The following is a 57,671-nucleotide window of genomic DNA, read 5'->3' on the forward strand; positions in this document are numbered from 1 at the left end:
TGACCGACGGACAGCTCCCGGGCGTCCCCGTCGCCGGCGTTCACTTGGCGCCGAGCACGAAGTCGGTGAGGTCCCGGACGCGGACGAAGTTGCCGACCTCCTCGTCCGGCACCTCGATGTCGAAGTGCATCTCGGCGGCGCCGAGCAGGTCGACCAGCTTGAGCGAGTCGAGGCCGAGGTCCACGAAGGTGTCGTCGGCGGAGATCGGCCGGTCCTGCTCCTCGGTCATCAGCTTGCGGGTCAGCTGCTCGACATCGGCGGCCACCTGGTCAACGGTCATGTCAGTGTCCTTTCGGGAGGGTGTTCAGGGCATCCGGACGATCTGGCCGGCGTAGGCGAGGCCGGCGCCGAAGCCGAGCAGCAGCGCCTTGTCGCCGGGCTTGGTACGGCCGCTCTCGTGCAGCCGGCTCAGCGCGAGCGGCACCGAGGCCGCCGAGGTGTTCCCCGTGTCGATGACGTCCCGGGCGACCTTCTCCTCGGGGATCTCCAGGATCTCGGCGAGCTGCTCGATGATCCGCAGGTTCGCCTGGTGCGGCACGAACCAGTCGATCTCCGACAGGTCGATCCCGGCGCGGGCGCAGGCCTCCCGGGCGACCGGGGGGATGTTCTTGGTGGACCACCGGTAGACCAGCGGCCCGTTCATCGAGGCGTACTCCTTGCCGTCCTTGGCCCACTTCGTGCCGAGGATCGGGGCCCGCCGGCCGTCGCTGCCCCACACCACGGGGCCGATGCCCTCGGTCCCGGAGCGGGAGATCACCGCGGCGCCCGCGCCGTCGCCGAAGATGACGTACGTCGCCGGGTCCTCGGGGTCGATGAACTCGGTGAGGTGCTCGGCGCCGACGACCAGCACGTTGCGCGCCTCGCCGAGCCGGACCGCGTTGGACGCGACCGACACCGAGTAGGCGAAGCCCGCGCAGGCGGCGTTCAGGTCGAACGCGCCGGTGGCGGGGATGCCGATCCGGTGTGCGACCTCCGGCGCGCCGCCCGGGATCCGGTCCCGCTTGGTGGCGGTGGCCAGGATGAGCAGGTCGACCTCGGAGGGGTCGACGTTCGCCATCGCCAGCGCCTTCGCGCCGGCCTCGGCCGACATCACCGGCACGGTCTCCCCGGGACCGGCGGCGTGCCGGGTCTTGATGCCCGTGCGCTCCTCGATCCACTCCGTGGTCACGTCCGTACGCAGTGCGATGTCCGGGTTGGTGACCACGCGGGTGGGCCGATAGGCGCCGAGCCCGGTGATCGCCGAACCGAAGATGCTCGACATCGTTCTCCCTTCGTCAACCCGGCCGGCAGCCGTGTCGAGGACTGCCGGGAGAAAGGCTCGGGCAGCCGCCTCATAGCTTCTCTACATATCGACGCGGCATAGGAATGCCATAGCCGGCGGCGGAAGTCTGCGCCGGGCACGGACCGCCGAGGCCCGAAGGCCGATCGAGAAGGTCCAAAATGAGAGACTTCACTGACAGGGTGGCGGTGGTCACCGGCGCCGGCTCGGGCATCGGCCGCGCGCTCGCCGTCGAGTTGGCCGCCCGGGGCGCCCGGCTCGCCGTCTCCGACGTGGACGGCGAGGGGCTGCGGGAGACCGTACGGCGCTGCGCGGGCCGCGACGGCCAGGTGCGCGGATACCGGCTGGACGTGTCGGACCGGGCCGCGGTGCTGGCGCACGCCGAGCGGGTCGAGGGCGACTTCGGACGCGCCGACCTGGTCGTCAACAACGCCGGGGTGACCCTGCTCGCCTCGGTCTCCGACGGGACCTGGGAAGACCTCGAATGGGTCATGGACGTCGACTTCTGGGGAGTCGTGCACGGCACCCGGGCGTTTCTGCCGCTGCTGACGGCGTCGCGGGGTCACCTGGTCAACGTCTCCAGCGTGCTGGGGCTGGTCGGCGCGCCGATGCAGAGCGGATACAACGCCGCCAAGTTCGCCGTCCGGGGCTTCACGGAGGCGGTGGCGCAGGAACTGCGGGCCGACGGGGTGCCGGTCGGGGTGAGCTGCGTGCATCCCGGCCGGATCAGGACCAACATCATGCGCAACGCCCGCAACGACGGGTTGCGCGACTACCAGGCGGTCCGGGAGCACTTCGAGCGTTCGGTGGAGGTCACGGCGGAACACGCCGCCCGCGTCATCCTGCGCGGGGTGGCCCGCAACCGGGCCCGGATCCTGGTCGGGGCGGACGCCTACCGCACCGAGATCCTGACCCGGCTGCTCGGACCGTGGTACCCGAGGCCGGCCGCCGGTCGTGGCCGGCGGCCGGTCACATCGACAGGCCGCCGTCCACGGTGACCACCTGACCGGTCAGGTACGACGCCCGGGAGGAGAGCAGGAACGCCACCACGTCGGCGATCTCCTCGCTGCGCCCGAGCCGGCCCAGGGCCACCCGGTCCCGGGCGATCGCGCCCAGCTCGTCGGAGAGTGCGGCGATCATGTCCGTGTCGACGTAGCCGGGCGCCACCACGTTCGCCCGGATGTCGTACCGGCCGACCTCCTTGGCCAGCGCCTTCGTGAAGCCGATGATCCCGGCCTTGGAGGCGGAGTAGTTCGTCTGCATCGCGTTGCCGGCCACCCCGGACACCGAGGAGACCGTGACGATCGACCCCCTGCGCCGGCGCATCATCCGGCGGACCACCGCGCGGCAGACGTGGTAGGTGCCGTCGAGGTTCACCTCCATCACGGCACGCCAGTCGGCGTCGGCCATCAGGGCCAGCGGCCGGTCCCGGATGATCCCCGCGACGGTGACCACCGCCTCGGGGTCGCCCAGCTCCCGCTCGGTGGTCGACACGAAGCTCCGCACCGCGGCGGGGTCGGCGACGTCGACCGCCAGCGCCAGCACGCGCCCGCCGTCGCGGGCCGCCTCCGCGACGACCTCGTCGGCGGCGTCCTTGCTGGACTGGTAGCACATGGCCACGTCGTAGCCGTCCCGGACCAGCCGCAGCACCACCGCCCGGCCGATTCCCCGGGAGCCGCCGGTGACCAGGGCGACGGGCCGCCCACCGGCGCTCACCGCGCCGCCCCGGACGCCGCCGGGGCCGGCTCGGCCGGCTGCGCGGGGGCCGCCGCGTGGTGCGCCCGGGTCGCCGCGTCGAGGGACGCGCGCAGGGACTCCACCGACCGCATCGCACCGACCAGGCGGCCCACCCGCAGCACCACGGTGGACCCGACGACGCTCTCACCGGTGACGAAGGCGGTGTCGGCGACCAGCCGGGTCATGGTGACGTGGTGCTCCACCGTCTCCCCCGGCAGCACCGGCCGGCCGAACCGGATGCGCTCGAAGACCCCGGCCACCGGCACGCCGTCGGTCAGCACGTCCGGCATCGGCCGGTCGTGCCGGATGAGCACGAGCGCCGCCTGCCCCCAGGACTCCAGCAGCAGCGACATCGGCAGCGGCCGGTCACCGGTGACGGTCAGCGAGCCCACCAGCCGCCGGCGGGGCACCAGCTCGGTGACCCGGTCGACCAGCAGCATCGGCGGCCGGTGCGGAATGATCCGCCGGATCTCCTCGATCCCCATCATGGTGCGCACTCCTCGCTCGCGTAGCGCAGCAGCACCTCGGCGACCGGCACTGCGGCGGCGGCGACCTCGCCCCGCCACAGGTCGCCGCTGCGGCGGATGGTCACGACGAGTTCGTCGTCGCCCCGGAAGGGCAGCAGGAACCGGCAGCTGACGATCTCGGCCAGCGTCAGCTCGGGGGCCGCGGCGCGGACCGCCCGGTGCACGAACTCGAAGATGTGGACCCCGGGCAGCAACGGAAATCCCGGGTAGTGGCCGGCGAAGACCGGATCGCCGAGGTCGGGGCGGATCCTGGCCACGATCGTGTCGGGTGCGACGTGCTCCACGTCGATGGGAACGGCCGTCGCGCAGTCGGCCGATGTCAGGGCGTTCACCAGGCCACCATGGGCTCGGCGGCTATATCTTCTCTACTGTCCCGGCCGGCCGCGTGCCCGGCGGCGCTGGTCACGGCGGGCAGGGGCGCGCCGGCCGCGCCCGGGTCCCGGGCGCGGCCGAGAGGGTCGGCCCGGCGTCGGGTCAGTTCCCCACCGCGCTCAGCGCCCCGGCGCCCGCCACCAGCACCCGGTCGGCCTGGTCGGCCTTCTCCCGGGCGAAGACGCGCACGAGGTCGTGGAAGCGGAACCGCTGCCGCCGGCCGCCGTCGGACTCGACGATCTCCAGCAGCCGGGCGTCGACCAGGTTCTCCCCCACCTCCTCGCCGGCGTGCCGGGACACGCCCAGCACCTCGGCGGTGCACCAGCTGGGGAAGGCCGGAGTGCGCAGCAGCGCCAGTCGGCGCAGGGCGAGCTGGCCCAGGTCCGCCAGCTGGTGGTAGCTGCTGTCCAGCCGTTCCCGCACGTCCATCGAGCCCAGCCGGAGCTCGTCCAGCCGGTACCGCTCGTCGGCGAGCCGGTCCGCCAAGTACCCGAGCGACCAGTGCGGGCGCGCCAGCAGCCGGGATCCGGCGACCCGGACGCCGAGCGAGAGCCGACCGCACAGCTCGACGATCCGGCCGGCCGCGTCGGCCTCCTCGGCGACCCGCTGCGCCCCGATGATCCGGCCGAGCAGCGCGAGCGCCTGCTGCCGGTCCAGGGTGCCGACCTCGATCGACGTGGCGCCGGCCAGCTCGGGCATGCGGAGCCGGCTGGTGACGATGACCTGACAGCCGGGGTCGCCGGGCAGCAGCGGGCTCACCTGCTCGTAGCCCGCGGTGCCGTCGAGCATGACCAGCAGCCGCCGGCCGGCGAGCTGGCTGCGGTAGAGCCGGACCCGCTCGTCGAGCCCCTTCGGGATCGCCGACTCGGCGTGGCCGAGGCTGCGCAGGAACCAGCCGAGCACGTCGTACGGCTCGACGGCGTTGCCCCGCGCGCGGCCGAGGTCGGCGTAGAGCTGGCCGTCGGGGAAGGCGGCCCGGGTGAGGTGGGCCGCGTGCAGGGCGAGCGTGCTCTTGCCGACGCCGGCCATCCCGGTGACCACGGCGACCGGCGGGCAGGCCCTCGGCTCGGCGGTCAGCACCCGGAGCAGCCCGGTGAGCTCCTCCTCCCGGCCGGCGAAGTCACCGACGCCGGGCGGGAGCATCGCGGGCCGCACGCCGTGCCAGCTCGGCTCCGCGACGACCGCCGGGGCCGGCGGGCCGGCGAGGATCGACCGGTACGCCTCGGTGAGCAGCGGCCCCGGGTCGACGCCCAGTTCGTCGGCGAGCACCCGGCGGCCCTCGTGGTAGGCGGCCAGCGCGTCGGCCTGCCGGTCGCTGTGCAGCAGGGCGGTCATCAGGTGGCCCCGCAGCCCCTCGTGCAGCGGGTGCTCGGCGACGAGCTGGGTGATCTCGGAGACCAGCCGGACGTGGCGTCCCAGCCGCAGGTCGGCCTCGATCCGGCTCTCCAGGACCGCCATCCGCAGCTCCGACATCCGGTGCGACTCGGCCGTCACGAGGTGCTCGGTCACGTTGGACAGCGCGGGGCCGCGCCACAGCGACATGGCGGCGTGCAGCCGCTCGGCGGCCTCGGCGTACCGCCCGTCGCGCAGTGCCTCCCGACCGGCCTCGGCCAGGCGCTCGAACTCGTCGAGGTCGAGCCGGGCGGCGCCGGTCCGGATCTGGTACCCCGACCACTGCCGGACGATGTCCACCTCGGCGCCGAGGTACTTGCGCAGCCGCGAGACGTAGTTGTAGAGCTGGGCGGCGAAGGTGGCCGGCGGGCGCTCCCCCCAGAGCAGCTCGCACAGCCGGGCGTCCGGCACGGTACGCCCCCCGGCGAGCAGCAACGCCGCGAGCACGGTGCGCTGCTTCGCACCGTCCAGTGCCACCTCCGAGTCACCTTTCCAGGCCCCCACCGGCCCGAGTACCCGAAACTCCATCCTGGCTCCGTTCATCGCGCCGCCCCGGGTAGAACAGTCGTCCGAAGACTCATCGGCACCGGCAGCGTCCACATCCGTGGGCGGCACTCAATTTCCCGCCGACGTCACGCTTGCCATTCAGTTGATCACCGATCGTGACTAGGATGGGGCGGGTCGCACGTGGGGCGAGGGGTTGCCGTGGGCCCGGCCGGCCCGGCCGGTCCCGCCGTCCGCGGACCCGGGCGGGTTCGCACGCACCGGCGTGGCCAGCAATGGGGCAGGAATGTGAGTAGTTTCCACTCATGAACTCCGCGCCCCGCTCTGGCACCGTGCAACGGTGACCTCGACTCCCCTGGCCGGAGCCACCGATCACGCCTGCTCCGGCGTACGGCTGGCCCCGCACTGGTGGGCCTCGGGGCTCGCGCTGCACGAACGCGCGCCGGGCACGCCCGGCCGACGCTCCGCCGACGCCCCGCAAGACACGGACAGTGCCGGCCGGCGGCTGGCCCGGTGGCGGGACGGGCACGGGCCGGGCCTCGGGGCGCGACTCGCCGAGGTCGGCCTGGACGAGGCGGGGCTGCGCGACCTGCTGGCCGAGGATCGGGCCGCGCTCGCCGCCAGGACGACCCGCCCGGCGTGGGCGGAGACCGTCGAGGCGGCCCTGGTCGCCGCAGCCGAGCCGCGGCGACCGGCCGAGGAGGCGGACTGGCGGGCCGCCCTCACCGCGCCCCTGCGACCGTTCGTGGAGATCGCCGCCGACCGGTTCCTCGTCGGGGCCCGTCGGATCGCGACGGAGAAGACGGTCGACCTGGCCGCCCTCACCGACCAGTTCGCCGCCGCACTGGGTCGCCGCCTGCTCGCCGTCGCGGCCCGCACGCTGGTCTCGGAGCTGCACCGACGCCGGGCGGCCGGCCGGCTCGCCGGCGCCGACGGCCGGGCCCGCTTCGCCGACTTCGTGGCACAGCTCTGCGACCCCGCCGGGCTGGCCGAGCTGGTCGACCGCTATCCCGTGCTGGCCCGCCTGCTGGCGCAGGCCGGCACGGCGGCCGCCCGGTCCGGGCTCGAACTCCTGACCCGGTTCGTCGCCGACCGCGACGACCTGGTGGGCACCCTGTTCGGCGGCGACGACCCCGGCCCGCTGGTCGCGATCGGCAGCAACCTGGGCGACGCCCACACCGGTGGCCGCACGACCAGCGTGCTGCGCTTCACGGACGGCCGACGCGTCGTCTACAAGCCGCGCGACCTGGCCTCCCAGGTCCGCTTCACCGGGTTCGTCGACTGGCTGGAGCAGCGGGCGCCGGGGCTGGGGCTGCGCGGGACAGCCGCCCTGACCCGACCGGGCTACGGCTGGTCGGAGTACGTCGACGCGACGGCGCTGCGCCACCCGGGGCAGGCGGACGGGTTCTACCGCCGGCAGGGCGCCCTGGTCGCGCTGCTGCACGCCCTGCACGCCACGGACATGCACTACGAGAACCTGATCGCCGCCGGCGACACACCGGTCGTGGTGGACACCGAGACGCTCTTCCACCCCGCGCTGGGCGAGGCGGTGGGCACCGGCGACCCGGCCGCGGACCTGCTGACCGCCTCGGTGCACCGGACCGGCCTGATACCGGTGATCGTCGTGGGTGACCAGGGGGCGATGGACCTGTCCGGCGTCGGCGGCGACCGGGGCGGGACCGCACCCGTCAGCGCGCTCGACTGGGCCGACCCGGGCACCGACCGGATGCGGCTGACCCGGCGGGCCGTCGACTTCGCCGGCGGCCGCAACCGACCCCGCGTCGGCGACGCCCTGGTCGATCCCGGTGCCCACGAGCCGGCGCTGCGGGCGGGTTTCCGGCAGGCGTACGAGACGATCCGGGCGCACCGCCGGGAGTTCACCGAACTCGTCGCGTCGTGCGCCGACGTCCCGGTACGGCTGGTCGCCCGGCCCACCTCGGCGTACCACACCCTGCTCACCGAGACCACCCACCCGGACGTGCTCGGCGACGCGCTGGAGCGGGACCGCGCGTTCGGCGCCCTCTGGTCCAGCGTGGCCGGGCACCCCTTCCTCGCCCAGTTCCCGCGGCACGAGGTCGCCGCGCTGTGGGCGGGCGACGTCCCGCTGTTCGAGGGCACCCCGGGCAGCCGGACCGTCCGGGTCGCCGGGGACGGCGAGCCGCTGCCCGTGCCGCTGGCCCGCTGCGGGCTCGACGCCGCGCTGGGCAAGATCGCCGCGCTGGGCGAGGCCGACCGGCGGCACCAGGAGTGGATCGTCGCGGCGACGCTGGCGACCCGTCGCCCGGTCGACGGCCGGCACGCCGCCGCACCGACGTCCCGGCCGGTCGCGGACGCCGCCGCGTCGCCGGAGCGCCTGCTCGCCACGGCGTGCGCGCTCGCCGACGAGATCCAGACCCGGAGCGTGACCGGCACGGACCGGGTGAACTGGCTCGGCCTGGAGCTGGTCGACGACCGGCAGTGGCTCGTCCTGCCGATGGGGGCCGGGCTGGCGAACGGGCACCTCGGGGTCGCCCTCTTCCTCGGCCAGCTCGCCGCGGTGACCGGCACCGCCCGCTACGCCGAGCTGGCCCGCCGGGCCGTCGCCGGGGTGCCGGCGCTGTTCCAGCTGCTCGACGCGCGCCCGGACCTGGTCGCCGCGATCGGTCCCGGCGGGCTGTACGGCCTCGGCGGCATCGCGTACGGGCTCGCCCGGCTGTCCACCCTGCTCGCCGATCCCGGGCTCGCCGGGCAGGCCCGCGCGGCGGTCGACCTGGCCGCCGCCGCCAGCGCGGGCTCGGCGGCCGTGGCCTGGGCCGACGGCGGCGCGGGCTGTCTCGCCGCCATGGACGCGGTGCACGCCGAGCTGGGCCACGCGCCGGCGGCGTCACTCGCCCGGGGCTGGGCCGACCGGCTCGTGGCCGCGATCGAGCGGGACGAACTGCCGACGGGGGTGGGCTTCGCCGACGGGGTGGCCGGCATCGGCTGGGCGCTGAGCCGCCACGCCCGCACCGGTGGCGCCCGGTACGCGCGGGCGGGCCGGCGCGCGCTGCGACGGGCCGGCACCCCCGGCGGCGACGGGGCGGCGGGGTACGGCTGGTGTCGCGGCGCCGCCGGTCTGACGCTCGCCCACCACGCCCTCGCCCCCGACGAGGCGGTACACCTGCTCACCGACCGTCCGCTGCTCGACGACCTCAGCCTCTGCCACGGCGAGCTGGGCGTCGCCGAGGCGACGGGTGTCCTCGACGGTGGCGCGGCCCGGCGACGTGCCGGCCGGATCCTGGACGCCGTCGACCGGTACGGGGCGTCCTGCGGGACCCCGGGCAACGTGCCCACCCCCGGCCTGCTCACCGGCCTCGCCGGCATCGGGTACGGGCTGCTCCGGCTCTCCGGGGCCGGGCCGGTGCCGTCGGTGCTGCTGCTGGAACCAACCCCTGAACCGCGCACCTCGGGTTGAGGACCGCCGGGCGACCGACGACGATCTCCAGAGGAGCCGCCAGCTCCGGAAACGACCCACGAAGTCACCAACAGGAGGAATGACAGTTGTCCGAGAACCAGCTCCCCCCGTGTCGTGTCGACGAGACCGACTTCGCGGCGCCCGTCGACGACCCGGCCGGGGCGATGTGGCTGCAGCCCGTCGTGACGTTCGGGATCCGCGCTGCCGCCCTCGCCAGCCTGGTCGTGCCCGTGGGCATGGTGATCGGCGGCCTCGTCGGTGACGCCGGCGCGGCGGCGGACGCCGCACCTCTGACGACCTGCTGCCCCGAGACGCCGATGTGACGACGGCGCGGTAGCCGTCCGGGGGACCGGCGTCGACAGCACCGCGTTGGGCGAGGCCTGCCTCCTCGGATAGCGTGCGCAGTGTGTACCGCTCCTCGAAGTTCATCGGCAGGGACGCCGAACTGCGCGCGGTGCTGGACAGCCTCGAATCGGCGCGGGCGGGGCGGGGCGGCGCGGTCTTCGTGGTGGGCGAGAGCGGCGTCGGCAAGTCCCGCCTCGCGTCGAGGGTCGCGGAGCTGGCCACCGCGGCGGGCATGCGGGTGATGCGGGGCCGGGGCAGCACGATCGGCACCGCGGTGCCGCTGCGCCCCCTCACCGAGGCGCTGCTGTCGCTGCTGCGGTCCGGGCCGGTCGACCCCACCGTGCTCGGGCCGTACGGCCCGATCCTCGGCCGGCTCGTCCCCGACTGGGGCCGGCCGCCGGCCGACCAGGAGAACGCGTCCCTGGTGATCCTCGCCGAGGCCGTCCTCCGGCTGACCGGCGTGGCCGGCGCGGGGCGGGGTTGCCTGATGCTGCTGGACGACCTCCAGGACGCCGACACGGAGACGTTGACCGTGCTGGAGTACCTGATCGACAACCTCGCCCTGCAACCGACCCTGCTGCTGGGGGCGATCAGGGCGGAGCCCTGCGCGGCGTCGACGATCGCCCGGTCGGCCGCCCAACGCGGTCAGTGCACCCTCATCGAGCTGGGCCGGCTCGACGACGACGGGCTGCGGCAGATGGTCGGCGCCTGCCTCGACGCCGACCCGGAGCGGGTGCCGGCGGCAGCGCACGCCCTCGTCTCGACGGGCAGTGCCGGCAACCCCTTCCTGATCGAGGAACTCGTCGCCGGCATGGTCGACGGCGCGCTGCTGATCGGCGGCCCGGAGGGCTGGCGGCTGTCCGAGGAACTGCCCGCCGCCCTGCCGGGCACCCTGGCGCGGGGCATGGCGCAGGGGGTCGAGCAGCTCGGCCCCCAGGCCCGGGAGCTGCTCTCGATGGGCGCGCTGCTGGGCCAGCGGTTCCCGCTGGCCGTGGTGCAGGCGGCCACCGGGCTGAGCGACCACGACGTGCTCGACCACCTGTGCGGCGACGTCGCCGGGCGACTGGTCACGGTGGACGACCAGCTCACCGACTGGTACGCCTTCCGGCACCGGCTGACCCGGGAGGCGCTGCTCAGTCTCCTCGGTCCCGCCGACCGCGCCCGGCTCGCCCAGCGGATGGCCGACGCGGTGGCGGCGGTCTTCCCCGGCCTGCCGGGCGAATGGTGCCAGGTGTCGGCCACGCTGCACCTGGAGGCCGACAACCCGGAGGCGGCCGGCCGGCTGTTCACCGAGGCGGGCCGGCGGGCGATCGCGCAGGGCGGCGCCACCACCGCGGTCGCCCTGCTCGACCGCGCGATCGGCCTGCTCGGCGAGAACCCGGTGGCCCGGGCGGCCGCCCTCGAAGCCCTGCTGCACGCCTTGGCGGAGGCGGGACTGGTCGAGCGGGCGCTCGCCTCGGTCAGCACCCTCGACCAGATCGGTGGCGTCGATCCGCGCCGGCGGGCGCAGCTGCACACCCGGCTGGCCTGGGCCGCGACGGTCGCCGGCCGCTCGGCCGAGGGGCTGGCACAGGTGGAGCAGGCGCGCGCCCTGCTCGGCCCGGACGCCGCCGCGGAGGACACCGCGCCGGTCGACGTGGTCGCCGCCCACCTGGTGCTGGACACCGCCGGGCAGGACCAGCTCGCCACCGCCGAGGCGCTGGCCCGCCGGGCCGCCACCGTCGCCGAGACCGTCCCCCTGCCGGTGGTGGCCTGCCAGGCCTGGCAGCTGCTCGGCGCGTTGATCCGGCACCGCGATCCGGCGGAGGCGACCCGGTGCCTGGAACGGGCCCTGGCGATCGCCGCGGAGCACCGGCTGCCGATCTGGGAGATCCACGCACTGATCCGGCTCGGCAACGACGACGCGCTGCGCGACGCACGGCTGGACCGGCTCGAACAGGCCCGGGAGCGGGCCTCCCAGGCCGGCGCGGTGACCGCGCGCCACCAGGCGGAGGCCAGCCTCGCCCTGCACGCGGTGCTGCGGGGCGACTTCGACACCGCGGGTGCCCTCGTCCAGCAGGTGCTGGCCGCGACCACCCGGCTGAAGCTACTGGAGACCACCCAGTACGTGCTGCTGGTCAGCGCCGTGCTCGCGGCGCACCAGGGGCGGCGCCGGGAGATGGAGCACGCGCTGGCCGAGTTCCGCCGGTGGAGCGGCGACCAGGCCCTGCACGCCTCCCGCGTACACGGGCTGGCCAGGGCCTTCTGCGCGCTGCTGGAGGAGGACCGGCCCCGCGCCCTCGACGAGCTGGCCCGGGCGTTCCACGCCGAGGCGCAGAGTCCGACGGTCTTCCACCTCTCCGGCCGGCACGGCCTGCACCTGCTGCTCCAGGTCATGTCCGGCGAGGCCGGCTGGCCGGCGTACGAGGCGGTGCAGGGCGACTCGGCGAGCAGGCTGCGCTGGGACCTGCAGTTCGCCCTCTTCGCGAAGGCGGTGCTGCTCGGCCGGTCGGGTCGGCCGGAGGAGGCGGCGGAGGCGGCGGCGGAGGCGATGCGGGCCGGGGCGCCGTACGCGATGGGCCGGCACCTCGCGTTGCGGCTGGTGTGCGAGTCGGCCCTCGCCGACGGGTGGGGGATGCCGGTGCAGTGGCTGCGCGCCGCCGAGGAGCACTTCCACCGCAGCGACGTGCCGGCCGTGGCCAGCGCCTGCCGGGCCCTGCTGCGGCAGGCGGGCGTACGCATGACGCAGCGCCGCTCCGGTGCGGGCGACATCCCCTCCGGCCTGCGGTCGGTGGGCGTGACGGTGCGGGAGTTCGAGGTGCTGCGGCTGCTGGTCGGGCGGCTGAGCAACCGGGAGATTGCCGGTCGGCTGCACCTGTCCCCGCGCACCGTGGAACGGCACGTGTCCAGCCTGCTCGGCAAGACGGGCCTGCCGAACCGGATCGCGCTGAGCGAGTACGCCGCCGAGGTGGAGAGCGGCTGAGCCGGCGGCGGCTCCGCCGCGCCACCCCGGCCGCCCGGCGGTCCCCGCGCCGACGCGCGACCGCTCTGGGGGCCACCGCCCGGCGCTCCGCGCTGGCAGGATGGCCGGATGGACCTCGACACCGGCGCCGGGCTGCTGCACCGGCTGACGTCCTACGAGCCGAGCCGCGAGTGGGACGTGCCCGTGGACGATCCGCGCGTCCGCCACGACCTCGTCCCGAACGACCCCGAAACCCTGCCGCCGCCCATGAAGGGCTACCCGGACGGTCCGGCCGTCCTCGCCCTGCCACGCGACCTGCCCGACCCCGGCGTCCCCGCGACCGCCGTGCTGGCCGGCGTCGCGTCCCCCGCGCAGCCCCTCGACGCGGCGCAGCTGGGCCGCGTGCTCTTCCTGGGCGCCGGCGTCGTGCGCACCGCCGAGCGCAACGGCCGCCCCTTCCTCTACCGCGCCGCCGGCTCGGCCGGGGCGCGCTTCCCGCTGGAGGTCTACGCGAGCACCCGGGGCGTCGCGGGGGTGCCGGACGGCGTGCACTGGTACGACGCGCGGCGGCACGCGCTCGTCCAGGTGGCTCCCGCCGCGACCGGGGCGGTCACGACGCTGGTGGTCACGGGCGTGCCGTGGCGCACGGGGTGGCGCTACGCCGAACGCGGCTGGCGGCACCTCTACTGGGACGCCGGCACGCTGCTGTCCCAACTGTCGGCGGCCGCCGACAGCGCCGGCCTGTCGCCGCGGCTGCGGTCGCTCTTCCCGGACGCCACCGTGCGCGCGCTCGTCGGCGCGGACGGGGTGCACGAGTACCCGCTGGCCCTGCTGTCGTTCGGCGACGGCGATCCGGCGATCGGGCCCACCGGGCCGGCGCTCCCCGGTGAGCTGCCCCCGGTCGAGCTGCCGCTGTGCACCGCCGCCCAGCGCGCGGGCGAGCGGGACGAGCTCGGCGCGCCCTGGCCGTCGGCGGAGCCGCTGCCGGCGTACCCGCCGTCCGACCCGCTCGACGAGGTCGTCCGCCGGCGCGGCTCGCAGCGGCGGATGGACAGGTCCCGGACGCTGCCGCGCGCCCTGCTGGAATGGCCCCTGGCCGCGGCCCTGCGCGGCGTGCCGGTGCCGCACTGGGTCGCCGTGCACGGGGTCGACGGGGTGTCGCCCGGCCTCTACCGGTGGCCCGACCTGTCGACGCCGCTGCGCGCCGGTGACCTGCGCGGCGAGCTGCTCCGGGTCTGCCTGGACCAGGCGCTCGCCGGCGACGCCGCCTACGTCGTCGTCGCCGCCGCGCCGCTGTCGGCCCTCGACGACCGCGGCTACCGCGACGCCCAGCTCGCCGCCGGGCTCGTCGAGGGCCGGCTGCACCTCGCGGCGTACGCCCTGGGCGCGGGCGCCTCCGGCATGACCTTCCTCGACTCGGACGTCCCGGGGCTGCTGGGCGAGCCGGACGGCCTCGCGGCGCTGCTCTTCACCTGCGTGGGCGTCCCCGAGTACCGCTCGCGCGCGGGCGGGCGGCCGGGCGCCCCGGTCGAGGTCCGTCCGGTCACGCCCCGCCTCGGCGGTTCGTGACGCCGTCCCGGCCTGCGTGCCTACCCGATGACCACCACCCGCGCCCATTCGGGTGGTGCGGCCGGCACGTACTCGGGATCGTCCTCGTTCCACGATCCGGAGTACGTGTGCCGGCGGGGAAACAGCCCGACCACCGTGCGGCAGGGTGGCTGCGCGGCCGGCCAGGGCGTCTGCCCGTCGGTCAGGACCACGACGACATCCGGGCGGGGCCGGGTCCGCAAGGCCCGGGCGAAGCCCGTACGCAGGTCCGTCCCGCCCCCGCCCACCAACGGGATCTCCTCGGCGCGGCACAGCGGGTGCACGGTCCGGGCCGCCGCGTCGCAGGACAGCACGCTGACCAGGTCACGCCGGCCGCCCACGGCGCGGGAGATCGCCGCGACCTCGAGCAGCGCGCTGCCCAGTTCGGCGTCGCTGACCGACCCGGAGGTGTCGACGACCACGCAGACCCGAGGGGGCCGGCGCCGCAGGCTGGGCAGGACGACGCCGGGAACGCCGGCGGAACGCCGCGCCGGCCGGCCGTACGTGTAGTCCTCGCCCGCGCCCGCGCCGGAGGCGGCCGAGCGGATCGCCGCCCCCAGCAGGTCCCGCCACGGCTGGGGCGGGTGGAACGCCTCCTCCGCCCACCTCCGCCAGCCCTGCGGGACGTCCCCGGGACGCCCGGTGATGCCCTCCGCCACCCGGAACCGCACCGCGTCGCGTTCCTGCGCGCTGAGGCCCTGCGCGCCGTCCGGCCCCAGGTCCCACTCCCGCTCCGCCCCGTCGGCGCCGCTGCCGCAGTCCAGCCAGACCAGCCCCTGCGTGCGCGGCCCGAGCCGGAACTGTCGCAGGTAGTCCTCCATCAGCTCCCCCTCGGGCAGCCCCAGCGTCGCCGGGTCCACGATGCCGTCGGGCCGGGTCAACCCGTCGCCGAACACGTCGTCGTTGATCTCGCAGTCGGCGGCGATGTTCATCCGTAGCCGCTCCCCCGGCCCGGTCAGTCCCCGTTCCCGCGCGACCCGGTCACTGCGCCCGTGGTGGTCGCGGAGCAGGTGCGAGACCTCGTGCACCCACACCCCCGCGAGTTCCTCGACCGGGGTCCGGTCCACGAACACCGGGGAGACGTAGCACCGCCAGTGCCTGTCCACCGCCATCGTCGGCACCCGGCGGGACTCCACCAGGTGCAGGGCGAACAGCGCCGACGCCAGGTAGGGCCGGACCCGGACGGCGTGCAGCCGGGCGGCGAAGAGCTTCTCACGGTCCAGCGTCCCCGGGCCCGGGCTCACCGGCCGCTCCCGGCGGCGGCGAGCCGGGCCTGGTCGGCTCGCCGGGACACCGACACCGCCCCGGCGAGCCGTTCGATCGCCGCCGGCACGTCCCAGTCCTCGCGGCGCAGGGCGGCGAGCGTGCTCGCAGGAACGACCACCAGGTCCGGCGGGCCGGTTTCCAGCGCCCGGACCAGCAGCGCCCACGCGGCGTCCCAGCGCCCCCTCTCCGGGCGCCCCCGGACGGCCTCCACCACGCCGTCCAGCACGGTCTGCCGCAGGTCGCCCCGCTCGGGCAGGACCGCAGCCGCCGGGTCGGCCAACAACGTCTCGGGGTCGGGAAGGTCCATCCGGTCCATGCTGGCGAGCAGTTCCAGCCCCGGGCCGTCGCCCACCGTGCCCCGTACCAGCATCGAGAGCACCTCCCGGGAGGTGCCCGCCGCGGTCGCGAAGGCGATCAGGCGCAGGGTCATCTCCCAGCTACGGGGCGAGGGCCACGGGCCGCCCCGGCGGGTCTCGTTGCCGGGCAGCCGGTGTACGAGCGCGGGGCGGGCCGACAGCAGCCCGCACACCGCGCGCCGGGCGAAGGCGACGGCCTCCGGCAACCTTTCGGGGTGCAGCCGGGGCAGCGCGGTCCGGGGCCAGGTACCGCCCAGGCCGCGTACCACGACCTCGTGGTCGTGGACCCACTGGAGATGGACGAAGCGGTTGGCCAGGGGCGGGCTCAGCTCCCAGCCGTCGGCCGCCGAGGATCGGGGGTTCGCGGCGGCCACGATCCGGATGCCGGGCGGCAGCCGCAGCGCGCCCACCCGCCGCTCGAGCACGAGGCGGAGCAGGGCGGCCTGGACGGCCGGCGGGGCGGTGGACAGCTCGTCCAGGAACAGCAGCCCGCGGCCGGCCCGGACGAGGCGTACGGCCCAGTCCGGCGGCGCCATCGGGACGCCCTGCGTCGCGGGGTCGTCACCGACGATCGGCAGTCCCGAGAAGTCGGACGGCTCGTGGACGCTGGCGACGACGGTCGTCAGCGGCAGGTCCAGCGCCTCGGCGAGCTGTGTCCGGGCAGCGGTCTTGCCGATCCCCGGTTCACCCCACAACAGCACGGGCAGGTCGGCGGCCACGGCCAGGGTCAGTGCCTCCAGCTGCGTGTCGGATCGGGGTTCGGTGGTGGTGTCGCGCAACAGGGAGAGCAGTTCGGCGGCGACGGCGAGCTGCGGGTCGGAGGTCCGGTCGACGGCAAGGGGCATGGTGATCACCTGTGGTTTCTCGTGGCGTGGAAGAGCGAGGTGGTGCGGGGCCGAGGCCCTCGGTCAGCGGGCGATTCCGTGGCGCGGACGCGAGCGGCGGTCGCGGGTACGGCGACGCTCGGCGGTGGCGGGGCCGGGGCCGATCCCGGCCAGTCCCGCCCGGAACAGCCCGTACGTGACCCGCCGCAGTGCGGCCGTCTCGAGTTCGTTCCGCAGCGCCCCGTCGCGCACCCGCGCATCGGGTCCGAGCAGGGCCTCGACGACGGCGAGCGCGCCGGCGGTGTCGCCGTGGTCCAGTCGGGCCCGGACCTCGGGGAGGCACTCCGGGTGGCGGTGCGCCTCGTCGATCGCCTGGAGGCAGGGCAGCGGGGTGCCGGTCAACGCGGCCAGGAGTTCCTCCCGGCGCACCTCGGCCGGGTCGTGGTCCAGCGCGACGAGCGTCCCGCCGGCCAGGCCGATCCGGTGCCAGGCTCCCCGGCACCGCACCCGGCGCGGTTGTTGCGCCCGGTCCGTCGTCGGAGGCGCGGTCCCCGCCGGGCGGCCGGGCGCCAGGGCCGACGCGACCAGCGGATGCAGCCGGTCGGCCTCGATCAGCCCGCTGCGGAGCAGTTCCAGGTCCGGCGACACCCAGGTCGCGGCGTCGGGCAACACCGGCGTGGACCCGCCCGTCCCGACGCGGCTCCGCGAGGGCGACGACGCTGTCCGCACCTCGGGCGGGCCGGGACCGTCTCCGGCCGCCACCTCCAGCATGAGGTGGCGTCGCGCCCCGACCCGTACGACGACCGGACCACCGGCCCTTCCCTCGGCGCGCAGCAGGATGGCTGCCTCGGCGGGCCACCTCTGCACCGCCCAGCCCCGCCGTCGCCCGGCCGTCCCCAGCGGTTCCGGTACGACGGCGCAGGGGTCGTCCTCGGGCGGCCGGTCCGCCCCCGACCGGACGCGCAGCTCACCGGCCCGCCGCGCGTCCCACAGGTGGCGGTGCAGGTCGAGACGGAACCGGCGGTCGGGGTGCGGGTGCGGATGGCGACAGGGCCCGGAGCCGGAGCGGGAGCCGTCCCACAGCGCCAGGCTGAACCGCTGACCGGCGTCGGCCCAGGCCGGTGGCGTCCGGACCACGAGGTGCACCGTGTCGGCGGGGTGTCCGCCCCGGTCGTAGCGGGCCAGCGCAATGGTCAGGCCGGGGCGCAGCAGCCCGTCGGGCGCGATCCTCGGCAGATGCCAGCGCAGCAGGTCGGGAGCCAGGTGGCGAAGGTCGGCGCGGATCCGGTCGGCGAGTTCCCGACCGTGGGTACGGGCCACGGAGCGCAGGTCGACATCGGCGTCGACGCGGGCGGCGGCGCACGCCCCGGCCCAGTCACCGACGGCCCGACGGGCGGTGGCAACCTCGATCATGGACGGCGGCACGGCGAATTCGCGCACGTGCGGCCAGAAGGACGGACGAAGGTCCGGACTCGCGGGTCGGGAGTGCATCAGCACTCACCTTGCGCGAACCGGGCCTCCGATCTGGTGAGAGAGGAAGTCGTCATCGGCGGGGAGCATACCGGTGCGGGCACCGGACCCGCCAGGCCCTATCCCGCCCCGGCCGGGGCCGCCCGCCTCCCGCCCGTCCACACCGCACGGCAGTTCCACCGGAGGCGCCCGGCGCACCGGGGTTGAAGGTTTCCGCCACCTCGCCGCATCGCTACGGAAGGCATTTACATCGCCGTCCGTCGCGGTGTACGTTACCGCCACCCGCCGATCCTCATCGACATTGGCGAATATTGTGAGGGGTGCAGATGACTGCTCGACTCGCCGCGCGACGCAGGCGTGGGCTGCTCAGCGCCATGCTGGCCGCGACCCTGCTCCTGACTGCCGAATCAGCCCTGGCCGCCGCGCCCGTGTCGGCCGCCCCGGAGGGGGCCCCACCGGCGGCCGCCCGGCTGGCCACCGCCTTCGACACCGCCGCCGGCCGGTACGACGTCCCCCGCGACCTGCTCGTCGCCCTCGGCTACGCCGAGACCCGCCTGGACGGGCACGGCGGCGCACCCAGCGCGGCGGGCGGCTACGGCATGATGCACCTGGTCAGCAACCCCAAGCTGCGCACCCTGGACGAGGCGGCCACGCTGACCGGGCTCAGCCGTGCCGCGCTGCGCGCCGACGCCGCCGCGAACGTCGCCGGAGCGGCCGCCGTCCTGCGCTCCTACGCCGACCAGGCCGGCCTGAGCGCGGCCGAGCGCGACGACGTCGACGAGTGGTACGCCGCGGTCGCCCGCTACGGCGGCGCGGCCAGCCCGTCGCTCGCCCGCCTCTACGCGGACGCCGTCTACGACCTGCTCGGCGCCGGCTTCGACACCGGTCACACCGGGGTGGCGCGGGTTGCCGGCCGTCAGGTGGCACCGGATCGGGACCTGCCGGGCGGCGAATCGGACGGGCCCGGCATCCTCAGCACCGACTACGGGCCGGCCGCGTGGGCACCGGCGAGCACCAGCAACTACACCGTCGCCAGCCGACCCACCAGCCACTCCGTCAGGTACATCGTCATCCACGTGACGCAGGGCAGCTACGCCGGCTCGATCAGCTGGTTCCAGAACCCGGCCGCCCAGGCCAGCGCGCACTACACGTTCCGCTCCTCCGACGGGGCGGTCACCCAGTCGGTGCGGGAGAAGGACATCGCCTGGCACGCCGGCAACTGGACCTACAACACCCAGTCCATCGGCATCGAGCACGAGGGGTACGTCGACAACGCGGCCTGGTTCACCGACGCGATGTACCGGGCGTCCGCGACGCTCACCCGCAGCCTCGCCAACAAGTACGGCATCCCCAAGACGCGGACGCACATCATCGGTCACCACGAGGTCCCCGGGGCCACCCACACCGACCCGGGCCCGAACTGGAACTGGTCGTACTACATGCAGCTGGTGAATCAGCAGACCGGCGTCGGCTCCGGCACGGTGAACACCGAGGGGGTGAGCCTCAACGTGCGCTCCGGGCCCGGTACCGGCTACGCCGTCGTGGGTTCCGTCGCCGACGGCGCGACCGTCAGCATCTACTGCCAGGCCGTCGGCACCACGGTGACCGGCCCCTACGGCACGAGCAACGTCTGGGACCGGATCGGCACCAACCGGTACGTCTCCGACGCGTACGTCCTGACCGGCCACGACGGCTTCATTCCCGGCGTGCCACGCTGCTGACCACCGCGGCCGGTGCCGTCCGCCCGCCGGGTGGACGGCACCGGCGCGTCAGCACCGCGCGACGACGAGCTCGTGGATCGCGGTGAGCAGCTCCTCGTCGCGCTCCGCGTGCGCGGTCACCGTGACGGCGGTCCGGCGCGCGGGGGCTGACCACCACGTACTGGCCTTGACATCCTCTCCGCCCTAGAGGACGGAGACTCCCTCCACGCTGCGCGTGGAAAGCGCAACGTCCGGGTGGGTTACCGCTTCCCTGCGCGGTGCCGGCACGAATGCCGGTCTTACCTGCGCTCCACGGTCGTTTAGCCTGTCCGCCTGTCCGGCGGCCAGGATGTTCTTCGCGGCGTTGACGTCCCGGTCGTGGACAGCCCCGCATGGGCAGTCCCACTCCCGGACGTTCAGCGCCATCTTCTCGCCGATCCGGCCGCAGTCGGAGCACATGCGGGTGGACGGGAACCAGCGGTCCACCCGGCCGAACGCCCTGCCGTACCGGGCGGCCTTGTACTCCAGCATGGCGATGAAGCGGGCCCACCCGGCGTCGTGCACCGACTTGGCCAGCCTCGTGCGGCCGAGGCCAGCAACAGCAAGGTCCTCCACGTACACCGCTTGGTTGTCGCGGATGATCCGTGTCGAGAGCTTGTGCTGCCAGTCCCGCCGGGTGTCGGCCACCCGCGCATGCGCGCGGGCAACCTTCACGACGGCTTTCTTCCGATTCACGCTGCCCCGCTGCTTGCGGGAGAGATCCTGCTGCAACCGGCGTAGCTTGCGGGCCGCCCGGCGCAAAAACTTCGGGGTGGTCACCTTCGTGCCATCTGAGAGGACCGCGAAGTGCGTCAGGCCCAGGTCGATGCCCACTTCGACGTCGACCGGCGGCAGCATCTCGTCCTCGGCGGTCTGCACCACGAACGACGCGAAGTACCTGCCCGCCGCGTCCCGGATGACCGTCACGCTGGACGGGTCCGACGGCAACGTCCGCGACCAGCGGACCGTGAGGTCGCCGATCTTCGGCAGCCGCAGCCGGCCGTTGTCGAGAACCTTGAACCGACTGTTCTTGGTGAAGCGGATGGCCTGCCGGTTGTCCTTCCGTGACCGGAACCGGGGCGCGGCCAGCTTCCGGCCCTTGCGCTTGCCGGTGACCGAGGCGAAGAAGTTCCGGTACGCGGTGTTCAGGTCCGCCAAGGCCTGCTGCAACACCACCGCCGACACCTCGCCCAGCCACGCCCGCTCGGGAGTCCGCTTGGCCTCGGTGATCAGACGCCGGGACAGCTCCCCGTCGGAGAGGTACTTCCCACCCGCCTCCCGGGCCTGCTGGCGCAGCCGCAGCCCGTCGTTGAACACCACCCGCGCGCACCCGAACGCCCGCGCCAGCTCGATCTGCTGACCGGGCGTGGGATACACGCGGAACTGGTAACGGAACTGCACGACAAGCACCGTACCATCTTGGTTTATGGCTGAACTTGCAGGCATCCGCACTGGCAGGCACTGCGTTTTCGCGATGCACGTCCACTTGGTCTTCGTGACGAAGTTCCGGCACGAGGTGTTCACCGACCGGCACCTGACCCGCATGGAGACCATCATGCGGGACGTGTGCCAGAGCTTCGAAGCCGAGCTGGTCGAGTTCAACGGCGAGAACAACCACGTGCATCTCCTGGTCAACTTCCCGCCCAAGGTCGCGGTGGCCCGGCTGGTCAACTCCCTGAAGGGAGTGTCCTCACGCCGACTTCGGCAGGAGTTCCCCGACCTTGTGCGGCACTACTACCGGGCCAACAAGCTTTGGTCAGGCTCGTACTTCGCGGGCTCCGTCGGCGGGGCGCCACTGAGCGTCGTGAAGCAGTACATCGAGCAACAGAACCGTCCCGGATCAGACACTGCTCGGGCCTAGCGGCCCTCCCAGCGCGGGCCTTCACCCCCGGCCTGAAGGCCGGAGCACTGGCCCGCATCCCGGTAGCGGCCGTCCAACCGGTACGTGTCGGCTCGGTCGATCCACACGCCCAACCCGTATCCGTGGGTGTACGGCTCGCCGTACGTGACGGCGCTCGTGTCGACCCGCTCCCCCGTCATCCGCCGCACGTACGGCGCGGGCAGCACCTGCCGGCCGTTCCACCGGCCCTCCTGCAGCAGCAGCTGGGCGAACCGCGCGAGTTCCTCCGTACGCAGGAAGAGGTCGCTCTCCGCGAGCGGGTGACCCAGCGGACACGCGTGCCAGGCCGGGTTGTGCAGGTCCAGCGGCGCGAACAGGCGCGGCAGCAGGAACGAGCGCAGGTCGGCCCCGGTGACCCGGGCGATCACCCGGCCGAGGGCGTACGGCCCCGAACCCGTGTACGCGAAGCGGGTCCCGGGCGCGGCGGCGAGCGGCGCGGCGACGATCTCGTGGAGCAGGTCGGCGGCGGTGATCCGCTCGTCGGCGAACCAGCGGTGGCTGGTGCCGCTGGTCATCGTCAGCAACTGACGGAGCGTGACGGCACCCAGCCCGTCGGCGGCGATCGGCCGCAGCTCGGGCAGGTGGTCCAGGAGGCGGTCGTCGAGGCTCAGCCGCCCCTCCGCCTCGGCCAGCCCCACGGCCACGGACGTGAACGTCTTGGCGACGGAGTACAGGTTCACCCGGTCGTCGGACCGGAAGCGGTGTGCCACGGGCGGGTGGCCCTCGCGGTGGACGTGGATGCCGTACGTGCCCAGGGCACGGTCGCGGTCCGCCCGCACGAAGTCGTCGAGAAGGTCGGCGCTCGCGGTCAGTCCCACCTGTCCTGGTTGAGGAAGCGGGCGAAGCCGCGCCACGAGTTGGGCCCCATGACCCCGTCGATCGGGCCGGTGTAGCCGTGGCCGGAGGCGAGGCGCTGCACGGCACGCCAGGTGTTCGGGCCGGGCTGGCCGTCGATCGGCCCGGTGTAGCCGTAGGCCCGCATGGCCCGCTGGAGGGCGGCGTAGGTGTTCGGCCCGGGCGCGCCGTCGATCGGTCCGGTGTATCCGGCGGTGAGCCGCAGCCAGTTCTGCATGCGCTGGTAGAAGATGGCGCCGGGGACGCCGTCCTGCTCGGTGGAGGTCTTGGGCAGCCGCCCGGGTGCGGGGTTCTGCCCGATGTAGGCCAGCGGGTTGATGCGTACGCCCGCCGGGTTGATCATGTGCCAGTGGACGTGCGGCCCGGTGGACGATCCCGAGCCCGGCGCTCCGGCGGCGCCGCCGGAGAGGCCGACGACGGTGCCGCTGGCGACGGCCGCGCCGTTGCCGAGCAGGAACTGCGACAGGTGCATGTACTGGCTGCGGTACCCGTCCGCGTGGTGGATGGTGACGGTGTGCCCACCCGTGCCGTTGTACGGGATGTTCTGGACGGTGCCGGCGCCGCAGGCGGGCAGGCGGGTGCCGACCGGCATGCCGAAGTCGACGCCGCCGAGCGAACCCCGGTTCAGGTGCTCCTGCCAGGTGCCGGTGACGGGATACCCGGAGAAGGGGTGGTAGATGGCGGGGGCGGCGTACGCGCGGCCCGGGACGGCCAGCCCGGCCAGGGCGCCCGCGCCGAGGGCGGCGCCGAGCAGCACCGCGCGGCGGTCGACACCGGCGGCTACCGGTCCGTCGCCACAGCACGCGGGTGGGTCGAGGTGGTCCATCGCGTGCTCCCTGCGGTCGGTGCGCCGGTCGAGCCTGTGACGATACATAGCCGCAAATAGATCTGTCGACCATCCGCTCCGCCACGGCGAAGGGCCACGGGCGACGGTCCGCAACCGCACCACCGGGTCGCTCAGCCGCCCGGGCAGCGACTGTCACCGCCGCTGTGCTCCTGGCAGGTCGTCGGCGCCGGGAGCGGCGCGGCCGGCGGCCGGAGGGTGCGCGCGGCATCCACGACCGCCGGCGCCAGCGCCGCCGCGGCCACGACGGCCAGGAGCAGGTAGACCAGCCCGGTGCGGCGGTACCGGCAGCCGAACGCCACCAGCGCGATGACGGCCGGCCCGCCCGCCGCCGTCGCCGCCAGCAACAGCAGCGCCCGGGCGGAGCGGCGCCCGAATTCCGCCGAGCGCCCGCCACCGTTCGAGTGGTGGTCGGCCCACCCCTGCATGCCGATGGTGAACAACCACCACAGCAATGCCAGGCACGCCACCACCCAGGCCACCGTCAGGAGCACGAGGGCGTACCGGGACCGGGCGGCGGGTGTCGACGAGGTCATGCCGTACAGCCTCGCGGAGCCGGGGCCGCGGGACGTGAGCCCGGGTACTCACCGCGCGGGATCTCCCGCACCCGGGCGTACGCGCGGGGGCCGGGTCGGCGCTGGCCGCGCGTCAGGCCGCGGCGCTTGCGGCGGGAGGGGCCGCCGCCGAGGACGGCGGCCCGCCGGTGCGGTCGCCGTCGCGACCGCACCGGCGGGCCTGGCCACGTCACCGACGGGCCGGATGGGACTGTCCGCTCACCACCCGCGGCACTGGCCGGACGTCGGGCCGCTGACCGTGTTGGCCACCCCGTTGTCCACCGGTGGCGGCTGGTTGCCGACGCACCGCAGCGGCCCGTCGATCCGGTTGCCCGACACGACGACCGGCGTACCGCCGGTGCGGCTCTCGACCACGCTGACCGGACCGGTAACCCGCGTCCCGCTGATCAGCACCGCACCGGTGACGCCGGAGACCGACAGCGGGCCGTCGACCGTGCTGCCCGTCAGCTCCACCACCGTGGCCCCGGTGGCGGTCACCGGGCCGCTGACGCTGGCGCCGAGCGCGATCAGGCCCGCGCCCTTCGCGACGTTGACCGGCCCGAACACCGTGGCACCCGGCGCGAGGCAGGTCACCCCACCGTTGACCGGCAGCGGACCCCGACGCTCACCGCTGACGACCTGGGCGCAGGTCTGGTCGGTGACCTCGAGCGTCACGGGCAGCGTCGACAGCCGGTTCGACGGATCGTCGCTGGTGACGCAGAGCTGGGCCCGGTACGTACCGGCGGCCAGGCCGGTGCTGTCCATCGAGAGCGTCACCTCGGTGGACTTGCCGGCGCCGGTGCCGGCCGACGTCCGCGACGCCGTCAGCCACGGCACCTCGTCGGGCGTCACGCACGGCTGCAGGTCGGGCAGCCGGACGTGGGTGATGAACCGGGCTGCGCCCTTGTCGTTCTCGACCTCGACCAGGCGGCCGGAGCGGTCGATCTCGTGGACCCCCTTGGAGCTGGTGGTCAGGATGTTGCCGTTACCGAGCGGGTAAACACCCTGGTAACCGCTGCCGCCGGGCGGCGTGTAGACGCCGATCAGCTTGCCGTCGCGGTCCATCTCCCAGACCCCGGGGGCGGAGCCGCTGCCCCAGCTCGCCGCGAGCACGTTGCCGTTCGGCATCTCCGCGAGCTGACCGGGCCAGCTCAGCCCCTCGAAGAAGCGGGCGTTGGCGGCGGAGCCGTCCTTCTTGAAGCTGTGGATGGCGTCGCTGTCGCTGCCCGAGACGAGCATGTCGTCGCCGCGGAACAGGATGCCCCACGGTCCCTTCAGCCCGTCGGTCCCCGGCGCGACGAACGTGCCCAGGTACTTGCCGTCGGCGTCGAACTCGACCACCGAGTTGGCGTTGCTCTGGGACGCGACCGTCACCAGCACGGTGCCGCGCGGCGAGAGCGCGATACCCCGGGTGTTGGTCATGATCTTCGGATCGTCCACGCCGCCGGCGGGCGCGAAGACGCGCCGGAAGCTGCCGTCCAGGGCGTGTTCGGTGATCACCGAGTTGAGCTGGTCGGACATGAGGAAGCCGCTGCCGTCCGGCTTGGCGATGACCTGGAACGGCGTGTAGAGGTTGCTGGTCGGGTCGAACTTGAAGTGCGGGATGAACTGCGGGTCGATCTGCTTTCCGGTCTGCGGATCGAACGCCATCACCCCACGGGTGGCGCTCGCCGAGTTCGGGATCAGCAGGACACCGTTACGCAGGAGCCGGATCCGCTCGTCGTCCGGCCCGGCGTCCGGGTCGTCCAGCCGCCAGTCCAGCACGCCGTGCCCGGCGTTGCGTACCGCGAACTTCTGGCTGGTGACCAGCCCGGCCGGCTGCCGCGCGGAGATCGACTTGGGCGCCACCTCGATCTTCGGTACCGGCACCACCGTCAGTTCCAGCGCGATCGTCGTCGTCGGCTGGTCCTGGTCGTTGCTGGCCAGGCAGAGGTTCGCCTTGAACACGCCACCGTCGTCCAGGCCGGTCGAGTCGAGGGTGATCTGGATGTCCTGGCTTGTGAACGCGCCCAGCGTGCCCTGCGCCGGGGTCACCTTGACCCAGGTCGGCCAGTCGCAGTCGTCGCCGTCGCCGGTCGCCCGCCAGGTCAGTTCGGCGCCGCCGGCGTTGCCCACCTTGACCGTGTGGGTCTCGTTCTGCGCGACGTCCATGCTGGAGCTGAGCGCGGTCTTGTCCACGGTCAGGTCCGGGGCCGCGGGAAGGACGGCGACCGGGAAGTGCGCCTGGGCGATCGGCTGCCCGTCCGGCGCGTGCCGGGCGTCGGTGGTCAGGTCGATCGCACCGAAGAGCCAGCTCTTGCGGGGGGTCCCGGTGACGTCCAGGGTGATGGTCAGCTCCTGGCTGGCGCCGGGCGCCAGGGTGAACTGCGCCGGCGCGACCGTGATCCGCGCGCCGGCCGGGGCCTGCGGCGTGACCTGGTAGGTCGCGGCCACCTTGGCCACGCTGGACACCGTCCGGGTGAAGGTGCAGACCTTGAGGCAGTGGTGCTCCACCACGGCCGGCAGGTTCAGCGTCTGCGGGTCGCCACCGGCGTCGGGATTGGCCGCGACGAAGTTCGCGGCGGTCTCGTCGAGCACGATGCCGGTCCGGGCGGCCTGGGCCAGGTTGATCCGGCCGGAGCCCATGTCGAACGCGTCGGCCGGCGTGCGGCCGTCCTCCTTGACGACCCCGTCGCGGTCCGCGGTGACCGCCAGCGCGGAGCGGATCCGCGTCGGCGACCAGTCGGGGTGCAGCGCCGCCAGCAGCGCGCCGGCACCGGCGACGTGCGGCGACGACATGGACGTGCCCTGCATGAAGGCGTACGGGGCCGGGTTGTCCTTCGTCGCCATGGTGGCGGCGAGGATGTTGCGCCCCGGGGCGGCCACGGTGGGCGCGAGCATGTCGAACTTGCTGGGTCCGCGCGAGCTGAAGTCGGCCACGACGTCGGTCCAGTCGCCGTCGCGCAGCACCTCGCTGCCGGGGTCGACGCGCACGGTGACGGAGCCATCGGTGGCCGCCGCGTGGTCGCGCAGCCGCTGCCCGTCGGCGAGGGAGACCATCACGGCGGGGATGGTGGTCCCGGCGAGCGCGCCCATGGTGATCGGCGGGCCGCTGTACTGGTTGTGCACGATCACGCCGGTCGCGCCGGCGGCGGTGGCGTTCTTGACCTTCACGGAGAAGTCGCAGCCGCCCCGGGGCAGCAGGGCGACCCTGCCGCTGAACGCCGCGACCGGGAACGGGACGCAGGCCTGCACGTTGTTCCCGTCGACGGCGCCGGAGTACCGGATCGCACCCTCGATGGGCGGGTTCGGCGAGCCTTCCCCGATCACGGCGGCGATGCCGGTGAGCGCCGCCGGGACGGGCGTCGGGCCCGTCACGTCGAGCCGGTGGGCGATGACCCGCTCGTGGCTGACCGCGGCGACGGACATGTTCCACGGCGCGGTCTTCGCGACGGTGCTGGGGCCCGGGCCGCTGTTGCCGGCGGAGGCGGCGACGAAGATGCCGGCCGAGTACGCCTCCAGGAACGCCTGGTCGACGAGGTCCTTCCAGGGGTCGTCGCGACCGGAGATCGAGTAGTTGAGGACGTCCACGCCGTCGGCGATCGCCTGGTCCACCGCCGCGATCGTCGCCGAGGAGAGGCAGCCGATCGCCATGCAGACCTTGTAGGAGATGACGTTGGCCCGCGGCGCGACCCCGGAGACGGTGAGCTTGTGCGTGCTGGTGCCGACGGTCATGGTCGCCTCGTGCCGGTTGCCGGCGGCGGTCGAGGCGGTGTGGCTGCCGTGGCCGTTGTCGTCCCGGGCGTCGGTGCCGACCATCGACCAGGCGCCGATCAGCTTGTCGTTGCAGATCGCCTTGTGTTGGGGGTGGCTCGGGGCGCAGACGCCGACGTACCTGCCCGCACCGTACGGGTTGGTGTGCCGGTAGCCGTCACCGTCCACGGCCGCGAACGACGGGTGGTCGGGGTTGACGCCGGAGTCCAGGATCCCGACGATGGCGCCCTCGCCACGGGTCCCGACGTTCTCCGCCGTCCGGCCCTCCCACACCGCGGGCGACTGGATCAGCGCGTTGCTGGTGTCGGTCGTCAGTTCCAGGATCTCGTCGGGTACGACCGCCCTGACCCCCGGCAGGCCGGACAGCTGCGCCGCCTCGTCCGCGCTGAGCGCCACCGCCAGTCCGTTGACCACGTTCCGGTAGGTGTGGGCGACCCGCACGGAGCGCCCCAGGACGGCCTCCATCTCGTCCACCACGGTGTCCTGCCGCTGCGCCAGTTCCCTGGCGTAGGGGGTGCTGGCCGCGGACCGGGCGTCGATCCTGCCGGCGCGCGCCCCGGTGCCCCGGGTGGCGGCCACCAACGACGGCTTGTCCAACTGCACCAGCCAGAGCCCGCTCTTGGGCTGCGGCAGGCCGGACGCCGGGCGGGGCGGCGCCTCGGGTGCCTGCCGGGTGGCCGACAGCGGCGCGCCGGAGGGCGCCGCGGCAGCGGACACGGGGGCCGCGGCGAGCAGCATGGTGCTCGCCGCCACCGCCGCGACCAGACGGGCCGGTGTTCGCCGCCGGGAGGGGAACGTTCTTCGGGAGGGATGCTGGGCCACGGTGAGCTCCTCAGTCACTGAGCGGCGCGATCGGTGCTGTCTCGCTGCCTGGCCAGAGCCGGGGAGTGCTCGGTGCGGCTGGGTGCGATCGTGTGAAACCTAGGTGATCACCGAGACCGGGGCAATGGCGTCCGTCCATCCGTACGCCGCACCGGGCCGGCGGCGCCGACGCCACGGTCACCCGGAATCCCCCCCGGTTCCGACGGTCGTGCCGGGCTTGCCGGAGCGGGTCCTCATCGTCGGGTGAGTTCGGACAGCCAGCGCTCCAGGGCCGCCGGGGAGCGGAACAGCAGCACCGGTGGCCCGGCGGGATCGGCCTGCCAGGCGCGCATCCGCCGCCGGGCCCGGCCGAACGCGGTGACGTGCCACACCAGGATCGACTCCCGGGACAGCACGCTGCGCAGCGACTCGCGGTTGCCGTTGCAGATCTCCTCGCCGCTGACCAGCCGGTGGGCGGTACGCCGCAGCAACCGCCAGAAGGAGAGCCAGCGCGGATAGTCCAGGCCGACGACCAGGTCGGCGCGCGCCAGCACCACGTCGCGCCACCCGTGGTACGCCCCGTCGAGGATCCAGCGATCGCGGCGGCAGACCGCCTCGATCCGGCTGCGCTGCTCCGCCACCGGCACCTCCACCCAGCCCGGCTGCCACAGCAGGTCGTCGACCGGGTGCCATGGTGACCCGAGCAGCTCGGCCAGCCGCGCCGCCAGGGTGGACTTGCCGGCGCCGTACACCCCGTAGACGAGGATGCGGGCCGGTGCGGTCATCGCGGCAGCGTACGCCGCCGGTGCCGGGCGGGTCCCGGCCCCTTCCGGGCGGGTACGGGCGGACGGCGGCGCCATCGGTTCCGGTCGCGGCGACGGCGGCGGGCCGGGTCGGCGGCGCGGCGGGCCGTGACCGGGGCCGCGCCCCCGGGTCATACACTCATCCCCTGGTCACGTGCCCGGACGCCGCTCACGTGAGGGCCGGCGACGCACCGGAGCCGGGTGGACGACAGCCGGTCACGACCCCCGGCGTGGCGCCCGGCCGGCAGGGGTGGGCCACCGGTTCGTGAACCGCGCCGGTCCGCCGCTGGACGGGCCGGACCGGCACTGAAGGGACTGCGGGTGAGGCGACGAGGCAACGGGCCCCGGAGGCTACGGGTCGCGGCGGGGACGGTCGTCGTCCTCGCCGTCGCGATGGCCCCCGGTGCGGCCGTGGCCGACCCGACACCCGCTGCGGCCCCCGGGACGCCGGTGTGCGAGGTGCGTGGCGGCCGGCTGAGCGAGATCTCCGGCATGGCCGCGACGGACGGCGGCTTCGTCATGATCAACGACGGCGCGGACGACGAGGCCCGCCGCCGCATCTTCTTCCTGGACGACCGGTGCTCCGTCGTGCGGACCGTGTCCTATCCGTCCCGGCCGCGCGACACCGAGGACCTCGCCGTCGGCGCCGACGGCACGGTCTGGGTGGCCGACATCGGCGACAACGACCGGTCCCGGCAGACGATCGCGGTGTGGAAGCTGCCGCCGGGGGCCGACCGGCCGGTGTTGTACCGCATGGCCTATCCGGACGGCCCGCACGACGCGGAGGCCCTGCTCGTGACCGGCGACGACCGGCCGGTGGTCGTCTCCAAGTACTCGGCCAACCTGTACGCCCCGAGCGCCGCCCCGCGTCCGGGTGTGACGACACCGCTGGTGAAGGTGGGACAGGTCCGGCTGCCGGCCTCCACGACGAGCAACCCGTTCGGGGCGCTCGGTCGCACGGCGGTCACCGGCGCCGCCACCGCACCGGACGGGCGCCGGATCGTCCTGCGCACCTACGCGGACGCGTACGAGTTCGACGTGACCGACGGCGACGTGATCACCGCGTTGACCGGCGGGACGCCACGGATCGTCGCGCTGCCGGACGAACCGCAGGGCGAGTCGGTCACCTACAGCCGCGACGGGCGCTCCCTGCTCACCGTGTCCGAGACCGCCGACCAGCCGCCGGGGACGATGCCCGTGGTCCGGCGCTATCCGCTGCCGGCGGCCGTTCCGTCTCCGGCGTCGCCCACCACGCCCGGGCCGACGGCCCGGGCCGCCGGCGACGGGACCGGCCGCGCCGGCGCCATGGGGACCTACCTCCTGGCGGCCGGAGCGCTCGGGCTGGCACTGATCGCCGTGGGCCTGGTCGCGCTGATCCGCACGCGGCGCGCCGGGCCGCGCTGACCCGCGCGCGGCGGGCGCGCTGGCCGGCACGGCTGCCGGGGGCGCGCGCCCGGGTCAGGCGCCGTCCCCACGGGACGCGGCCGCGGTGTGGAGGCCGGTGAACAGCGCTGCCAGCAGGTCGCTGCGCGCGTCGATGCCGGCCGCCGAGACCCACTCCTGCCGGGCGTGGGCGCCACCACCGGGCGGGGCGAGCCCGTCGACGGTGGGGCGGCCGAGCGCACCCGTCGTGTTGGTGTCGGCGGCACCGTCCGCCGGTCGACCGGCGAGGCGTTGACCGAGGCCGGCGGCGACGCGCACGATCCGGTCGAGCAGGTGCTGCCCCGCCTCGTCCGGTCGCCAGGTGGGCCGGTGCGAGAGCAGCCGGGCGTCGAGCCGGGCGCGGTCGCGCACCGGGCGCAGCGACCTCAGGCCGGCGAGGACGGCGTCCTCGTCGTCCGGGTCGGTGAAGCGCAGTCCCAGCTCGACGTGGGCCGCGCCGGCCACGACGTTGGTCCGCCCGCCGCCGGCGATGGTGCCGGTGTTGAGCAGGACCGGCCGGCCCTGCACGAGCGCGCGGACCCGCACGAGCTGGTCGACGAGCTCGTCGATGGCGTTGACTCCGGCGTCCGGGTCGAGCGCGGCGTGCGCCTCGACCCCGGTGACCTCGATGCGGACCCGGGTGCTGCCGCGCCGGCCGGTCTTGAGGTCGCCGCCGGGGTGCGGCGGTTCCAGGCCGAGCACCGCGCGGGCCCGGGCCGCCTCGGCCCGGACAAGCCCGGTGGCGGTGGGCGAGCCGATCTCCTCGTCGGCGACGACGAGGACCCTGATCTCGGGGTGCGGGGCGCCCTGCCGCTCGACGTGTGCCGCCGCCGCGAGCAGTGCGACGATCCCGGCCTTGGTGTCGCAGACGCCCGGACCGCGGACGACGTCCCCCTCGACGGACCACGGCATGCCGGACAGCGTGCCGACCGGCCAGACGGTGTCGTAGTGGGTCAGCAGCAGCACCGGATCGCCCGGGACCCCTCGCGCCGGGAGGGTCCAGACCAGATGGTCGCCGCTCGGGTGCGGCACCCGGGCGGTGTCGAAGCCGGCGCGGGCGGCGTCGGCGTCGAGCACGTCGGCCAGCGCGGCCAGCGCCCGCCGGTCACCGGTCGGCGACTCGTGCAGCGTGTAGCGATGCAGCGCGTCGAGCGCGGCGCTGGATCCTGAGGACGGCATATGCGGACCATATGATTCACCCGGACACCTTGTCAACGGGCGCGATCAGCGGCAGCATGGGCAACATACGATCGCTATCATTGCAAGGGAGTGGCTGATGACCGCTGACACGCAAGGGATCGTGGCGCGTGACCTCGCCGGGCTCGCCGAGTGGACGGCGGCATCGGCGCTCTACCGGAGCGTCTTCGGTTACGAGGGCCCCGAGCACGCCGTCAGCCCCCGCCTCCTGGCCGCGCTGGGCGAGAACGCGGGGACCGCGGTCGGCGCGTTCGACGAGGACGGCTCCCTCGTCGGCTTCTGCTACGGCTTCACCGGCGTCGAGCACGGCGAGCTCTACCACTACTCGCAGGCGGCCGTCGTCGACGCGCGGGCGCAGGGGCGCGGCGTCGGACGCCTGCTCAAGCACGCCCAAGCCGAGGTCGCACGACGCGCGTGCGTGCACACGATGCGGTGGACCTTCGACCCGTACGCGCTGCGCAACGTCCACTTCAACCTGAACGTGCTGGGCGCCGTCGGGATCCGCTTCCTGCCCGACTTCTACGACGACGGCGACAGCGACCGGGTCCTGGTCCGGTGGGACCTCGACCGCCCCGGGGGCAGCACCTGGGCGCCGGGGCACGGGCACGCGGCCGTCGACTCGCCCGCCGACGACCGTACCGCCGCACGGAGGCCCGACGACCGGGCGCGGCTACGCCTGGCGCTGGCCGGCCGGTTCGCCGCGGGCGGGCGGCTCGTCGGCGTCGCGCGGCGGGCCGACACCCCCGGCCGCGTCAGCTACCTGTTCGCACAGGATTGAGGGCATGACCACGAAGAGATCGACCCCCTCGGAGCGCTTCGACCGCAACGTGCAGCGCAGGTCCGCGCAGGTGCTCAAACAGCGGGTCCTGGAGCAGCAACGCACCGAGTTCGCCAAGGCGCTGGCGTGGGCCGCCGAGCAGGACGCCATCGAGCGGGCCGCGGCGCTCATCGTGTCGGCCCGCCGGCGGTACCTGCTCGGCCACGGCAAGTCGCTCGGCTTCGCGTCCCTGCTCGCCGCCGACCTCAGCGCCGGGCTCTCCGGCGTCCACCTCGTCGACGGCGCGGCACTGCGGCCCCTCGACGTGCTCAGCGACATCCGCCAGGGCGACCTGCTCGTGGCCGTCTGCATGGCGCGCTACCGGCGCGAGACCATCGACGTCGCTTCCGCCTACGTCCGCCACGGCGGTCAACTGGTCCTCGTCACCGACGCCGAGGACGCGCCGCTGGCCGAGACCGCCGCCGTCCGCATCGTCATCGGCACCGACAGCGCCTCCTACGCGAACTCCCCCACCTCCGTGGTGCTCGCCCTGCACCTGCTCGCCACCCTGACCATCGCCAGCTCGAAGGGGGCCGGCCGCCGCCTGCGCGAGCGCGACGCCCTCGCCGCCGAACTCGATCTCTACCAGGAGGAACCGTGACCGACCGCAGGCGAGGCGGAGGGGCCGCCCACGAGCCGGCCGGGGACCGCCGGCACGGCGAGGTGACGGCGTGAGGCGGATCGAGGCGGTGGAGCTACGCCGGGTACGGCTGCCGCTCGTGCACCGGTTCCAGACCAGCTCCCACGCCAAACGGGAGCTGGAGCACATCCTGGTCGCGCTCACCGACACCGACGGCGCCGTCGGGTGGGGCGAGATCGCGTCGCCGAGCGGCCCGTTCTACTCCGCCGAGACCGTCGAGAGCTGCTGGGCGGTCGCCCGCGACCACCTCGCGCCGCTGGTCCTGCGTACCGACTGGGAGCACCCGGCGGACCTGGCCGCGACGCTCGGCCGGGTCCGGGGCAACCACTTCGCCCGCGCCGGCTTCGACATCGCCGCCTGGGCCCTGTGGTCGGCCGCCGAGGGCACCTCCCTCGCGCACGCCCTGGGCGGCACGCGCGGCAGCGTCGAGGCGGGGGTGTCGCTGGGCATCGAACCCACCGTCGACGACCTCCTCGCGCAGGTGCGGCTGCGGGTCGACGAGGGCTACCGCAGGATCAAGCTCAAGATCGCGCCCGGCTGGGACGTCGACCCGGTGCGGGCCGTGCGCGCGGCACATCCGAGCGTGCCGCTGCACGTCGACGCCAACGGCGCCTACGAGGACACCCCGGAACACCGGGCCGTCCTGGCCGAACTGGACGGCCTGGGCCTGCTGATGATCGAGCAGCCGTTCGCGCCGCGCGCACTCGTCGCGCACGCCGCCCTGCAGGAACGCATCGGCACGCCCGTCTGTCTCGACGAGTCCGTCGAGGAGGTGGACGACCTCGTCACCGCGCTGCGCCTGGGCGCCGTACGCGTGCTCAACGTCAAGGTCTCGCGGATGGGCGGGCTGACCCACGCCGTACGGGCGCACGACCTCGCGCGCGAGCACGGTGTTCCCGTGTGGTGCGGCGGCATGCACGAGTTCGGGATCGGCCGGGCCGCCAACGTCGCGCTGAGCGCGCTCGCCGGCTTCACGCTCCCCTCGGACGTCTCCGGCTCCGACAAGTACTACGCCCGTGACGTCACCACCCGCCCGATCGTGAGCGCCGACGGGCTCGTCGAGGTGCCCGCCGTGCCCGGCCTCGGGTGGGACGCCGACCTGACGTACATCGGGGAGAGGACCACCGACCGGCTCGTGCTGCGCGCGGACGGGACGGCGTGACGGGCCGGTCACCCGCTCGTGGCGCGGGCGGGTGACCGGCCGTCCCGACCCCGCGCTAGCCGCGCAGGTGGTTGGCGTGCACGTGGGCGCCGACGGCGTACCCGGCCGCGAGCCCGCCCTCCGCGTCGAACTGGTAGTGGACGCCGAGGTAGACCCGGCTGCGCGCGTTCTCCTGCGCCGCCTGGGTGAAGCTGCCGAACGAACGCGGCGCCCCGACGGCGTGGGGGTCCTCCGTGGTGGCCGTGAACGGGACGGCGTCGGTCCCGAAGTAGGCCCGCATGACACCGGCCCAGGCGCCCGCGAAGGTGGCGTGCCCGGAGACGTACGCCGGGAAGGGCGGGGAGAACGACTGCCCGGCGCGGTTCTGGGACAGTGGCCGCCAGGACGGGTCGGGTCGGGTGCCGGGCCGACCGTCGGTGTCCGCGTGGTGGATCGCCGACTCGGGCCGCCACAGGTCGATCGGGGTGGCGGCCACTGTCCCAGGCGACGATCGCCGCATCGGCCATCGCCAGGGAGACCAGACCGAACAGGCGGGCGTTCTGCAGCATCGTCAGCTTCCGCTGCTCGGCGACGATCCTGGTGTGCGTCAGGAGCTGACCCGGCGGCTTGTACGTGCCACCGAGGTCGTTGGCCCAGAAGAAGGCGATCTCCGTCTGCTCGGCGGTACGGGTGCCGCCCTCGCGGGCGCCGAACTGCTGGACCTCGGTGACCTGGTCCTCGTAGAGCTGGCTGCCGAGCAGTGCGGTGTAGCTGTCGAACCCGCCCGGCAGGCCGGGCCGGAACTGGGTCGGCGAGGTCAGGGTGAACGGGGTGACCCGACCCCAGTTCGGTGACGCGGCCGGTCCGGATCCGGTCGGCCGCCACGAGCCGGGCACCCCGTCGGGGACGTACGGGCTCTCGTCGGTCGAGCCGTCGGCGCGGCGGGCGTCGACGTTGGCGGCGGCGGCCTGACTGCCGACCGCCCTGCCCCGCTCGATCTCGTCGGCGTTCACGCCGGACGGCAACAGGCCGGTGGCCTGGGCCAGCGCGGATTCGAACGACCGGCCGGCGAACAGGGCACCGAGGCTGTCGTGGGCCGCCTGGTTGACTGCGGTCTCCAGCGACGGCGCCACCACGTCGTCCAGGGTGCCCGGATACTCGACCGGCACCCGCACCCGGTAGGGCTCCCCCGTGCCGGTGACGGAGACGGCGGCGTCGTGCATCGCGGCGTGCATGATGGCGGCGCTGCGGCTCAGCGTCGTGGGGGGCAGGTCGGTCGCCCTGAAGGCGTCGAGCAGCACGCCGTTCCAGAACAACACCGGGTCGGCCGTCGGGTCCGGCGCCAGCGGCACCAGCGAGACGTTGTCCAGCCGGACCGTCGAGGCCGGGCTCGCGCCCAGGTGGAACAGCAGCACCCCCTCGGGGTCGGCGAACGGCGCGGTGAACTCGTGGCTGAACCGGCGCGTCGCCCCGGTCAACTCCACGACCCGGTCGAACGCAGAGGTGTACGGCGAGTCGACGCGGGACACCGTGACCCGCATCGTCCGGTTGACGGTGGCGGACGCGTCGAAGGCCACCCGGTACCTGCGGCCGGCGGTGATCCCGAACTCGAAGTGACCGACCAGGTCGTCCCAGACCTGGGTGGCCCGCCCGGCGGTACGGATCTGGAGCTGGCCGCCGACCACCGAGGTCCGGGTCTCAGCCAGCCGGGTCCACCAGGGCTCGGTGCTGCCGCTGCTGAACGTGCCGTTGCTGATCAGTTCGGTGCCGGGCGGCGGCTCGGCGGCGGAGGCGGCGGTCGGACGCGCCACGAGCGCAGCCGCCACGACGAGGTTGAGGGCGAGCAGCATGGTCAGGGCGCGCAGGGCGGTCCGGCGCACGGGTCGCGCGCTGGCGGGATGGGGCATGGCGTACCTCTCCTGGTCACCGGATGCGGACGCGCCCCGTCGATGGGGCCGGGGTGGCACCGTCGAGGTCCACACCGCACTGACCGGGCGCAGCGTCACCGTAGGCGTCAGACGTGCGCCTTGAGCTGCTCGAACGCGTTCGGGACAGTGCGGAACACCGCAGCCGTGACGGCGCCGCGGTCCGATGGGTGCTCCGATGGCGACCGCCCGGGTAGCCTGACCGGCACCATGGACGGTCACCGATTCGCCGTGTCCCGGCTCCTGCCGCCGCCCGGGCTGCCCCGGGCGATCGCGTACCAGTCCGCCATGGTCGCCGTCGGCAGCGGCACCTTCCTCACCGGCAGCATCGTGTTCTTCACCGAGGTGCTCGGGCTCAGCCCGGTGCAGATCGGGATCGGTTTTTCGATCGCGGGGCTCACCGGGGTGGCCACCTCGCTGCCGCTGGGCGCGCTGGCCGACCGGATCGGCGGGCAGCGGTCCTGGGCCCTCGGCGCGCTCGGCTCGGCGCTGACGTTCGCCGCCTACCCGCTCGTGACGTCGTTCCCGGGCTTCGTGGTGCTGATGGTGGTGGCCGCCGTCACCGACTCGTTCGCCAACGCCGGCCGCACCATCTACACCGCCGACGCCATGCCGGCGGAGGACCGGGTGCGGACGATGGCGTACGCCCGCTCGTACCTCAATGCCGGGTTCACCGTCGGCACCGGTCTCGGCGCGGTGGCGCTGGCGTTCGACTCCCCCGCCGCGCTCGTCGCCATGGTGCTGCTCAACTCCGCGTTGTCACTGCTCAACGCCGGCCTCGTGACCCGGCTGCCGGCCGCGCCGGTGGTGCGGCACGAGCGGACGGCCACCGCCTCGCGGTGGGCGGTGCTGAAGGACCTGCCCTACGCGACGAGCGCCGTGCTCCTCGCCGTCATGATGTTCCACTCGGTGATCCTGGTCGAGATCCTGCCGCTCTGGGCGATCACCCACACCGACGCCCCGAAGCCGCTGCTCGGCGCGATGCTGGCCCTCAACACGGTGCTGGTGATCACGTTGCAGGTGCCGGCGGCGCGCGGCGCCGACTCGCTTCCCGGCGCGGCCCGCCTGATCCGCCGGGGTGCCCTGGTCACCGCGCTCGCCTGCCCGGTGGCCGCGCTCGCGGGTCGGACCGGCGGCGGGTGGACGGTCGTCGCGCTCCTCGGCGTCGTGGTGCTGGTGACCACCACCGAGTTGTGGTTCTCGGCGGCGCTCTGGTTCTTCCAGACCAACGTGCCGCCGGCCGCGTCGCGCGGGGTGTACCTCGGCACGGCGCAGACGATCAGCTCGGCGGCGGACGTCTTCGCGCCGGTCGGCCTGACCCTCCTCGCGATCCAGACCGGAGGCTGGGGCTGGTGGGTCGTCGCGGCGATCTTCGTGGGCTGCGCGCTGGCCGCCGGCCCGGCCGTCGGCTGGGTCGCCCGGACGCCGCGGACCGGCGCCGGCGCCGACGCGCCGCCGTCATCGTCCACAGAGGAACCGAAGCCGGCCGTACGGCCCACCTCCGCGTGACGTCGGAAGATCGACCGATCCTTGACACGGAATCGACGCGGCTGAAATCCTTCCCGGCGAAGGGGGTCCGATGAGCGCTGAGGACGACGACACCCGGACGTACGCCGTGGTCGTGAACGACGAGGAACAGTTCTCGATCTGGTGGGACGACCGGGAGCTGCCCGCCGGCTGGCGGCGCGAGGGCACCACCGGGACACGCGCCGAGTGCCTCGCCCACATCGACGAGGTGTGGACGGACATGCGGCCCGCATCGTTGCGGCGTTGGATGGACGAGCACGCCGCGACCGGCTGACGCCGCACCGGACGAGGGCGCATGAGCGACAGTTGCCAGCGGTATCCGGCCCTCGCCGTGCAACGCGGGATGGTGCTGCAGACACTCCGGCAGCCCGCCGGCGGGGTGGACGTCCAGCAGGTCACGATCAGGTGGGACGGCCCGCCGGACCGGGACGCGTTCAGCGCCGCCTGGCAGGCCGCGACCCGGCGGCACGCGGTGCTGCGTACGGCCTTCGAGGTCGACGGCGACCACGGCGTGGCGCAGGTCGTCCGGTCCACCGTGGCACCCGACCTGCGGTGGCGGGAGACGACGCTCGACGACTTCCTCCCCACCGACCGGTACGAGCCCTTCGACGTCGGCCGGGCGCCGCTGCTGCGGGTCACCGCGCTGAGCGACCAGCACGTCGTCGTCACCTTCCACCACGCGATCCTCGACGGCCGCTCCACCCGGATGCTGCTCGACGAGGTCCTCGCCGACTACGCCGCGCGCCGGGCCGGCCGGGTGCCGGACCCGCCGCGCCGGCCGCCGTTCGCGGACTTCGTGCACTGGTGGGGCGCGCGCGACCCGAGCACCGGCGACGCGTTCTGGAAGGGGTACCTCGCGGGCGCCCCGATGCCGCGGGCGCTCCCGGGCCGTCTCGACGCGGATCCCGGCGCGCGGGGCGTGCCCGCCTCGCACGAGGTCGTCGTCACCCGGCCGGACTCCGACCGGCTCCGCGCCGCCGCCGCCGGAGCGGGCGTCGGCGTCAGCGCCGTGGTCCACGCGGCCTGGGCGCTGCTGCGCGGCGGCTACGGCGGGGTCGACGACGTCACCTTCGCGGTCACGAGATCCTGCCGGTACGACAGCGTCCCGGACGCCGACCGGATCCTCGGACTGCTGCTCAACACGGTGCCGCTGCGGATCCGCCTCGATCCGGGGTGGACGGTGCGGCGGTTCCTCGCCGACGTGGCGGGCCGGATCCGGCGCATCCGCGAGCACCAGCTCACGCCGCTGCACAGCATCCTCGACCAGGCGGGCCTGGCACCCGACACGCCGCTGCTGGACAGCCTGATGGTGTTCGAGCGGCAGCGGCTGTCCACCGCCCTGGCCGAGGGCGGGCCGGAGGGGGCCCGGCGCTCGGCCCGCGTACACCGGATGCCCGGCGGTCCGCTGACGGTGCACGCCTTCGACGAACCGGAGCTGCGCCTGGGCGTGACGTGGGACGGCACCAGGCTGCTGGACGTCTCGGCGCGGCGGGTCCTCGCGCAGTTGCACCACACCGTGCTCGAGTTGGCGGAGCGGCCGGACGCCCGCCTGGCCGACCTGGATCTCGGCGCCGCCGGGGAGGCGCCGTTGCGCGCCGCCTGGAACGCCACCCGGCGGCCCTATCCCCGCGACGCCTCCATTCCCGAGGTCTTCGCGGCCCGCGTCGCCGACGACCCGGCCGCCACCGCGCTGGTGGTCGGCGACCGCACCCTCTCCTACGCGGAGCTGGACCGGGCGGCGGACCGGCTGGCCTGGACGCTGCGCCGGCACGGGGTCGCCGGGGAGACCCCCGTCGCCGTGCTGCTCCCCCGGGGCGAACCGCTGATCCGGGCCCTGCTGGGCGTGCTCAAGGCCGGCGGGTCCTACCTTCCCGTGGACGCGTCCGCCCCACCCGCCCGGATCGCGGGTCTCCTCGCGGCCAGCGGCACCCGCCTGCTGCTGACCACCGCCGCGACCGCCGCCGACCTGCCGGACCTGGGCCCGGTCCGGGTGCTGGACGTCGACGCGCCCGCCGGGGAGCCGGCGCCGGCCGGCCCGCCGCCGGGGCGGATCCACCCGTCGCAGCTCGCCGCCGTCCTGCACACCTCCGGCTCGACCGGCGCGCCCAAGCGGGTCGGGATCACCCACCGGGGCGTGGTGCGGCTGGTGACCGGCCCGGACTTCGCCACCCTCGGCCCCGGCGAGCGGGTGCTCCAGTTCGCCCCCACCGCGTTCGACGCGTCCACCTGGGAGGTCTGGGGCGCGCTGCTCACCGGCGCCACGGCGGTGGTCGCGCCCCCGGACCCGGTGGACCTCACCCGGCTGACCGCGCTGATCCGCGACGGCGGGGTCACCGTCGCCCTCCTCACCGCCGGGCTCTTCCGGCAGCTCGCCGAGGAGGACGTCACGTCCCTCGCGGGGGTCCGGCAGCTCCTCACCGGCGGCGACGTGGCCGACCCGGGCGCGGTCCGCGCCGTACTCGCCGCGCGCGGCGGGCTACCGCTGGTCAACGCGTACGGGCCGACGGAGAACACGACGCTGACCAGTTGCCACCTGATGAGCGGCGCCGGGCCGGTGGGCGACCCGGTGCCGGTCGGCCGTCCCGTGCCGCAGACCACCGTCCACGTGCTCGACGGCAGCGGCCGGCCGGTGCCGGTCGGGGTCGCCGGCGAGCTGTGCACCGGCGGCGACGGGCTGGCCCGCGGCTACCTCGGCGACCCGGCGGCCACCGCCCGGGCGTTCGTGCCGGATCCGCAGGCGCCCGGCGAGCGCCTCTACCGCACCGGTGACGTCGTGCGCTGGCGCGCGGACGGGGTGCTGGAGTTCCTCGGCCGCCGCGACGACCAGGTGAAGATCCGGGGGTTCCGGGTCGAGCCGGGCGAGGTGGAGGCGGTGCTCCGGGCGCACCCGCAGGTCGCCTCGGCGGCGGTGGGCGTACAGGGCGACGGGCCGGAGCGGCACCTGGTCGGCTACGTCACGCCGGCCGGCGCGGCGGTACCGACCCCGGCGAGCCTGCGTGCGCACGTCGCCACCCGGCTGCCGGCCCACCTGGTGCCGGCCGCGTACGTCGTCCTCGACCGGCTGCCGCTGACCGCGTACGGGAAGGTCGACCGGGCGGCGCTGCCGGCACCCGGTCCCGCCGAGGAGGATCCCGACGTCGCCGGACCCACCTCGCCGACCGAGCACCGGCTCGCCGGACTCTGGTCCCGGCTGCTGCCCGGCGGGCGCCCGCCCGCGCGCATCGGACGGGAGAGCAGCTTCTTCGCCCTCGGCGGCAACTCGCTGACCGCCACCCGGCTGATGTTCCGCATCCGCGAGGCGTTCGGCGTGGAGCTGGGCGTGGGCCCGTTCTACCGGGCGCCGACCCTGGCCGCGACGGCGGCGGCGATCGACGCGGCGACCGGAGCGGCGCCCGGCCACCGGGGACAGGCCGGGCCGGCGCTGCGCCGCCGGGACCGGGTGCCGCACGGAAGCGGGCGGGACCTGCCGGCGCACCTGGCCCGGCTGACCGACGGTTGGGCGCTGTGGCGGACCGTCTGCCTGCGGGGCGCGGGCCTTCCGGTCGACCTGCTGGCCCCGCTCGGCGACGCGGAACTCGCCGCCGCCGCCGACGGGGTGGTGGCGGCCCGGGCCGACGGGGACCCGGCCGGCATCGCCGCCGCCGAGGCGGCGTACGCGGCGGCGTACCCGGAGGCGGTCGGCCGGCTCGCGGTCGCGCTGCACACGGTGGCGGCCCACCCCCGCTTCCGCGAGGCGGTGGCCTGGCAGAACCCGCACGCGCTGCGTACCGGCGTCGACGCGCTGCTGCGCCGGGGCCCGGGCAGCCCGACCCGCAACACCAAGCACCGCCAGCACGAGGCGCTGGTCACCAGCTACCTCCAGCGCTACTGCGCCAAGAACGACACGATCGGGTTCTTCGGGCCGGTCGGTTGGGCGCGGATCGAGCCGGGCGGCGGCGTACGGGTCGACCCCGCGGACCCACCGGCGCTGCTCGCCGAGCGGACGGTCTACCTGGAGGGCTGGGCGGTCGCCGCCGTGCTGGCCCCGTACGCGCAACGGCTGCGCCCGTGGCTCGTACCCCGGCTCATGCCCTTCCTGGAGCTGGCCGGGACGACGCTGCGGGTGCCGCTCGCCCCGCCGGTGGCGCTGACCGACGCCGAGGCGGCGGTGCTGCGCGCCTGCGACGGGGTCCGCGACGCGCACGAGGTCGCCGGGGCCGTGCTGGCCGAGCCGGGTTCGGGACTGCGGTCGACGCGGGAGGTGCACGAGGTGCTGGAGACGTTGGCCGGGGCCCACCGGATCGCCTGGCAGCCGGAGGTGGCGCCGCACGACACCCGGCCGGAGCGGACCATGCGGGCCCGGCTGGCCCGGGTCACCGACGAGGCCGTGCGCGCGCCCGCGCTCGCCGCCCTGGACGAGCTGGTCGCCGCCCGGGACGCGCTCACCTGGGCGGCCGGCGACCCGGAGCGGTTGACCGGTGCGATGGGCGGCCTGGAGGCCACCTTCACCCGGCTGGCCGGCGTCCCGGCCACCCGGCGCGCCGGCACGATGTACGCCGGACGCACCCCCGTCTACGAGGAGTGCCTGCGGGCCGGCACGGTCGGCGTCGGCGAGGCGAGCCTCGACGGGATCCGCGACGCGCTCGGCCTGGTGCTGGAGAGCGCACGCTGGTTCACCGCCGCCGGGGCGACGCTCTACCGCCGCCTCTGCGCGGAGGTCTACCGCCGCCGGGCCGCCGAGTTGGGCACCGACGTGGTGCCGCTGGCCGACTTCTGGCTGCTGGCCGGCGAGGCGCTGTTCCATCCGCCGCGACGGCTGACCGACCTGCTGACCGCCGCGCTGCACCGGCGCTGGGCCGACGTGCTGGCGCTGCCGCCGGACCGGCGGCGGATCCGGTTCACGGCGGCGGAGCTGGCGCCGGCGGTGGCCGCCGCCTTCCCGCCGGGGCGGCCCGGCTGGCCGACCGCGCGGCAGCACAGCCCGGACCTGATGCGGGCCGGCGACGAGTGGGTCCTGGGCGAGCTGCACCCGGGCGTCAACACCCTGCGGTACGCCACCTGGGTGGCCTACCACCCAGAGGCGGACGCGCTGCGCGCCGCGCTGGCCCGCGACGTGGGCGCCGGGGCGGTCTATCCCGCCGAGACCGGCCAGGAGGGCGGCGTGCCGACCCGGCAGAGCAACGCGCTGGCCGGACCCGACGACGTCCGGCTGGTGTTCGCGCACGACTCGTTCGGGCACGACCCGCGCCACAGCCTGCGCGTCGGCGAGTGCGACCTGGTCGAGGTGGCCGGCGGGCTGCGGGTACGGTCGCGCGACGGGCGGTTCGACGTGGACCTGATGCACGTCCTCGGCGACGTGGTCGGCGCCGGGCTGTCCCAGCTCTTCCGCGTCCTGCCCCCGGCGGCGCACCAGCCCCGGATCACCATCGACTCCCTCGTGGTCAGCCGCGAGTCGTGGACGTTCGCCGCCGCCGACCTCGCCTTCGCCGACACCCGCGACGAGGCGCTGCGGTTCCGGCAGGCGCGGGCCTGGGCCGGCGCCCACGGCCTGCCGCGTCACGTGTTCCTGCGCTGCACGGGCGAGCGGAAACCGGTGCACGCCGACCTGACCAGCCTCGCCTCGGTCGACCTGGTGTCCCGGTCGGTCCGCCGGGCCCGCCGGCACGGCGGCGACGACGCCACGGTCGGCGTGGTGGAGATGCTGCCGGCGCCGGACCAGCTCTGGCTGACCGGGCCCGACGGCCGGTACACCGCCGAACTGCGGGTCGTCGCGGTCGACGGGCAGGTGCGCTGAGATGGCCGTGTTCGAGTTCCCGGCGTCGGCCGCGCAACGCCGGATGTGGCTGCTCGACCAGCTCGACCCGGGCCAGCCGACCTACCACGTCGGCTGGGCGGTGTGGCTGGACGGCCCGTTGGACAAAGCCGCGCTCGACGGGGCCTGGGCGGCGGCGGTCGCCCGGCACGAGATCCTGCGCACCCGCTTCCGGGCCAACGGCGGGCGGCCGATCCAGGTGATCGACGACGACGCCCCCGCGTCCGCCGTCGAGGTCGTGGCCCTGGACGAGCTGCCCGAGGCGGACCGGGAGGCCGCGGCCCGGGCCGCGCTGCGGGAGCACGCCCGCACCCCGCTGCCGCTGGAGCGTGGCCCGCTGACCCGGGTCAAGCTGCTGCGCCTCGCCCCGCAGCGGCACGTCCTGGCGCTGGTGGCGCACCACGCGATCGTCGACGGCTGGTCGTTGCGGCTGCTCTTCGACGAGCTCTCCGCCGACTACGAGGCGCTGCGCGCCGGCCGGCCGCCCGGCTCCGTCGAGCCGCCCCTGCAGTACGCGGACTTCGCCCTCTGGGAGCGGGAGCACGACGACGCGGGCGGTCACGCCGAGGCGGAACGCTTCTGGCCGGCCGAGCTGGCCGGTGCGCCGCCGGAGGTGCCGCTCCCGGTCGACCACCCGTACCCCGACCGGCTGTCGCCGGCCGCCGCCGAGGTCGCGGTGCCGGTCGACGGGGAGCTGGCCGGGGCGCTGCGCCGCCTGGCCGGGGCGCGGGGCAGCACCCTCTTCACCGTCCTGCTGACCGCGTACGCGGCCCTGCTGTCCCGGTTCAGCGGCGCGGACGACGTGCTCGTCGGCGTGCCCGTGGCGGGGCGCACCCGGATCGAGACCGAGCCGATGCTGGGCCTCTTCGCCAACACCGTCGCGATCCGGGCGACGCTGCACGGCGATCCGACGCTCGCCGAGCTGCTCGACCGGCTGCACGCCGCCACCGCGCGCGCCCAGGCCCACCAGGACCTGCCGTTCACACGGGTGGTCGAGCTGTGCCGGCCGCAGCGGCAGCCGTCGCGGGCGCCGCTGGTGCAGGTGATGTGCACGGTCGAGGAGGCCCTGCCGACGCTGGACCGGGGGGCGCTGCGCTGGCGGCCGGAGCTGGTGCCCACCGGCACCGGCAAGTTCGAGCTGGAGCTGGCCGCCGTCGCCGGCCCGGACGAGCTGACGGTGCGCCTGCGCTACCTCACCGACCTCTTCACCCCGGACGGCGCGGGCCGGTTGGCCGACGCCCTGGGCGCGATCCTGACCGCGCTGGCGACCGCCCCGCAGACCCGCGTCTGCGACGTGGACCTGCTCTCCCCCGCGACGGCGGACCTCGTCACCCGGGTGTGGCCGGCGGCCCGCTCCGGGTCCCTCCCGCCACCGGAGTGCACCGCGGCGGCGCTCGTGGCCGACGTCGACGCCGGCGACCGGGTGGTGATCGAGGGCGACGACGCGACCCTGACCGGCACCGAGGTGCGCGGGCTCGCGGGCCGGATCGCCACCGGGCTGCGCGGGCTCGGCGTACGGGTCCAGGAGACCGTGGGCATCGTCCTGCCCCGGGGAGCGCGTCCGCTCCCGGCGCTGCTGGGCGTCTGGTGGGTCGGGGCGGCGTACCTGCCGCTCGATCCGACCCATCCGCCGGGGCGGCTGCGCGGGATGCTCGCCGACGCCGGGGTGCGGGTGGTCGTCACGGACAGCGGCGCCGTCCCCGCGCCGCTGCTGGCCGAGCTGGCCGCGTCGGTGACCCTGCTGGACCTGGCCCTACCGGAGCCGGCCGGGGCGGGGACGCGACCGGTGCCGCCGCCGTGCGCGGCGCCGGCGACGGCGGCGGCGTACGTGCTGTTCACCTCGGGGTCGACCGGCCGGCCGAAGGCGGTCACCGTCACCCAGGGCGCGGTGGCGCACCTGCTGCACGCGTTCCGCGAGATGGTCCCGTTGGGGCCGGCCGACCGGGTCCTCTCGGTGAGCCCGTTCGCGTTCGACATCGCCCTGCTCGACCTGCTCCTGCCGTTGCTGTGCGGCGCGCCGGTGGTGGTCGCCGGCGACGACGACGTGATCGACGGCAACCGGCTGCGGCGGCTGCTCGCCACGACCGGGGCCACGATGCTCCAGGCGACCCCGACGACGTGGCGCATGCTGGTGGCGGCCGGCGGGGTGCCGGCGGGGGTGCGGCTGCGCCTCAGCGGCGGGGAGGCGCTGCCCCGGGCCCTCGCCGACGCCCTCGCGGAGCCGGGCACGCGCCTGTGGAACCTCTACGGTCCGACCGAGACGACCGTCTACTCGACCGGTGCCGAGGTCGAGCCGGGGTCGGCGCCGCCGGACCTGGGCCCGGCCGTCACCGGCAGCCGGGTCTACGTGCTGGACCGGTGGCTGCGGCCGGTGCCGCCGGGCGTGGTCGGCGAGGTCTGCATCGGCGGCGCGGGGGTCGGCCGGGGCTACGCCGACGCGCCCGGCTGGACCGCCGAGCGGTTCGTGCCCGACCCGTTCACCCCCGGCGGCCGGCTCTACCGCAGCGGGGACCTGGGCCGCTGGCTGCCGAGCGGGCGGATCGAGCCGCTGGGCCGGGCCGACCGGCAGGTGAAGGTGCGGGGGTTCCGGGTCGAGACGGCGGAGGTCGAGGCGGTGCTGCGCGGCCACCCGCAGGTCCGCGACGCGGTCGTGACGGCCGTGTCCGACGTGGCGCACGACGGCGTACGACTGGTCGGGTACGTGGTCACCGACCCGCCCGCGGCCGACCCGCCGGCGGGCCTGTCCGAGTACGCGCGCCGGTTCCTGCCCGCGCACATGGTGCCGGCGGTCCTCGTGGCGCTGCCCGAGGTGCCCCGCACCTCCCGCGGCAAGCTGGACCTGCGCGCCCTGCCACCGCCGGGCAGGGGCACCGGCTCCGGCGAGCCGCCCGTCGCCCCGCGCAGCCCGCTGGAGCGGGAGCTGGCGGGGCTGGTGGCCGACCTGCTGGGCCTGCCCGGCCCGGTCGGGGTCGCCGACAACTTCTTCGTCCTGGGCGGGCACTCCGTGAAGGCCACCCAGCTGATGGCCCGGGTCTGGACGACGTACGGGGTCGACCTCCCGGTCCGGACGCTCTTCGACGATCCCACCGTGGCCGGGCTGGCCGCCGCAGTCACCGCCGCCGGGACGGGAACCCACGCGGGGCTCGACGCGGCACCCGCCGGCGCCGCACCGGCGGGAGCCGGCCCGGCGGGGACCGGCCCGGCGGGAGCCGGCGCGCCGGGCGGGCCCGACGGCGCGGGTTACCTCGACACGCTGACCGACGACGACGTCGACGACCTCCTCGCCGGCATGGACGGGCCGTCGAGGTGGGCCGGATGAGCGCTCCGCCGGAGCCACCGGCCTGGCTGGCGGCGGTGCTCGCCGCGCTCGCCGAGGGCCACGACCCGGCCGCCCCGCCGGACTGGCGGCGGCGGGTCGACGTGGAACTCGACCGGCTCGCCGGCCGGGTGCCGTTCCCGGTGGTGCACGACTGGCAGGCGGGCGTGCTCGCCTCGACGCCCGGCGGCGACGCCGGCCGGCTGGTGGGTGACCTGCACCGACGGGCGCTGGCCGGCGACCGGGTCGGGGCCGACGAGTGGCGCGGCGCGCTCCGGCCCGCCCTGCGCGAGCTGTACCGGGCCGCCTACCCGTACGCCGAGGCCCGGGCGGTCGCGTACGCCAACGCCGAGGTCTACGCGACCGCCAACGGCTACGGCCCCGACGAGGTCGTCGAGTTCGCCGCGCACTACGCCGACCTCAGCACCGGGGCCAACGCCGAGGCGTTCGCCGACGCCAACGCCATCGCGAACGCCGACGCGCTGGCGGGCGCCCTGGCGCTGGCCGACGCTTCGGCGTACGCCGAGACGTACCCGGCCGCCCTGGTGCGCGCGTACGCCCTGGCGGCGGCGAACCGGGCCGGCGCGGCGGGTGCGCCGCACGTGCTGCGGGCGGCGTACGGACGGCTCGCCGACGCGCTGGCCGAAAGTCTGAGTCGCGTGTCGGATTGAGGTCCCCGGACCGGCCCGTCGGTCCCTGGTCCCAACCTGTCGAGTCGTCTACTGTGGATCCACTTCGGCCGATGTCAGGTGGCGCAGTCAGGTGGCGCGACGGGCCGTCGGGCAATCGAGGGGGCGCACTTGCCGGACGACAAACCGACCCGTGTTCCGGCGCCCGGTCGCGTCCCCCCGGCACGGACGCCCGCCGAGGTCGAGCGCCTGCCGGACCGGTCCGGCCTCCTGCCGCTCTCCTTCGCGCAGCGGCGGTTGTGGTTCCTGGAACGCCTCGGCAGGGTCGGTCACGCCTACCACATGCCCCTCGCCCTCCAGCTCGACGGCCGGCTCGACCACGACGCGCTGCGGGCGGCCCTGGACGCCCTGGTCGCCCGGCACGAGGTCCTGCGTACCCGCATCGTGCCCGACGGCGCCGAGGCGGGCCAACGCATCGACCCGCCCGGGGCCGCGTTCCCGCTCCGGCTCAACGACCTGACCGGGCACGCCGATGCTGCCGCCGCCCTGGCCCGGCTCCAGCAGGAGGAGAGCACCGCCCCGTTCGACCTGGCGGCCGGCCCGCTGTTCCGGGGTCGCCTCGTCGCCCTCGCCCCGGACCGGCACGTGCTCCTGCTGACGATGCACCACATCGTCTCCGACGGGTGGTCGCTGGGGGTCCTGACCCGTGAGCTGGGGGTGCTCTACGCCGCGCACCACCACGGCCACCCCGACCCGCTACCGCCCCTGCCCGTGCAGTACGCCGACTACGCCGCCTGGCAACGCCAATGGCTCACCGACGGCACCCTGCAACGCCAGGAAACCCACTGGCGACACACTCTCGCCAACGCACCCACCCTGCTCCACCTACCCACCGACCGACCCCGACCCACCGAACAGAACCACCACGGCGCCCACCTCCCCATCACCCTCGACCCCCACCTCACCACCGCCCTCAAAACCCTCACCACCGCCCACGGCACCACCCTCTACATGACCCTCCTCACCGCCTGGGCCATCGTCCTGTCCCGCCTCACCGGCCAACACGACCTCATCATCGGCACCCCCACCGCCAACCGACGCCGCGCCGAACTCGAAAACCTCATCGGCTTCTTCGTCAACACCCTCGCCCTACGCATCGACCTCACCAACCACCCCACCACCACCCAACTCCTCCACCGCGTCCGCGACCTCACCCTCACCACCCTCGACCACCAAGACCTCCCCTTCGAACAAGTCGTCGAAGCCGTCAACCCCACCCGCAACCTCGCCCACACCCCCCTCTTCCAAGTCATGTTCGCCTGGCAGAACAACGAGGACGTGGACCTGGACCTGCCGGGTGTCGAGGTGACCGCGCTGCGCAGCCCGTGGACCAGCGCCAAGTTCGACCTCACCCTCTCCCTGGCCGAGCAGGACGGCCGCATCACGGGCAGCCTCGAGTACGCCACCGCGCTCTTCGACGCCGCCACCGCCCAGCGGCACATCCGCTACCTGCATAACGTCCTCACCCAACTCGTCGCCCACCCCGACCAGCCCATCGACCGGCTGACCCTGCTCGACCCGGCGGAGCGCCGCGAACTCCTCGCCGCCTGGGACGACGCGACCCCGTACCCGGCCGGGCGGACGATCCCCGGGCTGTTCGCGGAGCGGGTCGCCGCGGCCCCCGACGCGGTGGCCGTGACGTGCGAGGGCACCTCGCTCACCTACCGCGACCTCGACGCGCGCGCCAACCGGCTGGCCCACCACCTGCGCGCGCACGGCGTCGGCCCCGACGCCCTCGTCGGGGTCTGCCTGGAACGCTCACCCGAGCTGGTCGTCGCCCTGCTGGCCGTGCTCAAGGCCGGCGGCGCGTACGTGCCGCTCGACCCCTCCCATCCGGCGGAACGCCTCGGCGAGCTGCTCCGCGACAGCGCCCCGGTCGCCGTCCTCACCCACGCCGCGACCCGCGCCACCCTCGACGGCCTGACCGACGCGCCCCTCGTCGACCTCGACACCGACGCACACCGCTGGGCCGAGCGCCCCACCACCGACCCCGACCCCGGCACCCGGCCCGACCACCTCGCCTACGTCATCTACACCTCCGGCTCCACCGGCCGGCCCAAGGGCGTCATGGTCGAGCACGCCAACGTGGTGCGGCTCTTCTCCGCCACGGCCGGGACGTTCGGCTTCGGTCCGACGGACGTGTGGAGCCTCTTCCACTCCTTCGCGTTCGACTTCTCCGTCTGGGAGATCTGGGGGGCGCTGCTGCACGGCGGCCGGCTGGTGGTCGTCCCCCGACTGGTCAGCCGCTCCCCCGCCGACTTCCACCGGCTCCTCTGCGACGAGGGCGTCACCGTCCTCAACCAGACCCCCAGCGCGTTCCGCAGCCTGATCGCCGCGCAGGCCGACAGCGCGCAGGCGCACCGGCTGCGTACGGTGGTCTTCGGGGGCGAGGCGCTGGACCCGACGATGCTGCGGCCGTGGTACGCGGACACGCGCAACGGGCGCACCGAACTGGTCAACATGTACGGCATCACCGAGACCACGGTGCACGTGACCCACCGGCCGTTGACCCCGGCCGACACCGAGCGACCCGGCGTCAGCCCGATCGGGCGACCCATCGGGGACCTGCGGCTCTACGTGCTCGACGGGCGGGGGGAACCGGTGCCGCCCGGGGTCGTCGGCGAGCTCCACGTCGGTGGCGCGGGGGTCGCGCGCGGCTACCTCAACCGTCCCGCGCTGACCGCCGAACGCTTCCGGCCCAGCCCGTTCGTCGCGGGGGACCGGCTCTACGCCACCGGTGACCTCGTGCGCCACCGCCCCGACGGCGGTCTCGAATACCTGGGCCGCAACGACTCCCAGGTGCAGATCCGTGGCTACCGCGTCGAGCTGGGCGAGATCGAGGCCCGGCTGGCCGCCTGTCCCGGCGTACGCGACGCGGTGGTGACGGTCACGACCGACGCCACGGGCGAGCCGCGCCTGGTCGGCTACTACACCGCGTCGGTGCGCCGGCTGACGGCCGAGGCGCTACGGACCCGGCTGGCCGGTGTCCTGCCGGAGCACATGGTCCCGGCCGCGTACGTACGGGTCGCCGAGTGGCCGCTCACGCCCAACGGCAAGCTCGACCACCGGGCGCTGCCCGCACCCGACGGGTCCGCCTTCGCCGCCCGGCACTACACCGAGCCGGTCGGTCCGACGGAGACCGCCCTCGCCGCCATCTGGGCCGAGGTGCTCGGCGTCGAGCGGGTCGGCCGGCACGACAACTTCTTCGCGCTGGGCGGGCACTCGCTGCTGGCCCTGCGGGTGCTCGAACGGATGCGCCGCCAGGGCCTCACCGCCGACGTACGCGCGCTCTTCGCCTCGCCGGTCCTGGCCGACCTGGCCCACGCGGTGGGTGCCGACGCGGACCGGGCCGAGGCGACGCCGGAGCCGATCCCGGCCGGCTGCGACCGGATCACCCCGGACCTGCTGCCGCTGGTGGAGCTGAGCCAGCCGGAGATCGACGCGGTCGTCGCCACCGTGTCCGGCGGGGCGCCGAACGTGCAGGACGTCTACCCCCTGGCCCCGGTGCAGGAGGGGATGCTCTTCCACCACCTGATGGCCCGCGACCGCGACCCCTACCTGGTCACGACCGTCCTGCGCTTCGCCGACCGGCACCGGCTGGACCGCTACGCCGCCGCGCTGGAGGCGGTGATCGCCCGGCACGACGTGCTGCGCACCGGGGTGGTGTGGCACGGGATCAACGAGCCGGTGCAGGTGGTGTGGCGCCGGGCGCCCCTGCCGGTGGAGGAGGTCACGCTCGATCCCGCGGGCGACGACCCGCTCCGGCAGCTCCGCGAGCACGCCGACCGGCGGTACGCCCGCCTCCCCCTCGACCAGGCCCCCCTGCTGCGGCTGCTGGTCGCGCGGGACCCGCGCGACGGCGCGTGGCTGGCCGTGGAGCTGATCCACCACATCGTCGACGACAACACCTCGCTCAAGCAGCTGCGGGCCGAGGTCCGCGCGTACCTGGCCGGCGAGGGCGACCGGCTGCCGCCGCCGCTGCCCTTCCGCGACTTCGTGACGCGGATCCGGCGCGGCGCCGACCGGGCCGAGCAGGAGAGCTTCTTCCGCCGGATGCTCTCCGACGTCGACAGCCCGACCGTGCCCTTCGGCCTGCGCGACATCCACGGCGACGGACACACCATGCGCGACGCGCGGGTGTGGCTCGGGCCGGAGCTGACGCGGCGGCTGCGGCAGCGGGCCCAGGCCCTCCAGGTCGGGGTGACCAGCCTCTTCCACGTCGCCTGGGGGCAGGTGCTGGCCCGGTCCGCCGGGCGCCGGGACGTGGTCTTCGGCACCGTGCTCTCCGGGCGGATGGACGCCGGCGCGGGCAGCGACCGGGTCCTCGGGCCCTTCCTCAACACGCTCCCGCTGCGGGTCACCCTCGACGCCACCGGCGCCACGGAGTGCGTGCTGCGCACCCACGAGGCGCTGACCGGGCTGATCCGGCACGAGCACGCGTCGCTGGCGCTGGCCCAGTCGTGCAGCGGGGTCGCGCCGCCGGCACCACTCTTCACCGCCCTGCTGAACTACCGGCGCGCCGAGGTGCTGGCCGAGTCGGACGCCCCCGCGCCGGAACCCGACGCGGACGACCTGACCTACCTGGCCGCCCAGGAGCACGGCAACTACCCGCTCGCGCTGGACGTCGACGACCTGCGCGACGACGTGGCGCTCACCGTCGCCGCCGCGGCCGGGGTGGCGCCCGACCGGGTCTGCGCGATGGTCGAACGGGCCCTGGAGACGCTGGCCGACGCGCTGGAGCGCACGCCCGACGCGCCGGTGGCCGGGCTCGACGTGCTGCCCGCCGCCGAGCGGCGCCGGCTCGTCGAGGAGGGCAACGACGCCGCGGTGGCGTACCCGCCGGGGCGCCTGGTGCACCACCTCGTCGAGGCCCGGGCGGCCCGCGACCCGGAGGCGGTGGCCCTCGTCCTCGGCGACGAGCGGCTCAGCTACGGCGAGTTGAACACGCGGGCCAACCGGTTGGCCCACCACCTGCGCGCCCGCGGCGTCGGTCCGGACCGGCTGGTGGCGATCTGCGTCGAGCGGTCGCTGGACACCGTGGTGGGGCTGCTGGCGGTCCTCAAGGCGGGTGGCGCCTACCTCCCGCTCGACCCGGCCTACCCGGCCGACCGGCTCGCCGCCATGCTGCGCGACAGCACGCCGGTGACGGCGCTGACCCACGGCCCGGCCCGCGAGCGGCTGCACGCCGCGCTGGCCGGGCTCGACACCCCGGTGGTCGACCTGGACCTCGACGCGGCGGCCTGGGCGGAGCTGCCGGTGACCGACCCGGCCGTCGACGGGTTGGGCGCGCATCATCTGGCGTACGTCATCTACACGTCCGGCACCTCCGGCACGGCCAACGGGGTGCTGGTGGAGCACCGGCAGCTGATGGCCGTGGCCGCCGCCTGGGAGCGCCTGTTCGACCTGCGTCCCGGCCTGGTGCACCTGCAGATGGCGAGCTTCTCCTTCGACGTCTTCACCGCCGACGTGGTGCGGGCGCTCGGCTTCGGCGGGCGGCTGGTGCTCTGCCCGCGTCCGCTGCTGCTGGACAGCGCGGGCCTGTACGCCCTGCTGCGCCGCCACGACGTGGACTTCGCCGACTTCGTGCCCGCGGTGCTCAACCCGTTGCTGGAGCACCTGGAGTCGACCGGCGGGAGCCTCGCCGGGTTGGAGACGGTGGTCTGCGGCTCGGACGCCTGGACCGCCGCGAACGCCGCCCAGCTCCGGGCCCTGTGCGGCCCGCGGGTGCGGATCGTCAACGCGTACGGCGTGACCGAGGCGGCCGTCGACAGCACCTGCCACCTGCTGCCGACGGACGGCCTCGCCGGGGCGACCTGCCTGCCGATCGGCCGGCCGCTGCCGAACGTGCGCGTCTACCTGCTGGACGCCGAGGGCGAGCCGGTCCCGGACGGGGTGGTCGGCGAGATCCACATCGGCGGCGCGGGCGTGGCGCGCGGCTACCTGAACCGGCCCGAGCTGACCGCGCGGCGCTTCCGCGCCAACCCGTTCGTGCCGGGCGAGCGGCTCTACGGCACCGGTGACCTGGGTCGCCGCCTGCCGGGCGGGGAACTGGAGTTTCTGGGCCGCGACGACTTCCAGGTGAAGGTCCGGGGCTTCCGCGTCGAGCTGGGCGAGATCGAGTCGCGCCTGGCGGCGACCGAGGGCGTCCGGGAGGCGGTGGTCGTGGCGCGCCCGGACGCCGGCGGCCACCAGCGGCTCGTCGCGTACGTGCTGGGCGGGGAGGCGCCGGACGCCGCGCGGCTGCGGGACCTGCTCGCCGCCCAACTGCCGGAGCACATGGTGCCGTCGGCGTACGTCCGGCTGGCGGCGTGGCCGCTGACGCCCAACGGCAAGCTCGACCGGGCGGCGCTGCCGGCACCGGACGGGGAGTCCTTCGGCCAGCGCGGGCACGTCGAGCCGGTCGGCCTGCTGGAGTCCATGGTCGCCGGCGTCTGGGCCGAGGTGCTGGGGGTCGAGCGGGTCGGCCGGCACGACGACTTCTTCGCCCTGGGCGGCCACTCGCTGCTCGCCATGCGCCTGGTGTCCAGGATCCGGCAGGTGCTGGGGCGGGAGGTCTCCCCGGCGGCGCTCTTCGCGGCGCCGGTCCTCGCCGCCTTCGTCGCCCGGCTGACGCCGGACGGACGCGACGTGCTGCCCCCGATCCGCCCGGTCGACCGGACCGGTGCGCTGGAGCCCTCGTTCGCGCAGCGGCGGTTGTGGTTCCTGGAGCGGCTCGGCGGTCTCGGCCACGCGTACCACATGCCCCTCGCCCTGGAGTTGGCCGGCTGGCTCGACCACGACGCGCTGCGGGCGGCCCTGGACGCCCTGGTCGCCCGGCACGAGGCCCTGCGTACCCGGCTCGTGCCCGCCGGCTCCGACGTCCACCAGCACGTGGACCCGCCCGGCACCGGCTTCACCCTGCACACGCACGACCTCACCGGGGCGTCCGACGCCGCCGCCCGGCTGGCCCGGCTCCAGGACGAGGAGTTCACGGCCCCGTTCGACCTGACCGCCGGTCCCCTGATCCGGGGCCGCCTGGTCACCCTCGCCCCGGACCGGCACGTCCTGCTCGTCACCATGCACCACGTCGTCTCCGACGGCTGGTCCATCGGCGTCCTGACCCGTGAGCTGGGGGTGCTCTACTCCGCGCACCACCACGGCCACCCCGACCCGCTACCGCCCCTGCCCGTGCAGTACGCCGACTACGCCGCCTGGCAACGCCAATGGCTCACCGACGGCACCCTGCAACGCCAGGAAACCCACTGGCGACACACTCTCGCCAACGCACCCACCCTGCTCCACCTACCCACCGACCGACCCCGACCCACCGAACAGAACCACCACGGCGCCCACCTCCCCATCACCCTCGACCCCCACCTCACCACCGCCCTCAAAACCCTCACCACCGCCCACGGCACCACCCTCTACATGACCCTCCTCACCGCCTGGGCCATCGTCCTGTCCCGCCTCACCGGCCAACACGACCTCATCATCGGCACCCCCACCGCCAACCGACGCCGCGCCGAACTCGAAAACCTCATCGGCTTCTTCGTCAACACCCTCGCCCTACGCATCGACCTCACCAACCACCCCACCACCACCCAACTCCTCCACCGCGTCCGCGACCTCACCCTCACCACCCTCGACCACCAAGACCTCCCCTTCGAACAAGTCGTCGAAGCCGTCAACCCCACCCGCAACCTCGCCCACACCCCCCTCTTCCAAGTCATGTTCGCCTGGCAGAACACCGACGACGGCGAGCTGACCCTCCCCGGCCTGCGGGTCACCGCCCTGCCACCGCCCCACAGCACGGCCAAGTTCGATCTCACTCTCGCCCTCACCGAGCACGACGGCCGCATCACCGGCAGCCTCGAGTACGCCACCGCCCTGTTCGACACCGCCACCGCCCAGCGGCACATCCGCTACCTGCGCCACGTCCTCACCCAACTCGTCGCGCACCCCGACCAGCCCATCGACCGGCTGACCCTGCTCGACGAGCGGGAACGGGAGCAGGCGCTGCGCCAGGCCGAGCCGTCCCCGGTCGAACGGGGCGTCGTCCACCGCTTCGCGCAGCGGGTCGCGGCGGCCCCCGAGGCGGTGGCGGTCACCTTCGAAGGCACCTCGCTCACCTACCGCGACCTCGACGCGCGCGCCAACGGGCTCGCCCACCACCTGCGCGCGCACGGCGTCGGCCCCGACACCCTCGTCGCGGTCTGCCTGCGCAGGTCGCCCGAGTTGATCGTCGCGCTCCTGGCCGTCGCCCGGGCCGGCGGCGCGTACCTGCCCCTGGACCCGGCCCACCCCGCCGAACGCCTGGCCCACCTGCTGGCCGACGGCGCCCCGGTCGCCGTCCTCACCCACGCCGCGACCCGCGCCACCCTCGACGGCCTGACCGCCGCGCCCCTCGTCGACCTCGACACCGACGCACACCGCTGGGCCGACCACCCCACCACCAGCCCCGACCCCGGCACCCGGCCCGACCACCTCGCCTACGTCATCCACACCTCCGGCTCCACCGGCCGGCCCAAGGGCGTGGCGCAGACCTGGCGGTGCCTGGACAACCTGATCGACTGGCAGCTCCGCTACGCCGCGCCGGGCAGCCCCGCGCCGCAACGGGTGCTCCAGTTCGCCTCGATCGGTTTCGACGTCTCCGCGCAGGAGATCTGGAGCACCCTCTGCCAGGGCGGCACGCTGGTGCTGATCGGCGAGGAGAGCGGCCGGGACCTGGGCCGGCTGCGCCACGTCCTGGCCGAGCAGGGCGTACGGCGGGCGTTCCTGCCGGCGGCCGTGCTGCACCAGCTGGCCGGTCTCACCGGGACCGTTCCCCCGCTCGCGCCCGGCTGCGAGATCGTCACCGCCGGCGAGGCGCTGCGGGTCAACGACGACGTCCGGGCCCTGGTGGCCGGGCTGGGCGGGCGGTACCTCTACAACCAGTACGGCCCGACCGAGACCCACGTGGTCAGCCAGTTCGCGCTGGCCACCGCGGCAGCGGCCGACTGGCCGGCCCTGCCGCCGATCGGCCGGCCGATCGCCAACGCCCGGCTCTACGTGCTCGACGAGCGGTGCGAGCCGGTGCCGGCGGGCGTGCTCGGCGAGCTCTACATCGGCGGGTCCGGCCTGGCGCGCGGCTACCTCAACCGGCCGGCGGCGACCGCGGAACGGTTCCTGCCGGATCCGTTCGCCGGACCGGGCGAGCGGATGTACCGCAGCGGCGACCTGGTCCGCCGCCGGGCCGACGGGACCATCGAGTTCGTCGGGCGCGCCGACGACCAGGTCAAGGTGCGCGGCTTCCGGGTCGAGCCGGGCGAGGTGGAGAGCGCCCTGCGGCACGTTCCGGGCGTCCGCGAGGCGGCCGTGCTGCTGCGCGAGGACACCCCCGGCGACCCGCACCTGGTCGGCTACCTGGTCGGTGACGTCACCGCCGAGGCGGCCCGCGAGCAGTTGCGGCGCCGGCTGCCCGAGCACCTGGTGCCGACCCGCTGGGTGGTGCTGGAGCGGCTGCCGCTGACGGCCAACGGCAAGCTGGACCGGCGGGCCCTGCGCGCGCCGGAGCAGGCCGACGTCGCCACCGCCCACGTCGCGCCGCGCGACGACCGGGAGGCCCGGATGGCCGCCATCTGGGCCGAGGTGCTGCGCCTCGACCGGGTCGGCGCGCACGACGACTTCTTCGCGCTGGGCGGCCACTCGCTGCTGGCGACCCGGCTCGTGCACGCGATCAACGAGCGGATGTCGGCGCGGCTGTCGCTGCGTACCCTCTTCCAGAAGCCGGTCCTGGCCGACCTGGCGGCCGAGCTGGCGGGGCCCGACTCCCCCGCCGTCGACGCCCTGCCGTCGCTCGTCGCAGATCCCGCCGGCCGGTACGAGCCGTTCCCGCTCACCGACATCCAGGAGGCCTACTGGGTGGGTCGCGGGTCCACCATCGAGCTCGGCGGCGTCGGCGCGCAC

35 protein-coding genes and 1 pseudogene (2 of these 36 cut by a window edge) are annotated in these 57,671 nt (G+C 75.0%); 17 read left to right on the top strand and 19 right to left on the bottom strand.

The genetic code is table 11. The features are described from left to right. The 3 genes in view from ACPXCB_RS06615 to ACPXCB_RS06625 are tightly spaced (at most 24 nt apart) and all read right to left on the bottom strand, a layout consistent with a single transcriptional unit that may run on beyond the window. A protein-coding gene (locus tag ACPXCB_RS06615) for a condensation domain-containing protein (protein WP_425873132.1) crosses the window boundary here: on the bottom strand, positions 1-44 show its 5' portion. The gene continues 1,318 nt to the left of window position 1, outside the view; the window shows 44 of its 1,362 coding nt (coding positions 1-44); it begins with the start codon at positions 42-44; the stop codon falls past the left edge of the window. After that, positions 41-280 (bottom strand): acyl carrier protein, encoded by a 240-nt coding sequence (locus ACPXCB_RS06620; RefSeq protein WP_151456123.1) that lies wholly within the window; start codon positions 278-280, stop codon positions 41-43. Before ACPXCB_RS06620 ends, ACPXCB_RS06615 begins: the two co-directional genes overlap by 4 nt. Before the next feature lie 24 nt (positions 281-304). Then, positions 305-1,261: a beta-ketoacyl-ACP synthase III gene (locus ACPXCB_RS06625; protein ID WP_151456122.1), complete on the bottom strand. Its 957-nt coding sequence runs from the start codon at positions 1,259-1,261 to the stop codon at positions 305-307. Between the two features lie 179 nt (positions 1,262-1,440). Between ACPXCB_RS06625 and ACPXCB_RS06630 the strand changes: the two genes are divergently transcribed. Beyond that, positions 1,441-2,277, top strand: a complete 837-nt coding sequence (locus ACPXCB_RS06630; RefSeq protein ID WP_425873134.1) for an SDR family NAD(P)-dependent oxidoreductase — start codon at positions 1,441-1,443, stop codon at positions 2,275-2,277. On the opposite strand, the gene fabG is transcribed toward ACPXCB_RS06630, so the two are convergent. From fabG to ACPXCB_RS06650, 4 genes are all read right to left on the bottom strand, one after another. Further along, positions 2,249-2,995: a 3-oxoacyl-ACP reductase FabG gene (fabG, locus tag ACPXCB_RS06635; protein ID WP_425873136.1), complete on the bottom strand. Its 747-nt coding sequence runs from the start codon at positions 2,993-2,995 to the stop codon at positions 2,249-2,251. The two genes, ACPXCB_RS06630 and fabG, sit on opposite strands and share 29 nt — an antisense overlap. Next, complete coding sequence (locus ACPXCB_RS06640; protein WP_425873138.1) at positions 2,992-3,504, bottom strand: 3-hydroxyacyl-ACP dehydratase FabZ family protein; 513 nt, start codon at positions 3,502-3,504, stop codon at positions 2,992-2,994. Before ACPXCB_RS06640 ends, fabG begins: the two co-directional genes overlap by 4 nt. Next, positions 3,501-3,875 (bottom strand): hypothetical protein, encoded by a 375-nt coding sequence (locus ACPXCB_RS06645; RefSeq protein ID WP_132240739.1) that lies wholly within the window; start codon positions 3,873-3,875, stop codon positions 3,501-3,503. Before ACPXCB_RS06645 ends, ACPXCB_RS06640 begins: the two co-directional genes overlap by 4 nt. Positions 3,876-4,017: 142 nt before the next feature. Then, positions 4,018-5,784: a BTAD domain-containing putative transcriptional regulator gene (locus tag ACPXCB_RS06650; RefSeq protein WP_425873140.1), complete on the bottom strand. Its 1,767-nt coding sequence runs from the start codon at positions 5,782-5,784 to the stop codon at positions 4,018-4,020. 367 nt (positions 5,785-6,151) lie between these two features. Between ACPXCB_RS06650 and ACPXCB_RS06655 the strand changes: the two genes are divergently transcribed. The 4 genes from ACPXCB_RS06655 to ACPXCB_RS06670 all read left to right on the top strand — a co-directional run bounded on the left by ACPXCB_RS06655 (position 6,152) and on the right by ACPXCB_RS06670 (position 14,099). Next, positions 6,152-9,244: a type 2 lanthipeptide synthetase LanM family protein gene (locus ACPXCB_RS06655; protein ID WP_425873142.1), complete on the top strand. Its 3,093-nt coding sequence runs from the start codon at positions 6,152-6,154 to the stop codon at positions 9,242-9,244. An 86-nt stretch (positions 9,245-9,330) separates the two neighbouring features. After that, positions 9,331-9,567, top strand: coding sequence for a hypothetical protein (locus ACPXCB_RS06660; RefSeq protein WP_425873144.1), 237 nt, complete (start codon positions 9,331-9,333; stop codon positions 9,565-9,567). Positions 9,568-9,650: 83 nt separating this feature from the next. Further along, positions 9,651-12,551, top strand: coding sequence for an ATP-binding protein (locus ACPXCB_RS06665; protein ID WP_425873145.1), 2,901 nt, complete (start codon positions 9,651-9,653; stop codon positions 12,549-12,551). A gap of 108 nt (positions 12,552-12,659) precedes the next feature. Beyond that, entirely contained in the window at positions 12,660-14,099 is a 1,440-nt protein-coding gene (locus tag ACPXCB_RS06670; RefSeq protein WP_425873147.1) for a hypothetical protein, read from the top strand. 20 nt (positions 14,100-14,119) lie between these two features. Here ACPXCB_RS06670 and ACPXCB_RS06675 read toward each other — a convergent pair whose 3' ends face one another. The 3 genes from ACPXCB_RS06675 to ACPXCB_RS06685 all read right to left on the bottom strand — a co-directional run bounded on the left by ACPXCB_RS06675 (position 14,120) and on the right by ACPXCB_RS06685 (position 18,054). Beyond that, complete coding sequence (locus tag ACPXCB_RS06675; protein WP_425873149.1) at positions 14,120-15,361, bottom strand: DUF2201 family putative metallopeptidase; 1,242 nt, start codon at positions 15,359-15,361, stop codon at positions 14,120-14,122. Next, positions 15,358-16,584: an AAA family ATPase gene (locus tag ACPXCB_RS06680; protein ID WP_425873151.1), complete on the bottom strand. Its 1,227-nt coding sequence runs from the start codon at positions 16,582-16,584 to the stop codon at positions 15,358-15,360. Before ACPXCB_RS06680 ends, ACPXCB_RS06675 begins: the two co-directional genes overlap by 4 nt. A 63-nt stretch (positions 16,585-16,647) precedes the next feature. Then, positions 16,648-18,054: a hypothetical protein gene (locus tag ACPXCB_RS06685; RefSeq protein ID WP_425873153.1), complete on the bottom strand. Its 1,407-nt coding sequence runs from the start codon at positions 18,052-18,054 to the stop codon at positions 16,648-16,650. 305 nt (positions 18,055-18,359) lie between these two features. Here ACPXCB_RS06685 and ACPXCB_RS06690 point away from each other — a divergent pair, with 305 nt between their 5' ends. Next, the gene (locus ACPXCB_RS06690) at positions 18,360-19,754 is read left to right on the top strand and encodes an N-acetylmuramoyl-L-alanine amidase (RefSeq protein WP_425873155.1); all 1,395 of its coding nucleotides are present in this window, start codon (positions 18,360-18,362) and stop codon (positions 19,752-19,754) included. A 183-nt stretch (positions 19,755-19,937) separates the two neighbouring features. Here the strand turns inward: ACPXCB_RS06690 and ACPXCB_RS06695 are convergent, their stop codons facing one another. After that, positions 19,938-21,173, bottom strand: a complete 1,236-nt coding sequence (locus tag ACPXCB_RS06695; RefSeq protein ID WP_425873156.1) for an RNA-guided endonuclease InsQ/TnpB family protein — start codon at positions 21,171-21,173, stop codon at positions 19,938-19,940. Between the two features lie 25 nt (positions 21,174-21,198). Here ACPXCB_RS06695 and tnpA point away from each other — a divergent pair, with 25 nt between their 5' ends. After that, the gene (gene tnpA, locus ACPXCB_RS06700) at positions 21,199-21,633 is read left to right on the top strand and encodes an IS200/IS605 family transposase (protein WP_425873158.1); all 435 of its coding nucleotides are present in this window, start codon (positions 21,199-21,201) and stop codon (positions 21,631-21,633) included. Here tnpA and ACPXCB_RS06705 read toward each other — a convergent pair. The 5 genes from ACPXCB_RS06705 to ACPXCB_RS06725 form a co-directional block, all read right to left on the bottom strand. Next, positions 21,630-22,490 carry a serine hydrolase domain-containing protein gene (locus tag ACPXCB_RS06705; RefSeq protein ID WP_425873160.1) on the bottom strand — a complete coding sequence of 287 codons (861 nt, stop codon included), beginning with the start codon at positions 22,488-22,490 and terminating at the stop codon, positions 21,630-21,632. The two genes, tnpA and ACPXCB_RS06705, sit on opposite strands and share 4 nt — an antisense overlap. Then, complete coding sequence (locus ACPXCB_RS06710; RefSeq protein WP_425873162.1) at positions 22,481-23,353, bottom strand: peptidoglycan DD-metalloendopeptidase family protein; 873 nt, start codon at positions 23,351-23,353, stop codon at positions 22,481-22,483. Before ACPXCB_RS06710 ends, ACPXCB_RS06705 begins: the two co-directional genes overlap by 10 nt. 131 nt (positions 23,354-23,484) lie before the next feature. Further along, a complete protein-coding gene (locus ACPXCB_RS06715; RefSeq protein WP_425873164.1) occupies positions 23,485-23,907 on the bottom strand; it encodes a hypothetical protein in 423 nt (140 codons plus the stop codon). Between the two features lie 237 nt (positions 23,908-24,144). Beyond that, a complete protein-coding gene (locus ACPXCB_RS06720) occupies positions 24,145-28,500 on the bottom strand; it encodes a S8 family serine peptidase (RefSeq protein WP_425873166.1) in 4,356 nt (1,451 codons plus the stop codon). Positions 28,501-28,733: 233 nt separating this feature from the next. Continuing rightward, positions 28,734-29,264 carry an adenylate kinase gene (locus ACPXCB_RS06725; RefSeq protein WP_425873168.1) on the bottom strand — a complete coding sequence of 177 codons (531 nt, stop codon included), beginning with the start codon at positions 29,262-29,264 and terminating at the stop codon, positions 28,734-28,736. A 339-nt stretch (positions 29,265-29,603) separates the two neighbouring features. Between ACPXCB_RS06725 and ACPXCB_RS06730 the strand changes: the two genes are divergently transcribed. Continuing rightward, the gene (locus ACPXCB_RS06730; RefSeq protein ID WP_425873170.1) at positions 29,604-30,686 is read left to right on the top strand and encodes a hypothetical protein; all 1,083 of its coding nucleotides are present in this window, start codon (positions 29,604-29,606) and stop codon (positions 30,684-30,686) included. A gap of 54 nt (positions 30,687-30,740) precedes the next feature. Here the strand turns inward: ACPXCB_RS06730 and ACPXCB_RS06735 are convergent, their stop codons facing one another. Beyond that, a complete protein-coding gene (locus ACPXCB_RS06735) occupies positions 30,741-31,883 on the bottom strand; it encodes a M20/M25/M40 family metallo-hydrolase (RefSeq protein WP_425873171.1) in 1,143 nt (380 codons plus the stop codon). 97 nt (positions 31,884-31,980) lie between these two features. On the opposite strand from ACPXCB_RS06735, the gene ACPXCB_RS06740 reads away from it, so the two are divergent. From ACPXCB_RS06740 to menC, 3 genes are all read left to right on the top strand, one after another. Beyond that, positions 31,981-32,679, top strand: a complete 699-nt coding sequence (locus tag ACPXCB_RS06740; protein ID WP_425873173.1) for a GNAT family N-acetyltransferase — start codon at positions 31,981-31,983, stop codon at positions 32,677-32,679. Positions 32,680-32,683: 4 nt separating this feature from the next. Then, entirely contained in the window at positions 32,684-33,319 is a 636-nt protein-coding gene (locus ACPXCB_RS06745) for a MurR/RpiR family transcriptional regulator (protein WP_425873175.1), read from the top strand. A gap of 70 nt (positions 33,320-33,389) precedes the next feature. Continuing rightward, on the top strand, positions 33,390-34,520 hold the full coding sequence (gene menC, locus ACPXCB_RS06750; protein ID WP_425873177.1) for an o-succinylbenzoate synthase: 1,131 nt from the start codon (positions 33,390-33,392) through the stop codon (positions 34,518-34,520). 55 nt (positions 34,521-34,575) lie between these two features. Here menC and ACPXCB_RS06755 read toward each other — a convergent pair whose 3' ends face one another. Beyond that, positions 34,576-35,019 carry a vanadium-dependent haloperoxidase gene (locus ACPXCB_RS06755; protein ID WP_425873421.1) on the bottom strand — a complete coding sequence of 148 codons (444 nt, stop codon included), beginning with the start codon at positions 35,017-35,019 and terminating at the stop codon, positions 34,576-34,578. An 877-nt stretch (positions 35,020-35,896) separates the two neighbouring features. Further along, positions 35,897-36,406: pseudogene (locus ACPXCB_RS06760) on the bottom strand (carbohydrate binding domain-containing protein); the annotation flags it as partial. Positions 36,407-36,634: 228 nt separating this feature from the next. Between ACPXCB_RS06760 and ACPXCB_RS06765 the strand changes: the two are divergent. The 6 genes from ACPXCB_RS06765 to ACPXCB_RS06790 all read left to right on the top strand — a co-directional run. Beyond that, entirely contained in the window at positions 36,635-37,933 is a 1,299-nt protein-coding gene (locus ACPXCB_RS06765; protein ID WP_425873179.1) for an MFS transporter, read from the top strand. A 70-nt stretch (positions 37,934-38,003) separates the two neighbouring features. Then, positions 38,004-38,225 carry an MbtH family protein gene (locus tag ACPXCB_RS06770; protein WP_425873181.1) on the top strand — a complete coding sequence of 74 codons (222 nt, stop codon included), beginning with the start codon at positions 38,004-38,006 and terminating at the stop codon, positions 38,223-38,225. Between the two features lie 21 nt (positions 38,226-38,246). Beyond that, a complete protein-coding gene (locus ACPXCB_RS06775) occupies positions 38,247-43,724 on the top strand; it encodes a non-ribosomal peptide synthetase (RefSeq protein ID WP_425873183.1) in 5,478 nt (1,825 codons plus the stop codon). Between the two features lies 1 nt (position 43,725). Continuing rightward, positions 43,726-47,061: a non-ribosomal peptide synthetase gene (locus ACPXCB_RS06780; RefSeq protein WP_425873185.1), complete on the top strand. Its 3,336-nt coding sequence runs from the start codon at positions 43,726-43,728 to the stop codon at positions 47,059-47,061. Beyond that, positions 47,058-47,729: a hypothetical protein gene (locus ACPXCB_RS06785; protein ID WP_425873187.1), complete on the top strand. Its 672-nt coding sequence runs from the start codon at positions 47,058-47,060 to the stop codon at positions 47,727-47,729. Before ACPXCB_RS06780 ends, ACPXCB_RS06785 begins: the two co-directional genes overlap by 4 nt. Before the next feature lie 129 nt (positions 47,730-47,858). Beyond that, on the top strand, positions 47,859-57,671 hold the 5' portion of the coding sequence (locus ACPXCB_RS06790) for an amino acid adenylation domain-containing protein (protein WP_425873189.1). It continues 3,780 nt past the right edge of the window; only the first 9,813 of its 13,593 coding nucleotides appear in the window; the start codon lies at positions 47,859-47,861; the stop codon falls past the right edge of the window.

It is taken from the genome of Micromonospora sp. DT62, assembly GCF_049847285.1.
Taxonomy (GTDB): domain Bacteria; phylum Actinomycetota; class Actinomycetes; order Mycobacteriales; family Micromonosporaceae; genus Micromonospora; species Micromonospora reichwaldensis.

What these genes read in the sequence shown, in the direction of transcription:
- ACPXCB_RS06620 (WP_151456123.1), bottom strand. Translation starts at nt 280, where the DNA reads ATGACCGTTGACCAGGTGGCCGCCGATGTCGAGCAGCTGACCCGCAAG.
- ACPXCB_RS06625 (WP_151456122.1), bottom strand. Translation starts at nt 1,261, where the DNA reads ATGTCGAGCATCTTCGGTTCGGCGATCACCGGGCTCGGCGCCTATCGG.
- ACPXCB_RS06630 (WP_425873134.1), top strand. Translation starts at nt 1,441, where the DNA reads ATGAGAGACTTCACTGACAGGGTGGCGGTGGTCACCGGCGCCGGCTCG.
- ACPXCB_RS06640 (WP_425873138.1), bottom strand. Translation starts at nt 3,504, where the DNA reads ATGATGGGGATCGAGGAGATCCGGCGGATCATTCCGCACCGGCCGCCG.
- ACPXCB_RS06670 (WP_425873147.1), top strand. Translation starts at nt 12,660, where the DNA reads ATGGACCTCGACACCGGCGCCGGGCTGCTGCACCGGCTGACGTCCTAC.
- ACPXCB_RS06680 (WP_425873151.1), bottom strand. Translation starts at nt 16,584, where the DNA reads ATGCCCCTTGCCGTCGACCGGACCTCCGACCCGCAGCTCGCCGTCGCC.
- ACPXCB_RS06685 (WP_425873153.1), bottom strand. Translation starts at nt 18,054, where the DNA reads ATGCACTCCCGACCCGCGAGTCCGGACCTTCGTCCGTCCTTCTGGCCG.
- ACPXCB_RS06690 (WP_425873155.1), top strand. Translation starts at nt 18,360, where the DNA reads ATGACTGCTCGACTCGCCGCGCGACGCAGGCGTGGGCTGCTCAGCGCC.
- tnpA (WP_425873158.1), top strand. Translation starts at nt 21,199, where the DNA reads ATGGCTGAACTTGCAGGCATCCGCACTGGCAGGCACTGCGTTTTCGCG.
- ACPXCB_RS06710 (WP_425873162.1), bottom strand. Translation starts at nt 23,353, where the DNA reads ATGGACCACCTCGACCCACCCGCGTGCTGTGGCGACGGACCGGTAGCC.
- ACPXCB_RS06715 (WP_425873164.1), bottom strand. Translation starts at nt 23,907, where the DNA reads ATGACCTCGTCGACACCCGCCGCCCGGTCCCGGTACGCCCTCGTGCTC.
- ACPXCB_RS06725 (WP_425873168.1), bottom strand. Translation starts at nt 29,264, where the DNA reads ATGACCGCACCGGCCCGCATCCTCGTCTACGGGGTGTACGGCGCCGGC.
- ACPXCB_RS06735 (WP_425873171.1), bottom strand. Translation starts at nt 31,883, where the DNA reads ATGCCGTCCTCAGGATCCAGCGCCGCGCTCGACGCGCTGCATCGCTAC.
- ACPXCB_RS06740 (WP_425873173.1), top strand. Translation starts at nt 31,981, where the DNA reads ATGACCGCTGACACGCAAGGGATCGTGGCGCGTGACCTCGCCGGGCTC.
- ACPXCB_RS06745 (WP_425873175.1), top strand. Translation starts at nt 32,684, where the DNA reads ATGACCACGAAGAGATCGACCCCCTCGGAGCGCTTCGACCGCAACGTG.
- ACPXCB_RS06755 (WP_425873421.1), bottom strand. Translation starts at nt 35,019, where the DNA reads ATGCGGCGATCGTCGCCTGGGACAGTGGCCGCCACCCCGATCGACCTG.
- ACPXCB_RS06765 (WP_425873179.1), top strand. Translation starts at nt 36,635, where the DNA reads ATGGACGGTCACCGATTCGCCGTGTCCCGGCTCCTGCCGCCGCCCGGG.
- ACPXCB_RS06770 (WP_425873181.1), top strand. Translation starts at nt 38,004, where the DNA reads ATGAGCGCTGAGGACGACGACACCCGGACGTACGCCGTGGTCGTGAAC.
- ACPXCB_RS06775 (WP_425873183.1), top strand. Translation starts at nt 38,247, where the DNA reads ATGAGCGACAGTTGCCAGCGGTATCCGGCCCTCGCCGTGCAACGCGGG.
- ACPXCB_RS06780 (WP_425873185.1), top strand. Translation starts at nt 43,726, where the DNA reads ATGGCCGTGTTCGAGTTCCCGGCGTCGGCCGCGCAACGCCGGATGTGG.
- ACPXCB_RS06785 (WP_425873187.1), top strand. Translation starts at nt 47,058, where the DNA reads ATGAGCGCTCCGCCGGAGCCACCGGCCTGGCTGGCGGCGGTGCTCGCC.